The 56,572-nt window shown below is 56.9% G+C and carries 51 protein-coding genes and 6 tRNA genes (1 of these 57 only partly in view); 27 read left to right on the plus strand and 30 right to left on the minus strand.

What is annotated here, in order from left to right; all coding sequences use genetic code 11:
* The 3 genes in view from lapD to ACOYA6_RS11835 are tightly spaced (at most 9 nt apart) and all read right to left on the minus strand, a layout consistent with a single transcriptional unit that may run on beyond the window.
* A protein-coding gene (gene lapD / locus ACOYA6_RS11825; protein WP_422654747.1) for a cyclic di-GMP receptor LapD crosses the window boundary here: on the minus strand, nt 1-797 show its 5' end (the start). It extends 1,150 nt beyond the left edge of the window; the window shows 797 of its 1,947 coding nt (coding positions 1-797); its start codon is at nt 795-797; the stop codon falls past the left edge of the window.
* A gap of 9 nt (nt 798-806) precedes the next feature.
* Complete coding sequence (gene lapG / locus ACOYA6_RS11830; RefSeq protein ID WP_039032616.1) at nt 807-1,499, minus strand: cysteine protease LapG; 693 nt, start codon at nt 1,497-1,499, stop codon at nt 807-809.
* Between the two features lie 9 nt (nt 1,500-1,508).
* Nucleotides 1,509-3,170, minus strand: coding sequence for a Mur ligase (locus tag ACOYA6_RS11835; RefSeq protein WP_422654748.1), 1,662 nt, complete (start codon nt 3,168-3,170; stop codon nt 1,509-1,511).
* A gap of 115 nt (nt 3,171-3,285) precedes the next feature.
* On the opposite strand from ACOYA6_RS11835, the gene ACOYA6_RS11840 reads away from it, so the two are divergent.
* The 6 genes from ACOYA6_RS11840 (at nt 3,286) to ypdK (ending at nt 10,989) form a co-directional block, all read left to right on the plus strand.
* Complete coding sequence (locus tag ACOYA6_RS11840; RefSeq protein ID WP_422654749.1) at nt 3,286-4,185, plus strand: alpha/beta hydrolase family protein; 900 nt, start codon at nt 3,286-3,288, stop codon at nt 4,183-4,185.
* 4 nt (nt 4,186-4,189) lie between these two features.
* Nucleotides 4,190-7,507: a CapA family protein gene (locus ACOYA6_RS11845; RefSeq protein ID WP_422654750.1), complete on the plus strand. Its 3,318-nt coding sequence runs from the start codon at nt 4,190-4,192 to the stop codon at nt 7,505-7,507.
* A 94-nt stretch (nt 7,508-7,601) separates the two neighbouring features.
* A complete protein-coding gene (locus tag ACOYA6_RS11850) occupies nt 7,602-7,946 on the plus strand; it encodes a hypothetical protein (protein ID WP_422654751.1) in 345 nt (114 codons plus the stop codon).
* Nucleotides 7,943-9,388, plus strand: a complete 1,446-nt coding sequence (locus ACOYA6_RS11855; RefSeq protein ID WP_422654752.1) for a hypothetical protein — start codon at nt 7,943-7,945, stop codon at nt 9,386-9,388. Before ACOYA6_RS11850 ends, ACOYA6_RS11855 begins: the two co-directional genes overlap by 4 nt.
* Nucleotides 9,389-9,635: 247 nt before the next feature.
* Nucleotides 9,636-10,556: a kdo(2)-lipid IV(A) palmitoleoyltransferase gene (gene lpxP, locus ACOYA6_RS11860; RefSeq protein ID WP_139563322.1), complete on the plus strand. Its 921-nt coding sequence runs from the start codon at nt 9,636-9,638 to the stop codon at nt 10,554-10,556.
* Between the two features lie 352 nt (nt 10,557-10,908).
* Entirely contained in the window at nt 10,909-10,989 is an 81-nt protein-coding gene (gene ypdK / locus ACOYA6_RS11865) for a membrane protein YpdK (RefSeq protein ID WP_353620503.1), read from the plus strand.
* A gap of 53 nt (nt 10,990-11,042) precedes the next feature.
* Here ypdK and alaC read toward each other — a convergent pair whose 3' ends face one another.
* Entirely contained in the window at nt 11,043-12,275 is a 1,233-nt protein-coding gene (gene alaC / locus ACOYA6_RS11870; RefSeq protein ID WP_139563323.1) for an alanine transaminase, read from the minus strand.
* 386 nt (nt 12,276-12,661) lie between these two features.
* On the opposite strand from alaC, the gene ACOYA6_RS11875 reads away from it, so the two are divergent.
* The gene (locus tag ACOYA6_RS11875; protein ID WP_138369807.1) at nt 12,662-14,359 is read left to right on the plus strand and encodes a sensor histidine kinase; all 1,698 of its coding nucleotides are present in this window, start codon (nt 12,662-12,664) and stop codon (nt 14,357-14,359) included.
* A 12-nt stretch (nt 14,360-14,371) separates the two neighbouring features.
* Nucleotides 14,372-15,109 carry a LytR/AlgR family response regulator transcription factor gene (locus tag ACOYA6_RS11880; protein WP_139563324.1) on the plus strand — a complete coding sequence of 246 codons (738 nt, stop codon included), beginning with the start codon at nt 14,372-14,374 and terminating at the stop codon, nt 15,107-15,109.
* 41 nt (nt 15,110-15,150) lie between these two features.
* On the opposite strand, the gene glk is transcribed toward ACOYA6_RS11880, so the two are convergent.
* The gene (gene glk, locus ACOYA6_RS11885) at nt 15,151-16,116 is read right to left on the minus strand and encodes a glucokinase (RefSeq protein ID WP_039032608.1); all 966 of its coding nucleotides are present in this window, start codon (nt 16,114-16,116) and stop codon (nt 15,151-15,153) included.
* A gap of 204 nt (nt 16,117-16,320) precedes the next feature.
* Between glk and ACOYA6_RS11890 the strand changes: the two genes are divergently transcribed.
* Nucleotides 16,321-17,556: an ion channel protein gene (locus ACOYA6_RS11890; protein ID WP_039032607.1), complete on the plus strand. Its 1,236-nt coding sequence runs from the start codon at nt 16,321-16,323 to the stop codon at nt 17,554-17,556.
* On the opposite strand, the gene ipdC is transcribed toward ACOYA6_RS11890, so the two are convergent.
* Entirely contained in the window at nt 17,557-19,212 is a 1,656-nt protein-coding gene (gene ipdC / locus ACOYA6_RS11895) for an indolepyruvate decarboxylase (RefSeq protein WP_039032606.1), read from the minus strand. It lies immediately after the preceding gene.
* 184 nt (nt 19,213-19,396) lie between these two features.
* Between ipdC and mgrA the strand changes: the two genes are divergently transcribed.
* Both mgrA and ACOYA6_RS11905 read left to right on the plus strand, forming a co-directional pair.
* Nucleotides 19,397-20,395, plus strand: coding sequence for an L-glyceraldehyde 3-phosphate reductase (gene mgrA, locus ACOYA6_RS11900; RefSeq protein ID WP_138369803.1), 999 nt, complete (start codon nt 19,397-19,399; stop codon nt 20,393-20,395).
* A 126-nt stretch (nt 20,396-20,521) separates the two neighbouring features.
* Complete coding sequence (locus ACOYA6_RS11905; protein ID WP_039032604.1) at nt 20,522-20,866, plus strand: DUF2502 domain-containing protein; 345 nt, start codon at nt 20,522-20,524, stop codon at nt 20,864-20,866.
* 29 nt (nt 20,867-20,895) lie between these two features.
* On the opposite strand, the gene ACOYA6_RS11910 is transcribed toward ACOYA6_RS11905, so the two are convergent.
* The gene (locus ACOYA6_RS11910) at nt 20,896-22,137 is read right to left on the minus strand and encodes an Nramp family divalent metal transporter (RefSeq protein ID WP_422654753.1); all 1,242 of its coding nucleotides are present in this window, start codon (nt 22,135-22,137) and stop codon (nt 20,896-20,898) included.
* A gap of 344 nt (nt 22,138-22,481) precedes the next feature.
* Between ACOYA6_RS11910 and ACOYA6_RS11915 the strand changes: the two genes are divergently transcribed.
* The gene (locus ACOYA6_RS11915) at nt 22,482-23,669 is read left to right on the plus strand and encodes a NupC/NupG family nucleoside CNT transporter (protein WP_039032602.1); all 1,188 of its coding nucleotides are present in this window, start codon (nt 22,482-22,484) and stop codon (nt 23,667-23,669) included.
* Between the two features lie 53 nt (nt 23,670-23,722).
* Here the strand turns inward: ACOYA6_RS11915 and ACOYA6_RS11920 are convergent, their stop codons facing one another.
* The 3 genes from ACOYA6_RS11920 to ACOYA6_RS11930 form a co-directional block, all read right to left on the minus strand.
* Nucleotides 23,723-25,906, minus strand: coding sequence for an EAL domain-containing protein (locus ACOYA6_RS11920; RefSeq protein ID WP_039032601.1), 2,184 nt, complete (start codon nt 25,904-25,906; stop codon nt 23,723-23,725).
* A 202-nt stretch (nt 25,907-26,108) separates the two neighbouring features.
* Nucleotides 26,109-26,184: transfer RNA gene (locus ACOYA6_RS11925), tRNA-Ala, on the minus strand.
* 41 nt (nt 26,185-26,225) lie between these two features.
* A tRNA-Ala gene (locus tag ACOYA6_RS11930) sits at nt 26,226-26,301 on the minus strand.
* Nucleotides 26,302-26,521: 220 nt separating this feature from the next.
* Here ACOYA6_RS11930 and ACOYA6_RS11935 point away from each other — a divergent pair.
* On the plus strand, nt 26,522-26,881 hold the full coding sequence (locus ACOYA6_RS11935; RefSeq protein WP_039032600.1) for a YfeC-like transcriptional regulator: 360 nt from the start codon (nt 26,522-26,524) through the stop codon (nt 26,879-26,881).
* 1 nt (nt 26,882) lies between these two features.
* Nucleotides 26,883-27,269: a YfeC-like transcriptional regulator gene (locus ACOYA6_RS11940; protein WP_039032599.1), complete on the plus strand. Its 387-nt coding sequence runs from the start codon at nt 26,883-26,885 to the stop codon at nt 27,267-27,269.
* A 41-nt stretch (nt 27,270-27,310) separates the two neighbouring features.
* Here the strand turns inward: ACOYA6_RS11940 and gltX are convergent, their stop codons facing one another.
* Complete coding sequence (gene gltX, locus ACOYA6_RS11945) at nt 27,311-28,726, minus strand: glutamate--tRNA ligase (RefSeq protein ID WP_039032598.1); 1,416 nt, start codon at nt 28,724-28,726, stop codon at nt 27,311-27,313.
* Between the two features lie 257 nt (nt 28,727-28,983).
* Here gltX and ACOYA6_RS11950 point away from each other — a divergent pair.
* The 5 genes from ACOYA6_RS11950 (at nt 28,984) to ACOYA6_RS11970 (ending at nt 29,861) form a co-directional block, all read left to right on the plus strand.
* A tRNA-Val gene (locus ACOYA6_RS11950) sits at nt 28,984-29,059 on the plus strand.
* Nucleotides 29,060-29,103: 44 nt separating this feature from the next.
* Nucleotides 29,104-29,179, plus strand: a tRNA-Val gene (locus ACOYA6_RS11955).
* A 48-nt stretch (nt 29,180-29,227) separates the two neighbouring features.
* A tRNA-Val gene (locus ACOYA6_RS11960) sits at nt 29,228-29,303 on the plus strand.
* A 4-nt stretch (nt 29,304-29,307) separates the two neighbouring features.
* Nucleotides 29,308-29,383, plus strand: a tRNA-Lys gene (locus tag ACOYA6_RS11965).
* Nucleotides 29,384-29,516: 133 nt separating this feature from the next.
* The gene (locus ACOYA6_RS11970) at nt 29,517-29,861 is read left to right on the plus strand and encodes a FlxA-like family protein (protein WP_039029645.1); all 345 of its coding nucleotides are present in this window, start codon (nt 29,517-29,519) and stop codon (nt 29,859-29,861) included.
* Between the two features lie 49 nt (nt 29,862-29,910).
* Here the strand turns inward: ACOYA6_RS11970 and ACOYA6_RS11975 are convergent, their stop codons facing one another.
* The 5 genes from ACOYA6_RS11975 to ACOYA6_RS11995 form a co-directional block, all read right to left on the minus strand.
* Entirely contained in the window at nt 29,911-30,795 is an 885-nt protein-coding gene (locus ACOYA6_RS11975) for a LysR family transcriptional regulator (RefSeq protein ID WP_422654754.1), read from the minus strand.
* A gap of 45 nt (nt 30,796-30,840) precedes the next feature.
* Nucleotides 30,841-31,008, minus strand: a complete 168-nt coding sequence (locus tag ACOYA6_RS11980) for a XapX domain-containing protein (RefSeq protein WP_039029647.1) — start codon at nt 31,006-31,008, stop codon at nt 30,841-30,843.
* 57 nt (nt 31,009-31,065) lie between these two features.
* Nucleotides 31,066-32,322 carry a nucleoside permease gene (locus ACOYA6_RS11985; protein ID WP_039029648.1) on the minus strand — a complete coding sequence of 419 codons (1,257 nt, stop codon included), beginning with the start codon at nt 32,320-32,322 and terminating at the stop codon, nt 31,066-31,068.
* A gap of 49 nt (nt 32,323-32,371) precedes the next feature.
* The gene (gene xapA / locus ACOYA6_RS11990; protein ID WP_422654755.1) at nt 32,372-33,205 is read right to left on the minus strand and encodes a xanthosine phosphorylase; all 834 of its coding nucleotides are present in this window, start codon (nt 33,203-33,205) and stop codon (nt 32,372-32,374) included.
* A 159-nt stretch (nt 33,206-33,364) separates the two neighbouring features.
* On the minus strand, nt 33,365-34,297 hold the full coding sequence (locus tag ACOYA6_RS11995) for a LysR family transcriptional regulator (RefSeq protein WP_138369798.1): 933 nt from the start codon (nt 34,295-34,297) through the stop codon (nt 33,365-33,367).
* A gap of 89 nt (nt 34,298-34,386) precedes the next feature.
* Here ACOYA6_RS11995 and ACOYA6_RS12000 point away from each other — a divergent pair, with 89 nt between their 5' ends.
* Nucleotides 34,387-35,385, plus strand: coding sequence for a bile acid:sodium symporter family protein (locus ACOYA6_RS12000; RefSeq protein WP_039029651.1), 999 nt, complete (start codon nt 34,387-34,389; stop codon nt 35,383-35,385).
* On the opposite strand, the gene ACOYA6_RS12005 is transcribed toward ACOYA6_RS12000, so the two are convergent.
* The 3 genes from ACOYA6_RS12005 to zipA form a co-directional block, all read right to left on the minus strand.
* On the minus strand, nt 35,382-35,597 hold the full coding sequence (locus ACOYA6_RS12005; RefSeq protein WP_039029652.1) for a DUF3820 family protein: 216 nt from the start codon (nt 35,595-35,597) through the stop codon (nt 35,382-35,384). The two genes, ACOYA6_RS12000 and ACOYA6_RS12005, sit on opposite strands and share 4 nt — an antisense overlap.
* A 1-nt stretch (nt 35,598) precedes the next feature.
* Nucleotides 35,599-37,614: an NAD-dependent DNA ligase LigA gene (gene ligA, locus ACOYA6_RS12010; RefSeq protein ID WP_138369797.1), complete on the minus strand. Its 2,016-nt coding sequence runs from the start codon at nt 37,612-37,614 to the stop codon at nt 35,599-35,601.
* A gap of 69 nt (nt 37,615-37,683) precedes the next feature.
* Entirely contained in the window at nt 37,684-38,655 is a 972-nt protein-coding gene (gene zipA, locus ACOYA6_RS12015; RefSeq protein ID WP_422654756.1) for a cell division protein ZipA, read from the minus strand.
* Nucleotides 38,656-38,885: 230 nt separating this feature from the next.
* Between zipA and cysZ the strand changes: the two genes are divergently transcribed.
* From cysZ to crr, 5 genes are all read left to right on the plus strand, one after another.
* Nucleotides 38,886-39,647, plus strand: coding sequence for a sulfate transporter CysZ (gene cysZ, locus ACOYA6_RS12020; protein ID WP_422654757.1), 762 nt, complete (start codon nt 38,886-38,888; stop codon nt 39,645-39,647).
* Nucleotides 39,648-39,801: 154 nt separating this feature from the next.
* Nucleotides 39,802-40,773, plus strand: coding sequence for a cysteine synthase A (cysK, locus tag ACOYA6_RS12025; protein WP_039029656.1), 972 nt, complete (start codon nt 39,802-39,804; stop codon nt 40,771-40,773).
* A 378-nt stretch (nt 40,774-41,151) separates the two neighbouring features.
* On the plus strand, nt 41,152-41,409 hold the full coding sequence (gene ptsH / locus ACOYA6_RS12030; protein ID WP_000487600.1) for a phosphocarrier protein Hpr: 258 nt from the start codon (nt 41,152-41,154) through the stop codon (nt 41,407-41,409).
* Nucleotides 41,410-41,453: 44 nt separating this feature from the next.
* A complete protein-coding gene (ptsI, locus tag ACOYA6_RS12035) occupies nt 41,454-43,181 on the plus strand; it encodes a phosphoenolpyruvate-protein phosphotransferase PtsI (protein ID WP_039029657.1) in 1,728 nt (575 codons plus the stop codon).
* Nucleotides 43,182-43,224: 43 nt separating this feature from the next.
* Complete coding sequence (gene crr / locus ACOYA6_RS12040) at nt 43,225-43,728, plus strand: PTS glucose transporter subunit IIA (RefSeq protein WP_039029658.1); 504 nt, start codon at nt 43,225-43,227, stop codon at nt 43,726-43,728.
* Between the two features lie 48 nt (nt 43,729-43,776).
* Here crr and pdxK read toward each other — a convergent pair whose 3' ends face one another.
* The 10 genes from pdxK to ACOYA6_RS12090 all read right to left on the minus strand — a co-directional run bounded on the left by pdxK (nt 43,777) and on the right by ACOYA6_RS12090 (nt 52,108).
* A complete protein-coding gene (gene pdxK, locus ACOYA6_RS12045) occupies nt 43,777-44,613 on the minus strand; it encodes a pyridoxine/pyridoxal/pyridoxamine kinase (protein WP_138369794.1) in 837 nt (278 codons plus the stop codon).
* A gap of 5 nt (nt 44,614-44,618) precedes the next feature.
* Nucleotides 44,619-45,530 (minus strand): cysteine synthase CysM, encoded by a 912-nt coding sequence (cysM, locus tag ACOYA6_RS12050; RefSeq protein ID WP_422654758.1) that lies wholly within the window; start codon nt 45,528-45,530, stop codon nt 44,619-44,621.
* 114 nt (nt 45,531-45,644) lie between these two features.
* Nucleotides 45,645-46,739, minus strand: coding sequence for a sulfate/thiosulfate ABC transporter ATP-binding protein CysA (cysA, locus tag ACOYA6_RS12055; protein WP_422654759.1), 1,095 nt, complete (start codon nt 46,737-46,739; stop codon nt 45,645-45,647).
* On the minus strand, nt 46,729-47,604 hold the full coding sequence (cysW, locus tag ACOYA6_RS12060; RefSeq protein WP_039029662.1) for a sulfate/thiosulfate ABC transporter permease CysW: 876 nt from the start codon (nt 47,602-47,604) through the stop codon (nt 46,729-46,731). Before cysW ends, cysA begins: the two co-directional genes overlap by 11 nt.
* Nucleotides 47,604-48,437 (minus strand): sulfate/thiosulfate ABC transporter permease CysT, encoded by an 834-nt coding sequence (cysT, locus tag ACOYA6_RS12065; protein ID WP_422654760.1) that lies wholly within the window; start codon nt 48,435-48,437, stop codon nt 47,604-47,606. The genes cysW and cysT overlap by 1 nt, the downstream gene beginning before the upstream one ends.
* Nucleotides 48,437-49,453 (minus strand): sulfate ABC transporter substrate-binding protein, encoded by a 1,017-nt coding sequence (locus ACOYA6_RS12070; protein WP_422654761.1) that lies wholly within the window; start codon nt 49,451-49,453, stop codon nt 48,437-48,439. The genes cysT and ACOYA6_RS12070 overlap by 1 nt, the downstream gene beginning before the upstream one ends.
* 162 nt (nt 49,454-49,615) lie before the next feature.
* On the minus strand, nt 49,616-50,515 hold the full coding sequence (locus ACOYA6_RS12075; RefSeq protein ID WP_039029665.1) for a Dyp-type peroxidase: 900 nt from the start codon (nt 50,513-50,515) through the stop codon (nt 49,616-49,618).
* Between the two features lie 93 nt (nt 50,516-50,608).
* Nucleotides 50,609-51,184, minus strand: coding sequence for an RpoE-regulated lipoprotein (locus ACOYA6_RS12080; protein ID WP_039029666.1), 576 nt, complete (start codon nt 51,182-51,184; stop codon nt 50,609-50,611).
* A gap of 62 nt (nt 51,185-51,246) precedes the next feature.
* On the minus strand, nt 51,247-51,696 hold the full coding sequence (locus ACOYA6_RS12085) for a DUF2919 domain-containing protein (protein WP_039029667.1): 450 nt from the start codon (nt 51,694-51,696) through the stop codon (nt 51,247-51,249).
* Nucleotides 51,683-52,108, minus strand: a complete 426-nt coding sequence (locus ACOYA6_RS12090; RefSeq protein WP_032613000.1) for a GNAT family acetyltransferase — start codon at nt 52,106-52,108, stop codon at nt 51,683-51,685. The genes ACOYA6_RS12085 and ACOYA6_RS12090 overlap by 14 nt, the downstream gene beginning before the upstream one ends.
* 212 nt (nt 52,109-52,320) lie before the next feature.
* Here ACOYA6_RS12090 and amiA point away from each other — a divergent pair, with 212 nt between their 5' ends.
* Both amiA and hemF read left to right on the plus strand, forming a co-directional pair.
* The gene (amiA, locus tag ACOYA6_RS12095) at nt 52,321-53,196 is read left to right on the plus strand and encodes an N-acetylmuramoyl-L-alanine amidase AmiA (RefSeq protein WP_039029668.1); all 876 of its coding nucleotides are present in this window, start codon (nt 52,321-52,323) and stop codon (nt 53,194-53,196) included.
* Nucleotides 53,196-54,095: an oxygen-dependent coproporphyrinogen oxidase gene (gene hemF / locus ACOYA6_RS12100; protein WP_039029669.1), complete on the plus strand. Its 900-nt coding sequence runs from the start codon at nt 53,196-53,198 to the stop codon at nt 54,093-54,095. The genes amiA and hemF overlap by 1 nt, the downstream gene beginning before the upstream one ends.
* Nucleotides 54,096-54,199: 104 nt before the next feature.
* Here the strand turns inward: hemF and maeB are convergent, their stop codons facing one another.
* Nucleotides 54,200-56,479: an NADP-dependent oxaloacetate-decarboxylating malate dehydrogenase gene (gene maeB, locus ACOYA6_RS12105; RefSeq protein WP_039029670.1), complete on the minus strand. Its 2,280-nt coding sequence runs from the start codon at nt 56,477-56,479 to the stop codon at nt 54,200-54,202.
* Nucleotides 56,480-56,572: the final 93 nt, after the last annotated feature.

Genomic DNA, 56,572 nt, shown 5'->3' on the forward strand with positions numbered 1-56,572 from the left:
CCGGCAGCGTTCTCTTCATCGCTCAGGCGAGACTGCAACTGCATGTCAAATGCCCGGCGGTTGCTCAGGCCGGTCAGGCTGTCGTGATAGGCCTCCTGACGCAGCGCTTCGGTGCGCCGGGCCTGCTCGCTGAATAATACCTTGAGCTGCGTCACCATCATGTTGGTGGCATCCACCACCCGGCGCAGTTCGGGGGTTTTCGGCAACGCCTGGATGTTGAGGAACTCGCGACGGCAGATAGCCATCGCCTGTCCGGCAATATAGTTAAGCGGACGCAGGGCGCGACTTAACATCAGCGTAGCCGCCAGCACAAACAGCAGGCTGCAGCCGATCAGCCATAAAAAGCTGGCGACGATGCTGTTCCACAAGCGGGCCAGGGCGAACATCGGATGGCTGACCACTTCCACCCGGGCGGCCTGGGTCCAGCCCCGCATCACAATGGCATCGCCTTCACCGGGGCTGAGGTTCACCATCCGCACAAACCACTGCGGCACGCGGGTGCTCTGGGGAATGTCGCTGCGCTCGAAGATCGGTTTATTGGTTTGAATGTCCACCACGCGAATGCGATAGAAATAGCCGCTGTCGAAGATGGAGTTCACCATCAGCTCGGTCATGGTCGGATCGTCGATATGGGTCGTCAGGGAGAGGCCCAGCGCCGTCGCCGCGTCCTGCGCGTGGGCGCTGAGCTGATTGCGGTACTGATCCCGTGAGCTTTCCAGGGTAACGAAAAAGTTGCCGCAGAAAATGACGAGCGTAAATAAACAGATGCCTATCAGTAGCTGTTTATAAAGAGACATGGCCCTATCCTATTCATTAATTACAAATCCTTCTGCACGCATTCGGGTGAGAAGATCCTGCCAGCGGGAGAGCCTTTTGCTGTCACCCACGCGTTTGTTGCCGCCGGACTGCGGCAGCCACAGCCCTTCGCCGTTAAACGCATAAACCGGAAGCAGGTCGGTTCGCTGTGTGGCCGGCAAGATGGCGGTTTTCAGATTATCCAGAACCAGCGGGATCGCCGTGGGGGTGGAATACCATGTCACCACCATGTGCGCCTGGTTCAGTTCAAGTGCCTTAACATAGGTAATACGTAACTGGTTTGCCGGAACGCCCATTTCGCGCAGGGTGAAATATTTCGCCAGCGCAAAGTCCTCGCAGTCCCCTGCCCCCTTACGTAAAAACTCAATCGGCGTGGCCCAGTAATCCTGCTGCTTCCAGACGACGATATCATCGCGAAACGCCATGCGGGCGTTAAAAAACTGGTTAACCCGGTTTAGCGTGCCCTGAATCGATCCCTGAGACGGCTGCTTAAGCAAGGCGGCCCACTCGTCAATCCGCTGCCGGGCGGCCGGGGTCGCCGGGCCATACAGCCGTTCGGTACGGGTGCTGATGGCGCTGAAATCCCACCCGGCGCCAAGCCCGGGGGAGATAACCAGCAATACCACCAGCCAGAGCGACAGCCAGCGTCGACAGCTCACGAAACGGGAACGAGAAAGCCGCATGGCGCTGGCTTACTTCTCGCCTGACCGGGCAAGCCAGCGCTTAAGGTACGCGACATAGCCGGAAAGGTAGTGCTCAACGTCGTCGATCCGCACCCGGTAGCTATGGTGACGAATGAAAAAGCTGCCGACAATGCGTGGCGGGTTTTTGAAGAACATCGCCAGTTCCGGCCAGAAAAAGCCGTTCGCCAGATAGCGGGCGCGGGTCTCCAGCGCCTCGTTGAATACTGCCATATCAAAACCCGCCAGCAGATGCTTATGCGGCGATGTTTCAAGCCGCGCAATCATCCCCGACGCCGCCATCATCAGCTCCAGCAGGGTGGGATACGTGGTGACGCGGTTCTGCACGAAGTCGAGGTGGTCGCGCACGTTATCCAGCCCAAACCGGTAGTAGCGCTCCAGCGGCCGGTAGAGCGTCAGCTCGTTGACGCAGTAGCTGAGCCAGTGATCGTGAGCCTGCCAGTGCTTTTGCGCAATAAAATGATCCATCGCCCGCTCGACCATCTCCAGCCAGCGCGGGGCCTGAGTCAGGCCGTAAAGACGCATCAGGGCAAACGCCGCTTCACCGTCGTAATAGATAATGCGATGTGCCGCCTTCAGGGAGAGATCCCCGGCGTTCAGTACGTGGACAAACCCGCCCGTCTTACGGTCCTGCATATAGCCGATCCCGTTCGCCAGCCGCGCCATCTGCGCCAGATACTGATTATCGCCGGTCAGCTCGCTGTATTTCGCCATCGCCAGAATGCACACCGCGTTGCCGCCAAGCTTAATTTCATCCCCGGTATCCACCAGGAAATCGGCGTCACTGCCATTGGGAAGCCGGTAAGTGCGAATAAAGCTGCGGCAAAGATCCTGCAGCGCCCGTTCGATGGCCGCTCGTTGTTCCGGCTGCTGTGTGACCTCCCACCCTTCAAGTAGCGCATAGGTGGAGCTGGCGTGACGCAGGGCGTTATAGGTCGGAATAGCGCGATCGAAGCAGGGGAACCAGCCGTACTGGTAGCGCCCGGAAGGGGTAATCTGGCGTGCAAGATAGTCGGTGGCGGAGGCGATCATCGGCTCCAGCGCCGTCGCCTGCCAGTCGGGAAGCTGGCGGTAGCCGCTGTTACGCCCGGTTGATTCAATGGGCAGCAACCGCTCGCCGTCGCAAAACAGCGCCCGGGTGGTAAAGCGCCAGAGCGTCTGGTCAGGCTGCTCCGGCCATGTCAGCAGCGCGCCGAAGCGGCGGCGGGAGAAATGGGCCAGGTTGTTGGCATTGGGCGTGGCGACGCCGTGGTCGCCGTGGTAGAGCAGCGCGTTGGCCGCAATCTCCTGCTCCAGCATCGCGTAGCGAAACGCCGGATCCAGGCTCAGGCCAAAGCGAAAATAGTTACGTTTGGTTTTGGCTAAACGCGCCTGCAGGTTATCCCAGCGCAGGGCCTGTACTTTATCGACAAGATCTACCCGCAGCCAGCAAACCTCGGTGCCGCTCTTTCGCTGCCACTGCTGCAGCGCCTGTGCGCCCTGCTGCCAGGCCTGATCGAAGGTGTCGCCGCACCCCTGCACAATATGCGCACGGCTCTGGCTGTCGGAAGCACTAAAAAAGATCGCCCAGGCGGGGCAGATCGACGGTTTGGGCGCGACGTCCAGCAATTCCATCGCCGGGCGGGTTTGCGCCAGTAATTGGCTGAGCGGCATTTGTACTCCTGATAACGCCTGAGGAAACCCTGTCAGAAAAATCTTAATCGATGATACCATTATGTATGACAAGATGTGTATTCTGTATGTCTATTGTTTCTCCCGGGGCGGTGTTTTGAGTCGATGTTTCGCGGTGTGGATCCTGCTGCTGGTCAGCGTTTTTGCTTACGCTGATACGCCGCTGCTGTGGAACCAACCGGCCTCCCGACAGCACTGCCCGACCGGTAACGATGCCCTGTGGGTACAGACTCCGAACGGCAACGCCTGTATGCGCTATTTCAGCGCAGGAAACCTTCAGGCCGCCCCGCTGGTGGTGGTGATACTGAAAGGCGATCGCGTCTCGCAGATTAAGCGCCCACCCGAATCCATCCCCGGCAATACCGCAGCCGATCAGCGCCGTCAGGCCCGGGCCATCCTGCGCCAGACCGGGTTGCCCACGATTATTATCGCCCGCCCCGGCACCTACGGCTCCAGCGGCAACCATTATCATCGTCGTCAGGCTGAAGAGTTCCAGGCGATAGATGCCGCCCTCAATGCCATCAAGGCTCGCTACGGTATCCAGCGCTTTATTCTGAGCGGACACAGCGGGGGCGCAACCGCCGCGTCGGCGCTGTTAGCCACCGGTCGCCGGGATATCGACTGCGCGGTGCTTACCTCCGGCGCCTGGGGAATACTGGAGCGGGCGCAGCGCATCCGCCAGCGGCGCGGTGAAGCCCCTGCCCCTGGGCTGGACAATACCGGACTTCCTCACCCCTGGGACCCGCTCGACCATATCAGCGGGATCGCCGCCGATCCCTTCCGGCTGATCCTGGTAATTGGTAATCCGCAGGATCGCACTACGCCTTTCGATCTGCAGGCACGCTTTGCCGCTGCGCTGCGCGAGCACGGCCATCGGGTGGAACTGCTCGAACGCCCCGCCGTCCCGCCGCATTACCACGATCTGAAGGGTAACGCCGGGATTATCGCCATTAATCTTTGTCCGCAACGCGGATATGCCGCAAAAAAGCAGGAATAAGCTCATGAGTCAGCAACGTGCTGAGACGCCACCCCGGGGATGGACCGCCGCCGACCTCGAAAAATTGCCCGGTAGCGTCTGGCACAATCGACCGGAGGCAGGCTGGCAGGCCTGCGACATCGCCATTTTTCATGACAAGACGCTGTCCACCCGTCCCTGCCTGTTTATTGCCATGGATACCGACACCTGGCTGCAGGGCTCCGGCAATACCGGCATTTACGCGGGCTGGAACGATACTCATCTTTCGCTTTCCCGCCACGCCTCCCGCTACTGCGGGGCGATTGTTCAGCGCAGGGTTGACGGGCTGCCGCCAGACTTCCCCCAGCTGGTGGTCGGCAATAGCTATGAGGCGCTGCAGTGGCTGGGGGAAGAGGCGCGGCGACGGCTGGACGGTAAGCTGGTGGCGATCACCGGTACGGTAGGGAAAACCTCCACCAAAGAGATGCTGGAGAGCATTCTTGCAACCCGCATGTCGGTGGTGGCGAGTCACGGCAACCACAACACCCGCACCGGCGCCTCGGTGACTCTGGCCCGGACCGTCTGCAACCCGCAGGCGGTGGTGATGGAAGTGGCGATCTCGGCCCTGTGGATGCGCAACGGCGGGATCGGCCCGCGCATCAAGCCGCATATCGTCATCATCACTGAAATCGGCATGACCCAGGTGGGGAAGAACGTCACCTCTTTAGATGACGTGGCGCGCTTTAAAGCACGCATCAGCCATGGCCTGATCCCGGGCGGCTACGCCATTTTGAACCGCGATATGGCCGGGTATGAGACCCTGGCCGCGAGCGTCACCCGCGACGGGGCCCGCATCATCAGCTACGGTTTTCATCCTGGCGCAGACGCGCGCATTACGGCGTTTACCCCGGATGGCAACGGCAGCCTGGTTACCCTCAACTTTCGCCAGCAGAGCCTGAGTTACCGGCTGGCCGTGCCGGGCAAAGGGGCTGCTCTTAACTCGGTGGCCTCGCTTATCGCCGCCGACCTGCTCGGGGTGAGCCTGCCGGAGATCGTCGCCTGCCTTGAAGCCTGGCACAGCGACGGCCAGCATATGGGTATTACCCGCCTCGCGCTGCCGGACGGCGGGGCCGTTACCCTGATAAACGACAGCTACAACGCCGAATACCTCTCCATGCTCAACGCCTTCGAGGTGGCCGGGCAGCACGCCCGGGAAAGCGGTGGCCGGGTGGTCGCCCTGCTGGGGCGGATCGTCAACCTCGGCGACCAGTCTGACGCGATCCACCGCTCGCTGGCGGAGCCGTTGCTGGCGGCGGGCTGCGGGAAGGCATTTTTGCACGGAGAGGAGATGGCAGCCCTGCACGATACCCTGCCGGAGAAGGTTCGCGGCGGCCACTTCCGCACTGCGCAGACGCTGGTGGATGCCGCGGCACCGACGCTACGCGACGGCGATATCGTGCTGGTCAAAGGCAGCGTGCGCAACTCTGACTTCAACCGGGTCATCAGCCTGCTGAAAACCCGTCTCGCTGCGCCACCAGCCCTGAAAAAAGAGCAGACCGCCCGCCTGCTGGTGAATCTCGCCACCGGCGAAACGCGGGTATCCGAACTGAGCGACAGCATCTTTGCGCCGACGTATCTCAGCCAGCTGTTGCTGACCACCTGCGTGGCGGAGCGGCTGCTGATGAAAGAGATGACCCTCGAAACGCCTGTTGAAATGCACGGCATCGCCGCCCACGTCCTGAAAGGTAATCCGGCGCTCGGCCTGCCGCGGGGCAGCACGGTGACCCTGAAGTCGCTGTTGCAGGGGATGCTGATTCATAACGCCTGCGACGCTGCCATTCACATCGCGGAACAGCTGGCAGGCAGCAGCGCCCGGGCGTTGACGCAGCTCCGTGAGCTGATGGGTGAGCGGGCGATGGCGCATACCCACATCAATAACGTCTCCGGCCGCCCGCGTCCCGGCCAGCGCACCACGCTCAGGGATGTCGCCAGGCTGCTGTACCATTTCTACCTGCGCTACCCGCACCTGCTGTCGTGGTTTGCTGAGCACGAGGCGGCCATCGGCGAGCACGTGTACCGTAAAACCGCCAACCTGCACAGCAACGGCAGCGCCTGGGGGCAATTCAGTGCCGGACGCTGGGGCTTTGCGCTGCAGTGGGTCGCGGGCGATCTCTGGCTGGCCTGCGCCGCCGGGGCGGATGACGCCTTCCATCTCGACTATCTGCTGGATGAGCTGCTCTCCCGGGCGGATGGCGCGCAGCCTGCACCGGTCCCCGTCGAACGCCAGATCGACAAACCCGCAGCAACAATTACCCTGCTGGGGGACACCTATTTTGGCGAGTGGTACACCCGCAAGCGTCAGCGGCGCGGTATCGACGATGCCCTGCAACGCTACGGATACGATCACAGCTTTGCAGGCATCGCCCCGCTGCTGCGCGGCAGCGATTTTACCCTTGCCAACTTCGAAGCGGCCCTTGCCACCGACCTGAGCGCCAGCCCGGAAGGCCGAAAAACATTCTGCCTGGCCGGGGATCCGCAGGCCTCTGTTGCGGCCCTGCGCAAACAGGGCATCGACGCGGTGGCGCTGGGCAACAATCATGCCATGGACGCCGGACTGCCGGGTCTGCACAGCACGCTGGCGGCGTTTAGCGACGGGGGCATCGCCACAATCGGGGCCGGACTCAATGCCCAGCAGGCGCACGCCCCGCTGGTGCTGACGGTAGGCGACAGGCAGTACAAGATTTTTAGCGCCTACTGGTACCGACGCTTTATGGAGCAGGAGTGCGCCTTCTATGCCCGCCCGCGCCGGGCGGGCGTCGCCTGTCTGAGCGGTGGGCTGACGGAACAGCTGCGTCTGGAGAAGGCCAGCGCCAACCCGGCCACCACCATCGTGCTTGCCCACTGGGGGCTCGACTACCGCTGGACGACGGCGGGACAGCGCGCGCTGGCGCAGCGCCTGAGCGAGGCCGGAGCCGATCTGATCATCGGCTCCGGGCCGCATATGCCCGGCGAAGCGGCCCGCCTCGGCGAAAGCCTGGTGCTCTACAGCATCGGCAACGGGGTGTTTAACAGTAACGGCGAGTATCGGGAACGCGGTATGCCGCCGTATGGTTTTATCGTCCGCCTGCTGCTCGGCGGGCAGGTGCCGCAGATCCAGCTCCTGCCGATCCTGACCGACAATAAAAAGACCTTCTGGCAGCCCCGCCCGGTTAACGAGGCTGAATTCACCGATCTGATCGCACACCTGACCGCCCAGGGAATGCCCATTATCCGGGAGGAAGCCTCCGGCGCGGGTTGGCGCGCGGTATGTGAAGATGGAGAGTACAAGCTAATCATGACGCTGGATGCGTACGCAGAACAGTAAGCAGAATTTTTAAGCGATACAGCTACCTGAATGAAAATTCCCGATTACAGTTAAAAGACGTCACTCCGCTGTGCGACAGAGTCAGGACCTACTGATGAGCGTGCCACTGCAAAAAATGCCCCGCTGTGGGATGGTGTTGTTAGCGCTGCTGCTGGGCGTAAGCGGTTGTGCTTCCCATGATAAAAACCCCAGCCGGGCGCGCGTGGCGCCGAAGTATGTTCTTCCCGCACCTGTGCAGCCCGCCTATAGCGCACCTGAAGCTTTCCTCAGCGCGCCAGAAGAAGCCCCCTCGCCGCCGGTAAAAGTCAAAAAACGGCCGTCGGTCAAAGCCGCAGAACAGTCAGCGCCACGGGCGTTGCCGGTGCTGGACAATTCATTGCCAGAGCAGATCTGGCAGCCGGCTGTTACCCGTCAGACCAGCCTGGAGCTTAAATCATGACGGAACGCGCTGTCGGTGAACTGGAAAGCCGGGAGGATATTAAGCGCCCGACGCTGCCGCTGTGGCAAAACGCGCTGGTTATTCTCCTTACCCTCACCTACCTCATCTGCGAGCTGGCGTTTAACTCGCGCCTGCTCGATCTGGTGGGCAGTCTTTCTACACCCGATGACATCCACAGCATGGAGCGCTACGGGCGGGCATTAACCGCCATCGCCGCTGCCCTGCTGGTGTTTCAGCTGGTGCTGGCGGGTAACGCCTGGCTGAAAAAACGCGGCGTTGAGTTTCCCGCCCCCTGGGTGGCCGGCATGGTGTTTTCGCTGTGCCTGCTCACCGGCGTGGTGACCTGGCAGATGGTGGAGTGGGTGATTGAGCGCCAGGTCGCGCAGAGCACCGGCGAGTTTCGCCAGAAGTCGATGCTGGCCCAGCTCTATCAACAATCGTTAATTGACGGACACCAGACGCTGGAGGGGATCCCGCTTGACGACGACGGCAGCCAGCGTGACACCTGGACCAGCCCCTCCGGGAAAGCGTTTCTGGCGATGCTGCCGCTGCTGATGAGCTCGGTCAGCCGCTATCACGAGCTGCTTGAGCGGGAGGCCGGGCAAAATCTGCGCGACAGCATCAGCGTCCAGGAGGGCGGTCTCCTCGGCTATTACAAGCTCTGGCTGGCCGCGCGTGGGGAAATTTATAAAGACTATCTCGGCTATAACAGCGCCACAGAGACAAAGGGGCTTTATAACGGCGTGGCGATCCCGGCCCGGCTCGACTGGGAATCGTTTTTTATGCTGGAGGTGGTGCAAAACACGCTGCGTGATAAGCTGGCTCTCCCCCGGGACACCCGGGTCAGGCCTGAATACCCGAAAGATGACGCCCTGAAACAGTTTGCGCAGGATCTACAGGCCCCCCATCTTGATCACGCCATGCATCAGCAGCTCCCTCGCCTGCAGGCAGCGCTGGCCAGCTACGGCGTGGGCGGGGAAAATGAAAAACGGGGTGAGGACGCGGCGCGGGCGGTGATTGTTCCCCCCATTGCGCTGATGTTCTCCCTGCTTGGGGCTCTCACCCACCTGGCAAAACTGCTCTACCTGCTGCTTCTGCCCTTAAGTGCCGCCCTGCTGTATATCGCCCCCTGGCGCCCGGTTCGTCTGGTCAACCGCCATCCGCTGATCTTTCCGGTAATGTTGATCTGCCTGCTGCTCGGCCTGTGCAGCGTGATGAATAACAGCATCACCGCCTCTCCGGCCTATCAGTCTTTGCGGCATGCGTTGCAGGGGGCGGAGGTGACCATTACCGACGCGCCTTCCTCCCTGCGTGGCGACACGCTGCTGCGGGTGATCCACGCCGTCAGCATCGGGCAAAGTTACAGCTATCCGCTGAATCACGCCTTACGCCAAAAAGTGCTGCTCGACTTTGATTTTGGATATGAAACACGTAATGAATAAGTCTCCATCAGGATAAAAACGGGCCTCTGTTTTGGTTATTTTAATGCTGGTTTTTTGAGCAAAAAGTAGTGTTAGCAGTTAAGATATATCAGTGCTACATTACGCCGCCCAAAGGCGTCAGCCGTTTTTCAGACCATGAGTATGTACGGCAACAGCCCGGAACAATTAGTATTTACGCGAGTCATAAAAGCAGTACGGCGTAACGCCACTCTGGCGCTACCTACACACTCTTCATAAAGGTCGTTTTATCTTGTCTCAATGCAAATTCACACTCACCCTCCTGCACCCCCGTTACTGGTTTACGTGGTTTGGTCTGGGTGTCCTGTGGCTGCTCGTACAACTCCCCTACCCGGCGCTGAGCTGGCTGGGTGCTACTCTCGGGAGTATTTCACGTCGTTTTCTGAAGCGCCGGGAGTCTATCGGTCGCAGAAACCTCGAACTCTGCTTTCCGGCGCTCTCCCCCGAAGAGCGCGAACGTCTGATTACTGAGAATTTTAAATCCATCGGCATGGCGTTGCTGGAAACGGGGATGGCCTGGTTCTGGCCGGATCGCCGGGTACGCAAGCTGTTTGATGTTGAAGGGCTGGAAAATTTGCAGCGCGCGCAGGCTAAAAACCGCGGCGTGATGGTCATCGGCGTTCACTTTATGTCGCTGGAGCTGGGTGGCCGGGTGATGGGCTTGTGCCAGCCGATGATGGCGACCTACCGTCCGCATAACAGCGCCCTGATGGAGTGGGTGCAGACGCGCGGGCGCATGCGCTCCAATAAAGCGATGATCAGCCGCAACAACCTGCGCGGGCTGGTCAGCGCCCTGAAAAAAGGGGAAGCGGTCTGGTTTGCGCCGGATCAGGACTATGGCCGCAATGGCAGCAGCTTCGCCCCCTTCTTTGCGGTGAAGGATGTGGCGACCACTAACGGCACATTCGTGATTCAGCGCCTCTCAAAGGCGGCGATGCTCACCGTCACGATGGTCAGAAAAGCCGATAAGAGCGGCTATCGCCTGTTCATCATGCCGGAGATGGAAAACTATCCGCAGGAAGAGGTGGCCGCCGCGGCTTACATCAACAAGGCGATCGAGAACGAGATCATGCGTGCCCCGGAGCAGTATTTATGGGTGCATCGCCGCTTCAAAACCCGCCCGGTCGGTGAACCTTCCCTCTACCGTTAGCCCCAAAACAGAGGTTAGTTTCTGCGTGAAACTAACCTTTTCAATCACCTGTAATCACCCTGATTTATCGTTAGCAGGCTATGTTGCCGAAGGGCAATTTATTACGCCGCGAAATCAATCTGTCGCCGTTCCACGACACTCGTAAGTCGTGGAAATTATTTAAAAAAATGCCCCTTGTCACTCCTGAAATTTAGGCGTACATTAGCGCCGTCTGGCTACCTGAAAGCACAGAATTCTGAGCTGGAGTCGCTGCCAAAACGGGGATAATTCTCATTTCCGCCCTGGACCGACTTCACCTCTCTATAATCAGTTGGACTCTGTTTTTAATGCGTATCACGAAATACGCGGAGCGATGAACGTGAAATATTTCTTGATGGGTTTTTCAGTGATTTTGTTCGCCTGGGTCGGCACGTTTGCCCTGATGATGAACTGAGCAAAGAAAATGTAGTCAAAAAAACAGGCGCCTGAGGCGCCTGTTTTTTTTGGTTACTGCTCCGGCGCGGTCTTAGCTGCCTGCGGCAGCAGCCCGTCGGCGCGGAACATGCCCTTAATGCCCCTCACCGCCTGACGAATACGGTCGCTGTTCTCAATCAGCGCGAAACGCACGTGCGTATCACCGTAGTCGCCAAAGCCAACGCCCGGGGAGACGCACACTTTCGCGTCCTGCAGGAGTTTTTTGGCAAACTCCAGCGATCCCATCGCGGCGTAAGCCTCCGGGATCTTCGCCCAGACGTACATTGAGGCTTTCGGCATCTCGACCATCCAGCCTGCTTCATGCAGCCCTTTGACCAGCACATCGCGACGACGCTTGTACTGGGCGGCAATGTCCTTCACGCACTGCTGATCGCCTTCCAGCGCTGCAATCGCCGCCACCTGCAGCGGGGTAAAGGTGCCGTAATCGTGGTAGCTTTTGATGCGCGCCAGGGCGTTCACCAGGGTCTTGTTGCCGACCATAAAGCCGATACGCCAGCCCGCCATGTTGTAGCTTTTCGACAGGGTGAAGAACTCCACTGCCACGTCGCGCGCGCCGGGAACCTGCATGATCGACGGCGCTTTCCAGCCGTCATAGACGATATCGGCATAGGCCAGGTCATGCACCACCAGCACGTCATAGCGCTTCGCCAGCGCCACGACCTTCTCAAAGAACTCGAGTTCGACACACTGGGCGGTCGGGTTTGACGGAAAACCGAGGATCATCATCTTCGGCTTCGGATAGCTTTCGCGGATGGCGCGTTCCAGTTCGTTGAAGAAGTCGACGCCTTCCACCAGCGGAACAGAGCGCACCTGCGCCCCGGCGATGACCGCGCCGTAAATATGGATCGGGTAGCTGGGGTTCGGCACCAGTACGGTGTCGCCGTGGTCCAGGGTCGCCAGCATCAGATGCGCCAGCCCCTCTTTCGACCCAATGGTGACAATGGCTTCGCTCTCGGGGTCGATCTCAACCTGATAGCGGTCCTGATACCAGCGCGAAATGGCGCGGCGCAGGCGCGGAATGCCTTTGGAAGTCGAGTAGCCGTGGGTGTCCGGGCGCTGGGCGACGGTACAGAGCTTTTCCACGATATGCGGTGGCGTAGCGCCGTCGGGGTTACCCATGCTGAAATCAATAATGTCTTCGCCGCGCCGACGCGCAGCCATTTTCAGTTCAGCGGTGATGTTAAATACATACGGGGGAAGACGATCGATACGCGAAAAACGGCGTTCAGGACTGGAGTCAGCCATAAATTCCTCAGATTACGTTAGCGCCCGGACCGTCCGAGCGACGTCGCCACGAATGTGGCGTGCTTAGAAAATAACCTGAAAAAATTCGTCTTGTCGAGAGGGGAGACATAAAAAAATAACGTAGCGCTAAAACGGGAACTCTGCTCGGGTAAAAACGGGAAGCGATTATGAAAAGAGGCATTTTCAATGCCATTTAGTTAACATTTTAATATCAGTACAGTTACGACTTTTGGATGATTTTTCCCCTTCAGACCCCTTTGCGCGGCAACGAAGTCAATCCCCTTTCATTTTTATGGTTTATCCCCATTTGATAAAACGGACGGATAACTGGTCATTGGGCGTCAGGTTTTTTATCATGGTTCTTTCCCGTTTTCCCAGGTTTCCCCGTGCACGAAATATTCAATATGCTGCTGGCGGTTTTCGATCGCGCGGCATTAATGCTGATTTGCCTGTTCTTCCTCATCCGCATCCGCCTGTTCCGCGAGCTGCTGCATAAGTCTGCCCACTCGCCGCGAGAGCTGCTGGCGGTCACCGCCATCTTCTCGATGTTTGCCCTGTTCAGCACCTGGTCCGGGGTGCCGGTAGAGGGATCGCTGGTCAACGTGCGGATCATTGCCGTGATGTCCGGCGGGATCCTGTTTGGCCCGTGGGTGGGGATCATCACCGGGGTTATTGCCGGGACGCACCGCTATCTGATTGATATCGGCGGCGTGACGGCGATCCCCTGCCTGATCACCAGCATCATTGCCGGCGTGCTGTCGGGGGTGATTAACCGTAAGATCCCAAAAAAGCAGCACTGGAAAGCGGGCATTATCGCCGGGATGGTCTGCGAAACCCTGACCATGATCCTGGTGGTAGCGTGGGCGCCGACCGTTGAGCTTGGGCTGGATATCGTCTCGAAGATCGGCATCCCGATGATTCTCGGCAGCGTCTGCGTGGGCTTTATCGTGCTGCTGGTGCAGAGCGTGGAGGGCGAAAAAGAGGCCAGCGCTGCCCGGCAGGCCAAGCTGGCGCTGGATATCGCCAATAAAACGCTGCCGCTGTTTCGCGATACTAACGCCGAATCCCTGCGCCAGGTGTGCGACATCATCCGCCGGGATATTGACGCCGATGCGGTGGCGATCACCAACATCGACCGGGTGCTGGCCTACGTCGGCGTGGGGGAAGCTAACTACCGGGATAACGACGATACCGTCAGCCCCACCACCCGCCAGGCGATCAGCGGCGGTAAGATCATCATCAAGAACAACGATGAAGCCCACCGCACCCCGGAGATCCACTCCATGCTGGTGATCCCGCTGTGGGAAAAAGGGGTGGTTACCGGCACGCTTAAAATTTACTACTGCCACGCGCACCAGATTACCTCCTCCTTACAGGAGATGGCGGTCGGGCTGTCGCAGATTATCTCCACCCAGCTGGAGGTCTCCCGAGCCGAGCAGCTGCGGGAGATGGCAAACAAGGCAGAGCTGCGCGCCCTGCAGAGCAAAATTAATCCCCATTTCCTGTTCAATGCCCTGAACGCGATCTCCTCGTCGATCCGCCTGAATCCGGACACCGCCCGCCAGCTGATCTTCAATCTCTCGCGCTATCTGCGCTACAACATTGAGCTGAAAGACGACGAGCAGATCGACATCAAAAAAGAGCTCTATCAGATCAAGGATTACATCGCCATCGAGCAGGCGCGGTTTGGCGATAAGCTCACCGTCATCTACGACATCGACGAAGAGGTGAACTGCGTGATCCCGAGCCTGCTGATCCAGCCCCTGGTGGAGAATGCCATTGTTCACGGCATTCAGCCGCGCAAGGGCAAAGGCGTGGTGACGATAAGCGTGGCCGAGTGCGGTAACCGCGTGCGGGTGGCGGTGCGCGACACCGGACACGGGATCGACCCGAAAGTGATTGAGCGGGTGGAGTCCAACGAGATGCCCGGCAATAAAATTGGTCTGCTGAATGTCCATCACCGCGTTAAGCTGCTCTATGGTGAAGGGCTGCATATCCGCCGCCTTGAGCCGGGAACCGAGATCGCGTTTTATGTGCCGAATGAACGCTCCGCCGTTCATGCCCAGCCGTTGTTGTTGCCCTAGAGGGAGTGACGCATGAAAGTCATCATTGTGGAAGATGAAATACTCGCTCAACAGGAGCTGAGCTGGCTGATTAAAGAACACAGCCAGATGGAGATCGTCGGCACCTTTGAGGACGGCCTGGACGTGCTGAAATTTTTGCAGCACAACCGGGTCGACGCCATTTTTCTGGATATCAACATTCCGTCACTGGACGGCGTACTGCTGGCGCAGAACATCAGCCAGTTTGCCAGCAAGCCGTTTATCGTCTTTGTCACCGCGTGGAAAGAGCATGCGGTGGAGGCCTTCGAGCTGGAGGCGTTCGACTACATTCTGAAGCCTTATCAGGAGTCGCGGATCGTCACCATGCTGCAGAAGCTGGAACACGCCTGGCAGCAGCAGTCCGGCGCGGAGCAGGTCGCGGCCTCACCGGTGACGCGTGAAAATGACACCATCAATTTGATCAAGGACGAGCGCATCATCGTGACGCCGATGGACGACATCTATTACGCCGAAGCGCACGAGAAGATGACCTTCGTCTATACCCGCCGCGAGTCGTTCGTCATGCCGATGAACATCACCGAATTTTGCGCCAGACTGCCGACGAGCCACTTCTTCCGCTGCCATCGTTCGTTTTGCGTGAATCTGAACAAGATCCGCGAGATCGAACCATGGTTCAATAACACCTACATTTTGCGGCTGAAGGATCTGGATTTTCAGGTGCCGGTAAGTCGCAGCAAGGTGAAAGAGTTTCGCCAGCTGATGCACCTGTGAAGGGAGTGCCCCGGTGAACGGACGTCACCGGGGACGGGCTATTACAGTACCTGGCCCAGCGTCTGACGCAGATGCGCACCAGAGCCCAGCAGGCCCGGGTTGTCATGCACGATCAGGTACACCGGGATATCCCGAACGTAATCGCGGAAGCGGCCTTTATCTTCAAATCCGCCGCGGAAACCGGATGATTTAAAGAAGTCGAGGAAGCGCGGCACGATCCCGCCCGCGATATAGACCCCGCCAAAGGTGCTGAGATTCAGCGCCAGGTTGCCGCCAAAACGCCCCATGATGACGCAGAACAGCGACAGCGCGCGACGACAGTCGGTACAGGAATCTTCCAGCGCGCGTTCGGTGACGTCTTTCGGCTGCAGATTTTCCGGCAGACGGCCGTCGGATTTCACGATTGCCCGGTAGAGATTCACCAGCCCCGGGCCGGAGAGCACGCGCTCTGCGGATACGTGGCCGATCTCCGCGCGCAGCTCTTCAAGGATAATGCCCTCTTCTTCGCTGTTTGGCGCGAAATCCACGTGTCCGCCTTCGCCCGGCAGGCTGATCCAGCGTTTGTCGACGTGCACCAGATGCGAGACGCCAAGGCCGGTGCCTGCGCCATACACGGCAATTGGCTTACCTTCAACCGGCTCAGTACCGCCGAACTGGATCAGATGCTCCGGCTTTAACATCGGGATCGCCATCGATACCGCGGTAAAGTCGTTAATAATTTCCAGATGGGCGAAACCGAGGTTGGCTTTCATTTCGGCAATAGAGAATGCCCAGGTGTGGTTGGTCATCGCCACCCAGTCGCCGGTAATCGGGCAGGCAATAGCGATACAACCATCCTCAACGCTGACCTCATGCTCCGTCAGATAGACACGAACCACCGCTTCCAGGCTGGGATAATCCAGCCCGGAATAGGTTTTGGCGCGGGAGATTTCGCCGGTATTGACGTCACATAACGCCAGACGCGCGTTAGTCCCCCCTACATCACCTACCAAAGCATACTTTGTCATTCTTCTACTGCTCCGCTAAAGTCAAAATAACTGATTGGCACACTCTAAATTCAAGGCCCGATAACAACAACGACCTGAATAAAAGCACCCCAGGATTATCGATCTTCGTCACAGAATAACTTTACCGTTTCAGCACCATTTGCACTATTACCATAAGGCTGAGAGTGCAAAGTAAAGACAGCCATTTTCTACAAGGAAATCATCATGCTCCATCCGCGAGCCAGAACGATGCTGCTGCTGGCCCCTCCTGCCCTGATTATTGGCGTGGCATCCAGTCTGATTCTGATAATCATCATGAAGGTTGCCTCGGTGCTGCAGTCGCTTTTGTGGACCTCTTTACCCTCCACAATGGGTCTGAGCGCGAACTCCCCGACGTGGATTATTCTGACCCTGACCCTGACCGGCATCGCCGTGGGGCTGGTGATCCGTTATACCCCGGGCCATGCCGGGCCCGACCCGGCCACAGAGCCGTTGATTGGCGAACCGGTCAACGCCGCCGCCCTGCCGGGGCTGATAATCGCCCTGATTATCGGTCTGGCGGGGGGCGTCAGCCTCGGGCCTGAGCATCCGGTGATGGCGGTAAACATCGCCCTGGCCGTCGCCGTAGGCGCGCGCGTCTTTCCCCGGGTGAACGCCCTGGACTGGACCATTCTTGCCTCTGCCGGCACCATCGGCGCGCTGTTCGGCACCCCCGTCGCGGCGGCGCTGATTTTTTCCCAGACCCTGAGCGGCAACGCGGAGATCCCGCTCTGGGATCGGCTGTTCGCCCCGCTGCTCGCCGCCGCAGCGGGCGCGCTGACCACCAGCCTGTTCTTCCATCCCAACTTCTCGCTGCCCATTGCCCACTACAGCCAGATGCAGCTGGTCGATATATTTAGCGGCGCAATTGTTGCCGCCATCGCCATCGCGCTGGGTATGGTGGCGGTGTGGTGTCTGCCGCGCCTGCACCGGCTGATGCATCGCCTGAAGCATCCCGTACTTATTCTCGGGGTCGGCGGATTTATTCTGGGGATCCTGGGCGCCATCGGGGGCAACATCACCCTGTTTAAGGGGCTGGACGAGATGCAGCAGATGGCTTTCAGCCAGATCTTCAGCGTGTCGGATTATCTGCTCTTTGCGCTGATCAAGCTGGCGGCGCTGGTGGTGGCGGCGGCCTGCGGTTTTCGCGGCGGGCGCATTTTCCCGGCGGTGTTTGTTGGCGTCGCGCTGGGATTGATGCTGCACGAGCACGTTGATGCGGTTCCGCTGGCGATCACCATCTCCTGTTCCATTCTGGGCTTGGTTCTGGTTGTCACCCGGGATGCGTGGCTGAGCCTGTTTATGGCGGCAGTGGTGGTGCCGGACACCAGCCTGCTGCCGCTGCTCTGTATTGTGATGCTGCCCGCCTGGCTGTTGCTGGCGGGCAGACCGATGATGATTGCCGGACGTCAGGAGAAATAATCAGGCGCTTTTACGCGCCTCCAGCGCCTGGAGAATGCCGCTCAGCAGCGGCGGAACGTCGGCTTTCGGCAGCATGACCTCAATCAGCGACAGCCGTTCCGGGTGCCCCACTCTCTCCAGCACCTCCTCCAGCTGCACCGTCTCGCTGACCCGCCAGCACTCGGCCTGACAATTCAGGCTGAGGGCCTGCGGGATCTGCGTCCAGTTCCACAGCGCAATGTCGTTATAGCGCTGGTTCGGACCGTGAATGGCGCGCTCCACCGTATACCCTTCGTTATTGAGCACCATGATCACCGGGCGCTGCTTGTCACGCAGCATCGAGCCCAGCTCCTGAATGGTGAGCTGTGCCGCGCCGTCGCCGGTAATCGCAATCACGCGGCGATCCGGGCAGGCAGTTTGGGCACCGTAGGCGGCGGCCAGGGTGTAACCAATCGAGCCCCAGATCGGTTGCACGATAAAGTTCACCTCATCCGGCAGCCTCAGCGCGCCCGCACCAAACGCCGAGGTGCCCTGGTCGGCCAGAATAATATCCCCCGGACGAATATAGGTTTGCAGGGTTTTCCAGAAGCTGTCCTGGGTCAATGAGCCTGGATGAACCGCATGCAGCTGGCGTGCCGGGCGTGGCGTGCTGCTGGTGTTGGCATACTGGTGGCACAGGCTGGAGAGCACTTCAATGGCCTGGGTCATCGGGATGCCGGTGTACCAGACATCGCCGATGCGCGAGGCGTGCGGCTGCACGTCGATGGTCTGCTGAGGAGTGAGTTTGTGGGTGAAGCCGGCGGTGAGCGTATCGGTGAAGCGCGTGCCCACGCAGATCACGGTGTCAGCGCCTTCAATGGCCTCGTTGACGTCGGCCGCGCTGGCGGAGCCGCTGTAGGTTCCCGCAAAGCCTGCTTTGCGCTCGTCAAAAATGCCTTTCCCCATCAGCATGGTGGCGTGGGCGACGGGCGTCTGGTCCACCCAGCGCTGCATCTGGTTTTTCAGGCCGTAGCGCAGGACCAGGAAGTCGGCCAGTAGCGCGATGCGATCGCTTGCGGCTAGCCGTTTTTCCGCCGCCTGACGGAATGCATCCAGGCGGAAACTGTCACTTTCATAAATTCGGTCAATGAGCGCGCTTACTGGCGGAGTGGCAGGTTTCTTTGCCACGTCGGCAGGCAGCATGATGTAGCCAGGGCGGCGCTCACGGAGCATTTCGGTCAACACCCGGTCAATTTCATAGCAGGCGTTCTGTTCGGTCAGGTGCGCCTGCGCCACGGTCACGGGCTCACTCATCTTATAGAAATGACGAAACTCACCGTCACCGAGGGTATGGTGCAACAACTCCCCTTTTTTCTGCGAGGCGCTGCCCGGTGCGCCGACGATATGCAGTACCGGAACATGTTCGGCGAAACTGCCCGCGATGCCGTTCATGGCACTGAGCTCGCCAACCCCAAACGTCGTCAGCAGCGCGGCAAAACCTTTGCAGCGCGCATATCCATCGGCGGCGTAGGCCGCATTCAGTTCGTTGGCACAACCTACCCAGCCAATATCCGGGCTGGCGATAACGTGATCGAGAAACTGCAGATTGTAGTCGCCCGGCACGCCAAACAGATGATCGGCACCACAATCTGTAAGACGGTCCAGCAGGTAATCGGCGACGGTGTAGGGGGTATGCATGACAGTTATCCTTATAATGTTGACTTCAATTTGAGTATTGAAGAAGCGTGATAGCTGTCCAGGAATGGCGATAATCAGCGCTTGGAAATAATGCTTTACGTATTTTCGCGGGGTAATCTGCTTGCCTGACGTTTAGTGTAAACGTATACACTGAATGACATTCTGACGCAGAGGGGCAAGACTCATGGTTTATCAGGCGGATCAAAACCGTTATCAGTCAATGGTGTATCAACGATGCGGGCAAAGCGGTCTTAAGCTCCCTGCCATCTCCCTGGGGCTGTGGCACAACTTCGGCGATGCCACGTTGATTGAAAACAGCCGTCAACTTTTACATCGTGCCTTTGACCTGGGCATTACGCACTTCGACCTTGCCAATAACTACGGTCCACCGCCGGGTTCGGCAGAGCGTAATTTCGGACGGATTTTACAGGAAGATTTCAGCGCCTGGCGCGATGAGCTGATCATCTCAACCAAGGCGGGCTACACCATGTGGGACGGCCCCTACGGCGACTGGGGCTCGCGTAAGTATCTGATCGCCAGCCTCGATCAGAGCCTGAAACGGATGGGGCTGGAGTATGTCGACATCTTCTATCACCACCGTCCTGATCCGGAAACGCCGTTACAGGAGACGATGAAAGCGCTCGACCATATCGTGCGTCAGGGCAAGGCGCTGTACGTCGGGCTGTCCAACTACCCGGCCGAACTGGCGCGTCAGGCCGCTGAGATCCTCGATGACCTGGGCACCCCCTGCCTTATCCACCAGCCGAAATACTCCATGTTTGAGCGCGCGCCGGAGGCGGGTTTGCTGGACGTGCTTAAGGATAAAGGGGTGGGCTGCATTGCCTTTTCTCCGCTTGCGGGCGGCCAGCTAACCGACCGTTATCTGAACGGCATTCCGGCAGATTCCCGCGCCGCCAGCACCAGCCGCTTCCTGAACCCGGACCAGATAACCGACGAGAAGCTGGCGAAAGTGCGTCAGCTCAACGCCCTGGCCGAACGCCGGAACCAGAAGCTGTCGCAAATGGCGCTGGCGTGGGTGCTCCATCAGGAGGCCGTCACCTCGGTCTTAATCGGTGCCAGCAAAACGGCGCAAATTGACGATGCGGTGGGAATGCTGGCGAAACGCCATTTCACGCCTGAGGAACTCAGCGAAATAGAATTAATTCTGAACAGCACAAATTAAACGCGCTTTTAGCAAAAAGTGCTACGCCTTCTGAATTAGGAGTTAAAGCGATTATCCGGGCCTTTACCGCCCCTTAAAATTGCGTTAACAAGCCGATTACGGCTCCGATCGTGAAGGAGAATAACCATGTTCAGGTCCCTGATTCTGGCAGCAGTATTAATGGCTTCAGCCCCGCTGGTCGCTAATGCTGGCGAAATCACCCTGTTGCCATCCATAAAATTACAAATTGGCGATCGTGATAATTATGGTAACTACTGGGACGGCGGCGGCTGGCGTGACCGCGACTACTGGCGTCGTCATTATGAATGGCGTGATAATCGCTGGCACAGACATGATAACGGCTACCACCGTGGCTGGGATAAACGTAATGCCTACGAGCGCGGCTATCGCGCAGGCTGGAGCGATCGTGATGACCATCGCGGCCCTAAAGGTCACGGGCGTGGTCATGGCGGACACGGCCATCGTCACTAATATAAAAAAGGCGCCTTACGGCGCCTTTTTTACAATCCTAATGCAGTCCCGATAAGCAACCACAGATTCAGGGCCACCACCAGCACCACTATTGCCCATCCGGTCCGTTTCACCGTCACACTGTTCACCAGATCGCTCATCAACTTTTTGTCGCTGGTAAAGACCAGCAGCGGCACCAGCGCCAGAGCAATACCGAAGCTCAACAGCACCTGGCTCATCACCAGAATGCGCGTCGGATCCAGCCCCATCAGAATCACAATAAACGACGGCAGCATGGTGATGGAGCGGCGCACCCACAGAGGAATGTGGAAGCGCACAAAGCCCTGCATCACCACCTGCCCCGCCAGCGTGCCCACGACGGTAGAAGAGAGACCCGCCGCCACCAGACTGAGACCAAAAATAGTGGCCGCCGCATGGCTGAGTAGCGGTTCCAGCGTCAGGTAGGCCTGGTCGAGATCGGCAATACCGGTATGGCCGTTGAAATGGAACGCCGCTGCGGCGGTAGCCATCATCGCCAGATTGACAAACCCGGCGATGGTCATGGCGATCGCCACGTCCCATTTTGTCGCAGAGTAGCGCTCATGCCGCGAGCCTCCGTGCAGGTTCTGGGTCAGCGACGAGTGCAGATAAATGACGTGCGGCATAATAGTCGCACCCAGCACCCCGGCCGCAAGGAACACCGCTTCCGTGGTGGGCAGGCTCGGGATCGCCATCCCTTTCGCTAACTGTGCAAAGTCAGGCCGGGAGAAGATCAGCTCCACGATATAGGCCGCCGCCACGAACAGCAGCAGGCCGCCAATCACTTTCTCCAGCGGCTTTTGCCCGCGTCGTTGCAGCATCAGAATAAGGAAAGTGGCAATACCGGTTAATACCGCACCCTGCAACAGCGACACGCCGAGGATCAGCTTAAAGCCGATGGCCGCCCCGATAAACTCCGCGAGGTCGGTCGCCATGGCAATAATTTCAGCCTGCACCCAGTAAAACCAGACCAGCGGACGCGGATAGTGGTCGCGGATCTGCTCCGCGAGGTTTTTCCCGGTAGCGATACCCAGTTTTGCCGACAGCACCTGGATCATCATCGCCATCAGGTTGGCCCAGACCACCACCCACAGCAGTTTGTAGCCAAAGCTGGCCCCGGCCTGGATGTTGGTCGCAAAGTTACCGGGATCGATATAGCCAATGGCGGCAATAAACGCAGGTCCCATTAATGCGAACCGCATTTTGCGTGCTGCTCTGCCACTGCTACTCTCATCAACGCGACTATTGCTCATTTTTGCCTCAGAAATATAGCCTTTGCTATGTTTAATGCTATCAAAATGCGAATGATTATCAAGTTCATTTAAAAGGGTTATAGTGATTGCACCGATAGCGAAGAACGATAAGCAGGCTGAGTCGTGGATAAGTTGACGGCGAAAATGCACGCAACCTTTGTGAAGCGTAGCACACAAACTTAACTTTTAATTCATTTACACAACATAACGAAAATGTATCGTATGTCACTATTTTTGAGACTCGTCACAGGACTCAACGATAGTGTGGCTTTGATCTCGTTTTCTTTACGCTTGTTTCATAGAATGTGCAGCGAAATTAAACCTGCCTCATATTTGGAGCAAATATGGACCGCGTCCTACATTTTGTCCTGGCACTTGTTGTCGTTGCCGTGCTTGCGTTGCTGGTCAGCAGCGATCGCAAAAAGATCCGCATTCGCTATGTTGTTCAGTTACTCGTTATTGAAGTATTGCTCGCCTGGTTCTTCCTGAACTCAGACGTGGGGCTGGGCTTCGTAAAAGGCTTCTCCGAGATGTTCGAAAAACTCCTCGGATTCGCTAATGAAGGGACCAACTTCGTGTTCGGTAAGATGAACGACGAAGGTCTGGCGTTCTTCTTCCTGAAAGTGCTGTGCCCAATTGTCTTTATCTCTGCCCTGATCGGTATCCTGCAGCACATTCGCATTCTGCCGATTGTGATCCGCGCTATCGGTACCGTGCTGTCTAAAGTGAACGGCATGGGCAAACTGGAGTCTTTCAACGCCGTAAGTTCCCTGATCCTCGGTCAGTCTGAGAACTTCATCGCCTATAAAGATATCCTCGGCAAAATGTCCCGCAACCGCATGTACACCATGGCGGCCACGGCAATGTCTACCGTTTCCATGTCTATCGTGGGCGCGTATATGACCATGCTGGAGCCAAAATACGTGGTTGCTGCGCTGGTTCTGAACATGTTCAGCACCTTTATCGTTCTGTCACTGATCAACCCGTACCGCGTGGATGAGAGTGAAGAGAACCTGCAGATGGCTAACCTGCACGAAGGCCAGAGCTTCTTTGAAATGCTGGGTGAATACATCCTGGCAGGCTTCAAGGTTGCGGTTATCGTTGCGGCGATGCTGATCGGCTTTATCGCGCTGATCTCCGCGCTGAACGCCCTGTTTGCTGCCGTGCTGGGTATCTCCTTCCAGGGCATTCTGGGTTACATCTTCTACCCGGTAGCCTGGGTGATGGGTGTGCCGGCAAGCGAAGCGCTGCAGGTGGGCAGTATTATGGCAACCAAACTGGTTTCTAACGAATTCGTCGCAATGATGGATCTGCAGAAAATCGCCGGTTCCCTCTCCCCGCGCGCCGAAGGCATTCTGTCCGTCTTCCTGGTCTCCTTCGCTAACTTCTCTTCCATCGGCATCATCGCCGGTGCGATTAAAGGTCTGAACGAAGAGCAGGGTAACGTGGTTTCCCGCTTCGGCCTGAAACTGGTTTACGGTTCTACGCTGGTCAGCGTCCTGTCTGCGTCTATCGCCGCACTGGTACTGTAATCAGCATAAAAAAACCGGGGATGATAAGTCCCCGGTTTTTTTTCGCCTGTCATTTACTGAAGTGGTTGCGGTTTGCCGACCAGATATCCCTGCAGATAGTCCACCCCCGAGGCGAGCAACTTTTCGCGCTGCTCCTCCGTTTCGACAAATTCCGCCACCACGCACAGGGAGCGGGTCTTCGCCAGATTGCAGATGGATTTCACAATCATCGCATCCATGCTGTCGCTGCAGATATCCTTGACGAAGCAGCCATCAATTTTAATGACGTCCGCCTCCAGGCGCTTGAGCCGCTCGTAGTTGGCGTAGCCGGTACCGAAATCGTCGATGGCGATTTTAAAGCCGTACTGACGCAGCTGCTGAATGTTGGCGATACTGACTTCCGAGTTGGAGAACGCCTGCTCTTCGGTCACCTCGATAATCACCGACTGCGGCCTCACCCCGTAACGTTCAAACAGAGTAATGATCTCTGCCGCCACCTCTTTTTGCATCAGCGTCAAGGGCATCAGATTCACGGAAAAACGCGCGCAGCAATCGTCTGAGGGATGCTCCTGCAGCCAGGCCAACAATGATTCAACCACGCCGATATCGAAGCGGCGGCTCAGGTTAAACTGCGCTACCAGCGGCAAGAACTTATCAGGCGTTAAGAGCTCACCCTCACTTTCCAGGCGGGACAGGATTTCGTGGTAACCCAAGCCATCGGCTCGCTGAATGGGTTGCGCGTACAGGCGTAATCCCCCCTCATCCAGCGCCCGCTTGATGCGACTCAGCATCAGCACGCGCTCAGTCGTCTGGCCTGAAACCGTTTCAAGGCTGTTATTCAGGGACAGAACCTGGTTCGCCGAGCAGGCTTTTTCCGCCAGCCAGCTTAACTGGCCCAGCGTGTGATACAGGCTTTCTCCGCCGTTAGACTCCACGCCGCCCCAGGCGCCGCCAAATTCAATATCCAGACCGATATTGTTCCAGTAAATTTTGCGGCTGTTCATGTAATCAATGATGTGCTGCAAGCGCGCCCCGGTTTCCGGCCCGCTGAGCACCACCACCAGCTCATTACCCGGGATCTGGAAAACCTGCTCATTGGCCATCAGCAGCGGCTGGAGCTGGCGAATGATGGCCCGTTTGCACTGCACGCGCATCATCAGGCCATAGTGACGGCTCAGGAACTCCAGATTATCCATCCGTAAACAGCACAGGGTGACCTCTCTGTTGTCACTCAGGAAGCACTCCAGCGCGCGCAGGTTACGCAGTCCCGTCAGGGGATCGATCAACGCCCTTTCCTGCCAGCCACGTTTAAGCCATTCGCTGCGCTGAAAAATACGAGACATATAAACCAGACAGATAGCGAAGGAGATCAGCACCGACAGCACGAACGCCAGTGAGTAGCCGTTTTGCACGCCCTGTAAAAAATTGCTGTTGTAGGTCAGCAGCAGCAGTGTGCTCAACGCCCAGCCCAACGTAATGAAGGGATAGCGGAATCGACTCACGCCTAAGGTGAACAGAATGAATATCACCGGTACCAGGTAGCCCGCAATAATATCGGAAGTAAAAGGCAAACAGAGCAGAAGCAAGAAAGCGGCAAGCAACAGAAGTAATACGGATGTAAATATTTGGTTGCGAATTGAAAATGAATTATTAATATTCCGCCGCCAGAAAGCGCGCGCATAATTCGGATTAATAATCATTCTTAAAGGATAATAGAACAGCATAGTGAAAATCAGAACGGCGCAAATCAGGCTCTGAATATCCACGATGTGATATATGACGGAACCTCTGTCAGAGAAATTAGCAAGGGTAACAGGGAAGTCACAAAAATAACCGGCAAGAAACATTGAGAGTTTTATTGCCAGGGGTAAGGCAAATCCTAACCAGAAAATGCGCGCCCCAAGAAAGCGGCTGGGTATCTGATAGCGCCAGCGCGAACCAAGCTGCCAGCGCAGGATCCCGCAGACCAGCAGCGTGCTAAACACCTGACAGAACAGCAAAATAACATCCTGCTCCGGCGATAATTGAAGGTTCCACTGGTTAATTATGGCGAAACTAATAACGATCGGAATAATTGCCTGGCGACCAAATAATAATATTATCGCCAGCATGACGCTCAGCGGCATCCATGCCAGATAAACCTCAAAACCATCGATAACAGATTTCGGTGAAATAAGACGGGAGAAAGGGACGAAGACGAGGCATAACGCCAGGGCGAGCGTGAAGCTCTTTAAGTTAATATTAATTTTAGTATTCATTAATTTTGTTAAACTATTTACCTGGCGATATTAATTTCACATAAATACTATTTCCTTTAAAAAGGCAATTCAAGTTCAAGGCCCGGAAATAGCATTTCCTGACTAAGAATTTACCTAAACAAGATTTATTTACACGAAAAAGAGATAAACGGTTTATAACAGGCATAAAAAAACCCCCGCCATTCGGCGAGGGTTTAAATTTTGGTGGAGCTAAGCGGGATCGAACCGCTGACCTCTTGCATGCCATGCAAGCGCTCTCCCAGCTGAGCTATAGCCCCACAGTCTTCTTTACGCACCAGACTCTGTTGGGTTCAGAGTTTGGTGGAGCTAAGCGGGATCGAACCGCTGACCTCTTGCATGCCATGCAAGCGCTCTCCCAGCTGAGCTATAGCCCCATCGCGTAAAGCGTGTCGTGTTGACGGGCGGCATAATATGAATTCCATTGCTGAGTGTCAACGGCAAAATCTCACACTGTGGTTCAACCGCTGAAAATTCATGCAAATGAATCACATTGCGAGGGTGCTCGCAGCCATGAGTTAATCTTGTCACGTTTTCCAGTAAAACGGTGTTATAAAATGAGCCACTAATTACCCACACTCTTACTCAGGAAATTGCATGATCAAGGAACGAATGACGCCGGAAGAGCTGGCCCGGCTCACAGGCTACAGCCGACAGACCATCAATAAATGGGTGCGCAAAGAGGGTTGGTCCACATCACCGAAACCCGGTGTTCAGGGCGGTAAAGCGCGCCTGGTGCACGTGAATGAGAAAGTTCGGGAGTTTATTCGCAACGCACGCAGAGCCCCGGATGTGGTGCCCTCACCTGACGTTTATGCAGATAACTCGCTACAGGCCCTGCTGATCACGCTGGCCAACGAAATGACACCCACGGAACAGAAACAACTGACCTCTTTATTACTCCGGGAAGGGATCACCGGATTGTTGCAACGCTTAGGGATCCGCGAGCAAAAATAATATGAAAAAATTACGTAGCAAAATGACCACCGAAGAGCTGTCGGATACGCTGGGGGTCGCCAGGCAAACCGTTAACCGCTGGGTACGCAAGAATAACTGGAAAACGGAAGGCATTAATGGCGTTAAAGGCGGTAAGGCGCGTCTCATTCATATTGATGCACAGGTGCGCGAGCACATCATGAACATCCCCGCCATTCGTAAACGACAGGCTAACTATCAGCTTGCTGAAACCGCGGCCAGCTATGAGCCCGTTGCCGTGCTGCGACAGATTATCGATGCGCTGGAAAATATGACTCCGCCTGAACAGGAGCGGCTTGCCGTTTTGCTGGCTCGGGAAGGGATACAGGGTTTTCTGGTGCGGCTGAACATTCATCAGCCAGAGGAATAAAAAACGGCAGGGAAACCTGCCGTTTTGTTTTTGCTTTCTGATTACTGCTGGCTTTCGCGCTCAGCAATAAAATCGAGCGCTCTGTTGATACGCGCCACGCTGCGGGTTTTACCAATCGCGTGTACGGTAACGTCCAGCGCCGGGGACTGACCGGCACCGGTAACAGCGACACGCAGCGGCATGCCCACTTTACCCATCCCGACTTCCAGCTCATCTGCTGTCGCCTGAATGGCATTATGGACATTCTCAGCGCTCCAGTCGGTAATGGCAGCCAGTTTATCGCGAACCACTTCCAGCGGCTGACGCGCAACCGGGCGCAGGTGCTTCTTCGCGGCGTCGGCGTCAAACTCATCGTATTCTTCATAGAAGTAACGGCAGTTTTCCGCGATCTCTTTCAGGGTTTTACAGCGCTCGCCCAGCAGTTTGATCAGATCGGCCAGCTGTGGACCGTTGCGGGTATCGATGTTCGCCTGCTCAATATGCCACTGCAGTTGGGTCGCAACGTACTCTGGCGGCAGAGTATTGATGTAGTGATGGTTCAGCCACAGCAGTTTATCGGTATTGAACGCACTCGCAGACTTACCTACCGCGCTCAGGGTAAAGAGCTTGATCATCTCTTCACGGCTGAAGATCTCCTGATCGCCATGGGACCAGCCCAGACGCACCAGATAGTTCAGCAGCGCTTCCGGCAGGTAGCCGTCGTCGCGATACTGCATCACGCTCACCGCGCCGTGGCGTTTGGAGAGCTTTTTACCGTCGTCACCGTTGATCATTGAAACGTGCGCATAAACCGGTACAGGTGCATTCAGCGCTTTAAGGATGTTGATCTGGCGTGGGGTGTTGTTGATGTGGTCTTCGCCACGCACCACGTGGGTGATCGCCATATCCCAGTCATCAACCACAACACAGAAGTTATAGGTTGGTGAGCCGTCGGTACGGCGGATAATCAGATCGTCCAGCTCCTGGTTGCTGAATTCGATCGGGCCGCGGATCTGATCGTCAAAAATGACCGAGCCTTCCTGCGGGTTAGCGAAACGCACTACGCAGGGTTCGTCCGCCGCGTGGTGTGAATGATCGTGACGGCAGCGGCCGTCGTAGCGTGGCTTTTCGTTATTCGCCATCTGCTCTTCGCGCAGCGCTTCCAGACGCTCTTTCGAGCAGTAGCACTTATAGGCAGTGCCCGCTTCCAGCATGTCATCAATAACGGCGTTGTAGCGATCAAAACGTTTGGTCTGGAAATAAGGGCCTTCGTCCCACTCCAGATTAAGCCAGTTCATACCATCCATAATGGCTTCGATTGCTTCCGGCGTGGAGCGTTCAAGATCGGTATCTTCGATACGCAGCACAAACTCACCGCCCTGGTTGCGAGCAAACAGCCAGGAATAGAGAGCAGTACGCGCACCGCCGACGTGCAGGTAGCCTGTCGGGCTTGGCGCGAAGCGAGTTTTGATTTTCATGAAGTGGCCTTACAGTGATAAAGATGCCGACAACCGGCATATCCTGGAAACTAAAGTGGGCAATATTCTATCACTCCAGCCTGATTCCTCAATCTTGTTGCTGTCAGATCGTTCTTTGTAGCCGTTTTTGTTTAGAAATCATGCATCACAGGTGGTTTTGCGATCGTTTTGTTTAATTTTACGACGAACGAACAAAATCTTTAGAAAAGGCGTTGACTCATTTTCAACTCTCCCTATAATGCGACTCCACACAGCGGGGGTGATTAGCTCAGCTGGGAGAGCACCTCCCTTACAAGGAGGGGGTCGGCGGTTCGAACCCGTCATCACCCACCAACTACTTTATGTAGTCTCCGCCGTGTAGCAAGAAATTGAGAAGTGGGTGATTAGCTCAGCTGGGAGAGCACCTCCCTTACAAGGAGGGGGTCGGCGGTTCGATCCCGTCATCACCCACCACTTTCTCGCCAGCTGGATTTCTTGCAGTAGTAAATGAAGTACCGAAGTGGGTGATTAGCTCAGCTGGGAGAGCACCTCCCTTACAAGGAGGGGGTCGGCGGTTCGATCCCGTCATCACCCACCACTTCGGGTCGTTAGCTCAGTTGGTAGAGCAGTTGACTTTTAATCAATTGGTCGCAGGTTCGAATCCTGCACGACCCACCAATGTAAAAAAGCGCCCTAAAGGCGCTTTTTTGCTATCTGCGATATGGAAGATTCGAACCTGCCAAAACTGGTAGATTAGCTCAAGCTCTTCTTTTGTATGCCGATACCTCTTCTTTAGGCAGAGGAAATCAGCATGACAACCATTCAGGCATCCACACCCTCAATACAAACAAAAAGCAGCGGCAGCAGCAGTGGCTCCGCCGGTAGCGACATTGCATCGCAAATTAGCCGCCTCACCTCACAAATTACTAAACTGACCAAACAGCTGAAAGACGTAGCTAACGGCAGCGGCACGGCGGAAGAGAAACAAACCCAGCAGGACCTGCTGCAGGCGCAGATCAGAATGCTGCAGGCGCAGCTGGAGCAGTTGCAGCGTCGCCAGGCGGAAGAAGCCCAGCAGAAGCAGGACAAACAGCAGGGTAAGGTGGAAGGCGTTAACTCCCCTTCCGCTGAGCATCAGATTGATATTTACGTCTGACGCAGCTTAAAACTGTGCAGGCCTGATGCAGCGCCTGCACAATTTCTGTTTACGCGGTCAGCGCCGCGATCAGTTTTGCCATCGCCCCCGTCAACTGCTGCTCTTCGTAGACAATATACAGATCCGCCGGAATACGCTCCTCAAGTGGACGGAACACCACGCCGGGCCAGTTCATCTGCGCATAGCTGTCGGCGATAAGCGTAATCCCCAGACCCATGCTGATCATAGCGAGTACGGTTTGCGGCTCCATCACTTCACGTACCACCCTGGGTGAGAAGCCAGCGCTCTGACAAACCCGCTGCAGGAAGGCCCAGTCGGTATGCATGGCGGGCATGGTAACAAAACATTCATACCGTAACGCCTCTAGCGGCACGACGTCACGGGCGGTCAGAGCATGATCCTCCGGCATTGCTACCAGAAATGACGACTCGTGCAAGCGTACACGGGTAAATCCCGCCATCGGCTCCGTCGCCATTCGCCAGATGCCCGCATCCAGCTCGCGTCTTTCCAGCAGCGCCATCTGCTTTGCAGGCATTTTTTCCCGGAAAATCACCTCGATGTCAGGATGCGTTTTCAGAAACTGGTGCATAACAGGGCGCATCTTTCCCCACATCGCCGTGCCCACCACGCCAAGCTCAATTCGCCCTGCTTCACCCCGCCCAATCTGCTCTACCCGCGCCAGAATCTGGTTCGCACTGGAGAGCAAGCGACGTGACTCTTCCATCAGGATTTTACCGGCATGGGTTAATGCCACACTGCGTGAGTGACGAAGAAACAACAGCGTACCGAGCTGCTGTTCCAGCTCTTTGATATGCATACTTAAGGGGGGTTGGGACATGTTAAGACGGGCCGCAGCCCGTCCAAAATGAAGTTCTTCTGCCACGGCGAGAAAGTAACGCAGCAGCTTTAGATCGATGCGGGTTGTTCGTTCCATCACCCCTGCGCTCCTTACAGAAAAGAGAGTAACGGAACGAATTTATCACACCGCCTGGCGAAAAATGAATTGAACCGCAATGTAGCCAAGATACATAAATACGATGGAAAGTACGCCGGGTAACACATTGGGTGCCGGAATAGGTAACCGGCATAAGGTGAATAACGCCCCGATACCGAAACCAATGCCCGATGAGAAAAGAATGTCTTTCATACACTGTCCCTGCTGATTAAATGGACTGGCGAGCATCCCCTCGCCAGTAAAAATGCCCTAGTGGGTCAAAGACTGAGCCGCTAACGCTTCAGGCTTATGCTGATATTTGAAGCACACCGCAAAGATCGCTGCCAGCGCCAGGGTATAGGCCGCAAACAGCAACCAGATGGTTTGCCAGTCTTTAACGCCCTCCACCGAGAAGTAATCCACCGCCATCCCGCTCAGAATGGAGCCGACCCAGGCGCCGACGCCATTCACCATGGTCATAAACAGCCCTTGCGCGCTGGCGCGAATGGTGGGGCTCACCTCCTGTTCGACGAATACCGAGCCCGAAATATTGAAGAAATCGAACGCGCAGCCATACACAATCATCGACATCAGCAGCAGAACCACGCCTGTTGGAGACGGATCGCCAAAGGCAAAGAAACCAAAGCGTAAGGTCCAGGCTAGCATGCTCATCAGCATCACGGTTTTGATGCCATAACGCTTCAGGAAGAACGGGATGGTCAGGATGAAGCCCACCTCTGCCATCTGCGAAACGGAGAGCAAAATGGAGGGATACTTAACGACAAAACTCTCAGCAAACGCCGGGTCACGGGCAAAATCGTGGAGAAACGGATTGCCAAAGACGTTAGTGATTTGCAGCACCGCGCCAAGCATCATCGCGAACAGAAAGAAGATGGCCATCCGCGGATTTTTAAACAGCACGAAGGCATCCAGACCGAGCTTGCTGATGAGCGTGGTCGCCACTCTCTTTTCAGCAACCGGGATCTTCGGTAGCGTCAGCGCGTAGGACGACAGCAGCAATGAGGCACCCGAGGCGATAAACAGCTGCGTGCTGCTCAGCTCAAGGCCCATCAGACTCACCGTCCACATGGCGAGAATAAACCCTAACGTGCCAAACACCCGCACAGGCGGAAAGGCCGTAACAGGATCCTTTCCTGCCTGGGCAAGACACGAATAGGAGATGCTGTTCGAGAGCGCAATGGTCGGCATATAGGCCATGGCGTTAATCAGCATCACCCAGAACATAGTGTCAGGATCGGTCACGGTCGTCGCATACAGCAGCATTCCGGCGCAGACCAGATGACACAGCATGTAGGCCCGTTCGGCACGCAGCCATTTGTCGGCAATAATTCCCATAATGCCGGGCATGATAATCGCCGCCAGCCCTTTGGAGCTGTATACCATGCCGACGTTGGCACCGCTAAAATGGAGGGTGTTAATCATGTATGACCCCAGGGTGACAAGCCAGCTTCCCCAGATGAAATACTGCAAAAACGACATGATCTTCAGTCGAGAGGTTATACCCATTTTTTATTCCTTGCCGCAGAGGCTAAGCCCCTTTTCAGGGGCATGGGTATCAGGCCAATTTGCGTAAGAAGCCGCAAATCAGGTTGATAAAGTTTTGCCGGGAGAGTTCTGCGGCGGCCAGGGTTTGCGCATGGGAAAGCTTAATGTCCCCCAGCCCTTCCGCCAGGTTGGTAATGGCCGACACGGCAACCACCTTAAGCCCGCAATGGCGCGCGGCAATCACCTCCGGCACCACGGACATTCCTACCACATCTCCGCCAAGGATCTGCATCATGCGGATCTCCGCCGCCGTTTCGAAGTTTGGTCCCGGATACGAGACAAACACCCCTTCGGTAAGCGGGAAGCCCTCCTCAGAGGCCACCGCCTGGAGCAGCGCGCGATAACCGGCGTCATAGGCATTCGCCAGGGAGAAGAAACGCTCGCCATAACGATCGTCGTTCAGACCCACCATCGGCGTTCCTGGCATAGTGTTGATGTGATCGCTTAACGCCACCAGGCTGCCGGGGCCCACGTTGGGGCGCAACGAGCCTGCGGCATTGGTGCAAAACAGCATCTCGCAGCCCAGCAGTTTGAGCGTGCGGATCGCATCGGTCATCACGCTCATCCCACGCCCTTCATAGAAATGTCCGCGCCCTTTCATGCACGCCACCGGAACACCCGCCAGATGACCCAGCACCAGCTCGCCGGCATGCCCGTGGACCGTACTGACCGGGAACCCGGGCAGCTTCTCGTAAGAGATGGCCACAGCGCCTTCAATTTGCTCTGCCAGGGCACCTAAACCCGAGCCGAGGATCAATGCCACACGTGGCGTAAAGCCGGGTTTGTAACCGCGAATAATGTCTGCGCTATAGCCGGGATTTGGCGAGAAATGAGAGTGGCTCATGGGAAGTCCTTATTATGAGTAAATGTGGGTACCGCCTTTTTATAGCGAGAGGGAGGGGCCCTTTACCAATACACTTTTCCGTGTCGATCGATACAGGTTCTGTATTGATTCAAAAGAGAATTCAGCATCGCCAGCCGGGAGGCTGGCGAAGAAGAAGTATTACGAAGAGATCTGATACAGCGGGTTTTGCACGCGCCCGGCGGTGAGTTCACAGGCCTGCATCCGCACCACGTCCCACAGCGCCTGAGCTGCGGTGGAGAGCGAACGATTTTTACGTCGCACCAGCATCAGCTGTCGCTCCACCACCGGGGTGAGGCGTTTTACCTGCAAATGGCTTCCCTGCGGCAGGGGCAGCGCCAGGGCGGGTAATACGCTGATGCCAATCCCCGCCTCGACCATCGGAAACAAGGTCGCCGGATGGCCGATCTCCTGCACAATATCCGCCTCAACCGCAAAACCCGCCAGCGCGGCGTCAATCAGCGGTCGGCTCCCGGAGGCGTAATCCTGTAAGACCAGCCGCTGGGCATGAAGCTCCTGCCAGCCCACCGATTCTCGCCCGGCGAAGGGGTGATCGTCGCGGCACAGCAGCAGGAAAGGCTCCGACAGCACCGTCTCACACTCAAGATCGGTTGCCGCACCGGGATCGATAACGATGCCAAAATCCACCTCCCCCTGGCGAATGCTCTCCAGTACCCACTGCTGGGGGCGGTCGTGGAGAACAAATTTGATATCCGGGTAGAGGTGATTGCTCCGGGCAATACAGTGGGGGATGAGATGCGCTGAAATGGTCTGGCTGGCGGCCACCCGCACGGTGCCGGAGAGCTGCTGCCCTACCCGGCCCGCATCCCGTAGCGTGCTGCTCAGCTCATCCAGCAGTCTTTCGAGACGCGCGGCCAGCTGCTGGCCCGCCTCCGTCAGCACCACTTCCCGCGTGGTACGATCGAGTAGCCGCACGCCGGCCTGCAACTCCAGCTCTTTCACGCTGTGGCTCACCGCCGACTGGCTCAGGCCAATCATCTCTCCCGCGCGGCTGAAACTCTTCGCCTGCGCGACGGTGACAAATACACGTAGTTGCCGCAGAGAGTAATTCATCTGTTTTACTCATGAATTGATGCAATAAATCAATTTTATTTCTCAAACAGATAAAAGCACAATAGCGCTATCTGTTTTCAGGAGCGTTTATGAAACTTTTCCGCATTCTCGATCCATTCACCATCACTCTTATCGTCGTGGTACTGCTCGCCTCCTTCTTCCCTGCCCAGGGTGGCTTTGTCCCCTTTTTTGAAGGTTTGACTACCGCCGCCATCGCGTTGCTGTTCTTTATGCACGGGGCAAAACTCTCCCGCGAGGCGATTATCGCGGGGGGGAGCCACTGGCGACTGCATCTGTGGGTGATGTGCAGCACCTTTGTTGTCTTCCCCGTGTTGGGCGTGCTGTTTGCCTGGTGGGCGCCGGTTAACGTCGATCCGGCGATCTATACCGGCTTCCTGTACCTCTGCATATTGCCGGCCACGGTCCAGTCGGCAATTGCCTTTACCTCCATGGCGGGGGGCAACGTGGCGGCCGCCGTCTGCTCGGCGTCAGCCTCCAGCCTGTTAGGGATTTTCCTGTCGCCGCTGCTGGTTGGGCTGGTGATGAACATGCACGGCGCGGAAGGAAGCCTGGATCAGGTGGGCAAAATCATGCTCCAGCTGCTGCTGCCGTTTGTGCTGGGTCATCTTTCCCGTCCGTGGACCGGGGCCTTTGTGGCGAAGCATAAGAAGTGGATTGCCAAAACCGATCAGTCATCGATTCTGCTGGTGGTCTATTCCGCGTTCAGCGAAGCCGTGGTGAATGGTATCTGGAATAAGGTGGGGGTTGGTTCGCTGCTGTTTATTGTGGTGGTCAGCCTGGTACTGCTGGGGATTATCATTGCCATCAACGTCTTTGCCGCCCGCCGCTTTGGCTTTAACAAAGCCGATGAAATCACCATTGTCTTCTGTGGTTCGAAAAAGAGCCTGGCAAACGGTATCCCGATGGCCAACATTCTGTTCCCGACCTCGGTGATCGGGATGATGGTGCTGCCGCTGATGATCTTCCACCAGCTGCAGTTGATGATTTGCGCGGTGCTGGCACGTCGCTACAAACGCCAGACCGAGGAGTTGCAGGCCCGGGAGCAGGCCCGCACGGCAAAAGTTTAAGGACGTCTCAGGGGCTGAACCAGCTGGGTCAGCCCTTCGGTTTTAATCAGTAACGTTAGCGCCATCAGCTCGCCAAGATGCCCGGCAGGAAATTGATCCTTACGGGCAAACCACAGCAGATACTCTTCCGGCACATCAATCAGCCGTCGGCCTTTGTACTTGCCGAACGGCATTTCGGTGTTGGCTATCTCGATAAGCTGCGCTTTATCCACGTTACTCTCCTAACAGACGCAGCATTTCGGCTTCGTCAATCACGTCAATCCCCAGCTCCTGCGCTTTGGCCAGCTTGGATCCCGCCGCTTCACCGGCAATCACCAGGTCGGTTTTCTTCGACACGCTGCCAGCCACTTTGGCCCCCAGCGCGACCAGCCGCGCTTTAGCATCATCGCGCGAAAGCTGGCTCAGGCTGCCGGTCAGCACCACGGTTTTACCGGCAAACGGGCTGTCGATCTCTTCGGCGTTGATAACCTGCGGCGCAGGCCAGCGAATACCTTCGTTCAGCAGCTGGCCGATAACCTCGCGGTTGCTCTCTTCCGAGAAGAAGTTAAAGACGTGGGTCGCAACCACGATGCCGACGTCCGGCACCTTTTGCAGCTCGTCGATGGAGGCCTTCTCAAGCGCCTCCAGCGTACCAAAATACCCGGCCAGCCCGGCAGCGGTTGCCTCGCCCACTTCGCGAATACCTAACGCATAGAGGAAACGGGCAAAGGTGGTCTCTTTGGCTTTTTCCAGCGCGTCGGCCACGTTCTGTGCGGACTTCGGCCCCATACGATCCAGGCCGGTCAGCTTGCCCGGCGTCAGGCGGAACAGGTCAGCAGGCGTAAGGACGTACTCTTTCTCTACCAGCTGATCGATGATTTTGTCGCCCATGCCGTCAACGTCCATCGCCCGGCGGGAGACGAAGTGTTTCAGCGACTCTTTGCGCTGGGCACCGCAGACTAATCCGCCGGTACAGCGGGCAACGGCTTCGCCTTCGACGCGCTCAACGTCGGAACCGCATACCGGACAGTGGGTCGGGAACTCAACGGCGCGCGTATCGTCAGGACGTTCTGATTCCACCACGTTCACCACCTGCGGGATCACGTCCCCGGCACGGCGGATCACCACTTTATCGCCGATACGCAGCCCCAGACGGTCGATTTCGTCAGCGTTATGCAGGGTCGCATTGCTGACCAGCACCCCGGCCACCTGAACGGGCTCCAGACGCGCGACCGGCGTTATCGCCCCGGTACGGCCCACCTGAAACTCCACATCGCGCACGAAGGTCATCTGCTCCTGGGCCGGGAACTTAAAGGCCACCGCCCAGCGCGGCGCGCGGGCGACAAAGCCTAACTGCTCCTGCAGCGCGAGGGAGTTCACTTTGATGACCACGCCGTCGATATCAAAACCCAGCGTCGGGCGATCGGCTTCGACCTGACGGTAAAACGCCAGCACCGCTTCCGGCGAGTCGCACAGCTGAACGCGGTTACTGACCGGCAGGCCCCAGGCCTTAAACTGCAGCAGGCGGCCCAGGTGGGTATCAGGCAGCTCGCCCCCCTCCAGGATGCCGACGCCGTAGCAGAAGAAAGTGAGCGGTCGCTTCGCGGTGATGCGCGGATCCAGCTGGCGTAGCGAGCCTGCGGCGGCGTTGCGGGGGTTAGCGAAGATTTTGCCCCCGGTGCGGCGCGCCTCTTCGTTGATTTTTTCAAAGCCCGCCTGTGGGAGGAACACTTCGCCGCGCACTTCGAGACGGGCCGGAATGTTCTCGCCATGTAACTTGAGCGGAATAGCGCGGATGGTGCGCACGTTGGCGGTAATGTCCTCGCCGGTAGTGCCGTCGCCGCGGGTAGCCGCGCGGATCATCACCCCGTTTTCGTACAGAATGCTGACGGCCAGGCCATCCAGCTTCAGTTCGCAGCACCAGCTCAGGGCATCGGTCTGCTTCAGGCGATCCTGCACGCGTTTGTTGAAGGCGAGGAAGCTCTCTTCGTCGAAGACGTTATCCAGCGACAGCATCGGCACTTCGTGACGTACCTGGCTGAAAAAGGCCAGCGGTGCCGCCCCGACGCGCTGGGTAGGCGAGTCCGGCGTGATTAGCTCCGGGTGCTGCGCTTCAAGCTCACGCAGCTCACGCATCAGACGGTCATACTCCGCGTCCGGCACTTCTGGCGCATCCATCACATGATAAAGATATTCATGGTGGCGAAGCGTGGTTCGCAGTTCGGTAAGTTGTTGTTCGATTGAGTCCATGTCGCACCATTAATGAGAAAAACCCCCGACATGCGGGGGTTGAGGAGGTGTGAAACAAAACGCGGACGTTTACGCGTTAGCTTCTTTAACTTCGCGGATGCGGTCCTGATATTCGCGCAGTTTCTGCGGCGTCATCATTCGACGCTGATCGTCGAGCACCATACCGCCGACTTCATCGGCGATGTGCTGGGCAGACTGCAGCATCAGCTTAAAGTTTTGCAGTTCATCGCCATAAGACGGCACCTGCATAAAGATCGTAATACCCGGCGTGGTGAAATCACCGGTCATCTCAGGATCAAAGGTTCCCGGATTAACCATGTTCGCCAGGCTGAACAGCGAAGGACCGCTGCCATCAGGGCTGAGATGGCGATGGAAAATATTCATGTCGCCAAACTTAAAGCCCGCCTGATGAATGCTGTTGAGCAGCACTTCACCGTTAATGGTCGTGCCCTGGTGGGCCGCCACGCTCATGACAATCACCGTCTCTTTACGCTGCGGTTTTTCAACCACTGGCGCAGCTTCGACAACCGGCTCTGGCTCTGCGACAGGCGCTGGGGCGGGTTGCGGCGCAGGAGCTACCGGCTGTGGAGCCTGCTGCACGACGGGTTGAGGCTGCGGCTGAGGTTCAGGCTGAGCGGCATACTGCGGCTGTTGCACCGGCTGCTGACGCACAGGTTCATGCTGCTGCGGTTGCTGCTGCGGCTGGTGTACCGGTTCGGCCACAGGCTGCGGCGCAGCCGGACGTGGCTGAGCAGATGCGTAAGGCGGCTGGTACTGATGCTGCGAAGGCTGACGAGGCGCTTCATGCTCCCCATGCGCAGTATTAGCCCGATGAACGCGTACTTCACCCACACCCTCGTCTTCCGTCTCTTCGATATCGTCATCGCTATCGTCGTCACGGTTAGACCTCATGCGCTTCAGTGGGCGATCGCGAAACATAGAAGAGCGCTCTTTACGGCTGGTCCAGAAACCATGTACCAGTAAAGCGATTATGGCGATCGCGCCAACAATGATTAATATCAGACGCAAATCCTGCATCATTATATTCTCTGTTGTTCTAACACCTTGCCACCACGGCAAACATTTACTCACTAAGAGTATTTGCCGATTACGTCAAGTGCAAGTGCGTGCAGAGCATTCGCAGCATAAAGATGAACTAAATCGTGCTTTTTGCTGTTTTTTCGAACATTTCCGAACTGGTCAACGTGCCGCAACTGGCTAATATAGGCAGGCAATTTCACTGGTTGTGATAAAAGGAGCTCAACCTGGTTATGGTTTCATCGACATCTTCCCCTCCACGCAGCGGCGTCTGGTACTTTTCCCAGGGCTGGAAACTGGTTTCATTGCCCGGAATCAGACGTTTTGTGATCCTGCCTCTGCTGATCAACATTCTGCTGATGGGTGGCGCTTTCTGGTGGCTGTTTACCCGCCTCGATACCTGGATCCCGGCGCTGATGAGCCATGTTCCCGACTGGCTGCAGTGGCTGAGCTATCTGCTGTGGCCAATCGTCATCATTTCGGTTCTGCTGGTGTTTGGCTATTTCTTCTCGACCATTGCCAACTGGATTGCGGCCCCGTTTAACGGTATGCTGGCCGAACAGCTTGAGGCCCGGCTCACGGGTGCCACACCACCAGATACCGGCGTGCTGGGTATCATGAAAGATCTGCCGCGCATCATGAAACGCGAGTGGCAGAAGCTGGCGTGGTATCTGCCCCGCGCCATCGTGCTGCTGCTTCTCTACTTTATACCGGGGATCGGCCAGACCGTTGCGCCCGTGCTGTGGTTCCTGTTCAGCGCCTGGATGCTGGCCATTCAGTATTGCGACTACCCGTTCGATAACCATAAGGTACCGTTTAAAGAGATGCGCACTGCCTTGCGCAGCCGTAAGGTGGCCAATATGCAGTTTGGCGCGCTGACCAGCCTGTTCAACATGATTCCGTTCCTGAATCTTTTCATCATGCCGGTGGCGGTCTGCGGCGCGACGGCGATGTGGGTCGACTGTTATCGAGACAAACACGCGTTGTGGAAATAAGTTAAAAAAAGGGGTGGCTTATGCCATCCCTTATTCCATACTGATCCCCATTATTTCCTTGCAGCATATAGATATGCGAATTCCTTACTTCCCCATACTTTTGCAACAGGTATGCTGGGTCGGTATCCCAATTTCAAACAGTTAAGGACAGGCCATGAGTAAGATTTTTGAAGACAACTCGCTGACTATCGGTCACACGCCCCTGGTTCGACTGAACCGTATCGGTAATGGACGCATTCTGGCTAAGGTGGAATCTCGTAACCCAAGCTTCAGCGTAAAATGCCGTATCGGTGCCAATATGATTTGGGATGCGGAAAAGCGTGGCGTGTTGAAGCCTGGCGTGGAGCTGGTTGAGCCAACCAGCGGTAACACCGGCATCGCGCTGGCCTATGTTGCTGCAGCGCGCGGTTATAAGCTGACGCTGACCATGCCTGAGACCATGAGTATTGAACGTCGCAAGCTGCTGAAAGCCCTGGGCGCAAATCTGGTCTTAACCGAAGGCGCTAAAGGTATGAAAGGCGCGATTCAGAAAGCCGAAGAAATTGTTGCCAGCGATCCGGCGAAATATCTGCTGCTCCAGCAGTTCAGCAATCCGGCTAACCCGGAAATTCACGAGAAGACCACCGGTCCGGAAATCTGGGAAGATACCGACGGCCAGGTTGATGTCTTTATTTCAGGTGTGGGTACCGGCGGTACGCTGACTGGCGTTAGCCGCTATATTAAAGGCACGAAAGGTAAAAAGGATCTGATTACCGTTGCCGTTGAACCAACCGATTCCCCGGTAATCGCTCAGGCGCTGGCCGGTGAAGAGCTGAAGCCAGGCCCACATAAAATTCAGGGTATCGGCGCGGGCTTTATTCCGGGCAACCTGGATCTGAAACTGATTGATAAAGTGGTGGCTATCACTAACGATGAAGCTATCTCTACCGCACGCCGCCTGATGGAAGAAGAAGGCATTCTGGCAGGTATCTCTTCCGGTGCTGCCGTCGCCGCCGCGCTGAAATTACTCGAAGATGAAACCTTTACCAATAAGAATATCGTGGTTATTCTTCCATCGTCGGGTGAGCGTTATTTAAGTACTGCACTGTTTGCCGATCTCTTTACCGAGAAAGAACTGCAACAGTAGTGCCAGAATGTAAATATCGCGTAAAAAAGCACCCACATGGGTGCTTTTTTGTGGCCTGCTTCAAACTTTTATCTCTTCCGGCATTGCTCAACCCCGTTGGCTCTGGTATTTAAGCTGACAATTATTTTGAAGCACGAAATTAATCGTTGCAGGAATTCCCGCTGCTGAATCGATTTTATGATTTGGTTCAAGTCTTGCTTTCGCGGCATAATGTTTAATGTCGAGCGAGACGTCAGCAGCCTGACATGCCAGCACCGGATATGTTTGACACTTTGGTGTCACGTGCCGTTGAACCGGTGCTAACAATACAGGCTAAAGTCCTGCCGCCAGGCTAGACTTTAGTTCCACAACACTAAACCAATAAGTTGGGGAAATACAATGTTCCAGCAAGAAGTTACCATTACCGCTCCGAACGGTCTGCACACCCGCCCTGCTGCTCAGTTTGTTAAAGAAGCAAAAGGCTTCACTTCTGAGATCACTGTGACTTCCAACGGCAAAAGCGCGAGCGCAAAAAGCCTGTTCAAACTGCAGACTCTGGGTCTGACTCAGGGCACCGTTGTGACCATCTCCGCTGAAGGCGAAGACGAGCAGAAAGCAGTTGAGCATCTGGTAAAACTGATGGCTGAGCTCGAGTAAGTTTCCGGGTTCTTTTAAATATCAGTCACAAGTAAGGTAGGGTTATGATTTCAGGCATTTTAGCATCCCCGGGTATCGCTTTCGGCAAAGCACTGCTGCTGAAAGAAGACGAGATCGTCATCGACCGGAAAAAAATTTCTGCTGATAAGGTAAATCAGGAAGTTGAACGTTTTCTGAGCGGCCGTGCAAAAGCATCTGCGCAGCTGGAAACGATCAAAACTAAAGCTGGCGAAACTTTCGGTGAAGAAAAAGAAGCCATCTTCGAAGGGCACATCATGTTGCTCGAAGATGAGGAGCTTGAGCAGGAAATCATAGCCCTGATTAAAGATAAAGGCATGACGGCGGATGCCGCTGCGCATGAAGTTATCGAAGGTCAGGCAACTGCCCTGGAAGAGCTGGATGATGAATACCTGAAAGAGCGTGCGGCTGACGTGCGTGATATCGGTAAGCGCCTGCTGCGCAACATCCTCGGCCTTGCCATCATCGATCTGAGCGCCATTCAGGATGAAGTTATCCTGGTTGCTGCCGACCTGACCCCGTCAGAAACCGCACAGCTGAACCTGAACAAGGTGCTGGGTTTCATCACTGACGCCGGTGGCCGTACCTCCCACACCTCTATCATGGCGCGTTCTCTGGAGCTGCCAGCCATCGTGGGTACCGGTAGCGTCACCGCTCAGGTTAAAAACGACGACTATCTGATTCTGGATGCCGTAAACAATCTGGTTTACGTCAACCCAACTAACGAAGAGATCGAAAAACTGCGCGCGGTTCAGGAGCAGGTTGCGACTGAAAAAGCGGAGCTGGCTAAGCTGAAAGATCTGCCAGCCATCACCCTGGATGGTCATCAGGTTGAAGTGTGCGCAAACATCGGTACCGTTCGCGACGTCGATGGCGCTGAGCGCAACGGTGCGGAAGGTGTTGGTCTCTATCGTACTGAATTCCTGTTCATGGACCGTGACGCCCTGCCAACCGAAGAAGAGCAGTTCGCTGCCTATAAAGCGGTTGCTGAAGCCTGTGGCTCCCAGGCCGTTATCGTCCGTACCATGGACATCGGTGGCGACAAAGAGCTGCCGTACATGAACTTCCCGAAAGAAGAGAACCCGTTCCTGGGCTGGCGTGCCGTGCGTATCGCAATGGATCGTAAAGAGATCCTGCGCGACCAGGTTCGCGCTATCCTGCGTGCTTCCGCTTTCGGTAAGCTGCGCATCATGTTCCCGATGATCATCTCTGTTGAAGAAGTGCGCGCACTGAAGAAAGAGATTGAGATCTACAAACAGGAACTGCGTGACGAAGGTAAAGCATTCGATGAATCCATCGAAGTTGGCGTGATGGTGGAAACCCCAGCCGCAGCAACGATTGCCCGTCATTTAGCGAAAGAAGTCGATTTCTTTAGTATTGGTACCAACGATTTAACCCAGTACACCCTGGCAGTTGACCGTGGTAATGATATGATTTCACATCTTTACCAGCCAATGTCACCGTCCGTCCTGACGCTTATCAAGCAAGTTATTGATGCTTCTCATGCAGAAGGCAAATGGACTGGTATGTGTGGTGAGCTTGCAGGCGACGAACGTGCTACACTTCTGTTGCTGGGTATGGGTCTGGACGAATTCTCTATGAGCGCCATTTCCATCCCGCGCATTAAGAAGATCATCCGTAACACGAACTTCGAAGATGCGAAGGTATTAGCAGAGCAGGCTCTTGCTCAACCGACAACGGACGAGTTAATGACGCTGGTTAACAAGTTCATTGAAGAAAAAACAATCTGCTAATCCACGAGATGCGGCCCAATTTACTGCTTAGGAGAGATGGCTAATGGGGTTATTTAGTAAACTGTTCGGTGACAAAGGCAACAACGACACCGGAACTATTGAGATTGTTGCTCCGCTGTCTGGTGAAATCGTCAACATCGAAGACGTGCCGGATGTCGTGTTTGCAGAGAAAATCGTGGGTGATGGCATTGCTATCAAACCAACCGGTAACAAAATGGTTGCACCGGTAGATGGTACCATCGGTAAGATCTTTGAAACCAACCACGCATTCTCTATCGAATCTGATAGCGGTATTGAGCTGTTCGTTCACTTCGGTATCGACACCGTCGAGCTGAAAGGCGAAGGCTTCAAGCGTATCGCTGAAGAAGGCCAGCGCGTTAAAGTTGGCGACCCGGTTATTGAATTCGATCTGCCACTGCTGGAAGAGAAAGCCAAGTCTACCCTGACTCCGGTTGTTATCTCCAACATGGACGAAATCAAAGAACTGATCAAACTGTCCGGCAGCGTTACCGTGGGTGAAACCCCGGTTATCCGCATCAAAAAGTAATTTTTGGCCGCACAGAGAAATGGCGCCTTCGGGCGCCATTTTTGTTTGTTAAGCGGGTAAAACCAGCTCGTCGTAACCCTTCTCCTGGGTATACTGCATGACCTGCGTCACCCTGTCCCCTGCCCGGCTTATCGCCGCCGCCACGCTCTCCTGCTGTACCAGCGCACTCACCAGCTCAGAACAGAACAGATCGCCGGTGCCTTTCAGATCGGCTTTGATACGTGGGTGCGCGCTGACCGTCACGTTATCGTGGGAAACCAGCACCACATGAATAGCGTCCGCATCGCCACTTACAGGGGCGCTGGTGATCGCCACCCACTGCAGGGTATCGGAAAGCAGCCCTTTTGCGGCGGCAATGGCGCTGTCGTTATCGCGACAGGTTTTTCCGCTGAGCACTTCCAGCTCGTAGACGTTCGGCGTAATCCCCTGCGCCAGCGGCAGCAGATGCTGGCGGTAGGCTTCCGGGATTTCGGGTTTAACGTAGGTTCCGCTGTCGGTGTCGCCAATCACCGGATCGACCAGAATAAGCAGGTCGGGATGCTGCACCTTCACCGCGCGCAGCCAGTTTGCCAGCAGGATAATCTGGCTGGCGCTGCCCATATAGCCGGTAGTGACCGCCTTCAGCTCGCGCAAAATGTCACGCTCTTCCAGCGCTTTCAGGTAGCCGCTGAACCATTCGTCGGGGATCACCCCGCCGTAAAAGGTATCGTAGTGCGGAGTATTACTGAACAGCACCGTCGGGACCGCCGTCACGTTAAGACGATGCTGGCGGATATTGGGTACCGCAATGCTGTTGCCCACGCTGCCGTACACCACCTGGGACTGAACCGCCACAATATCGCTCTGCTGCGCCCGGGTTTTATCCCGGAATAAAATCATCTCCATCGCGTTTAGATCCCTGCGCCCTGCGCATAGCTCTCCTCACCAAAGACGCCGGTAGATAAATAGCGATCGCCGCGATCGCAGATGATCGCCACGACTACCGCGCCGGGCACTGCCTCTGCAATCCGCAGTGCACCCGCTACCGCGCCGCCAGAACTGACGCCGCAGAAAACGCCTTCGCGCACGGCCAGTTCACGCATGGTATTTTCCGCCTCGCGCTGGTGAATATCCAGCACCTGATCCACAAGCTGGGCATTAAAGATCCCCGGCATATACTCCGCAGGCCAGCGGCGAATGCCCGGGATGCTGCTGCCCTCTTCCGGCTGCAGGCCGACAATGGTGACCGCCTTTTCCTGCTCGCGCAGAAAACGGGAGACGCCGGTGATGGTGCCCGTGGTGCCCATGCTGGAGACGAAATGGGTAATGCGCCCTTCGGTCTGCTGCCAGATCTCCGGCCCGGTGGTGGTGTAATGCGCGTAGGGGTTATCAGGATTATTGAACTGATCGAGCAGCTTGCCTTCACCGCGCTCAGCCATGGCCTGCGCTAAATCGCGCGCCCCTTCCATGCCCTGCTCTTTGGTCACCAGAATCAGCTCGGCACCGTATGCGCGCATCGCGGCACGGCGCTCCTGGCTCATGTTGTCCGGCATCAGCAGCTTCATGCGGTAGCCTTTGAGCGCGGCGATCATCGCCAGCGCAATGCCGGTATTCCCGCTGGTCGCCTCGATCAGCACATCGCCCGGTTTGATTTCTCCGCGCTTTTCCGCCTCGACAATCATCGACAGCGCGGCCCGATCCTTGACCGAACCCGCCGGGTTATTGCCTTCCAGTTTGATCCAGATTTCGCTGCCGTTGTCCGGCCCCATGCGCTGCAGTTTGATCAGGGGGGTGTTGCCGATGGTTTGTTCGAGTGTATTCACGATTTTTACTCAATAAAAAAGCCGGGTGGCGCTTCGCTTACCCGGCCTACATCCGTATTTTTGTAGGCCCGGTAAGCGTAGCGCCACCGGGCGATAAACATGGTCAATAAACTATCAGGCAGATTCCGCCAGAGCAAGATCTCCCCGCGTCTCGATGCGATCATTATCGTGATAAATACGCGCGTGTTGCAGACCGACAAACAGGCGTTCACCGCGGTATGGCGGCTCTTCGTCGCGCATCACCACCGTCAGCGGTTCGCTGTACCAGCCGAGCGGCTGCACCACCAGCTGGGTATAGTGACCTTTCGGGCTGGCTTCCAGCACCTGTACCGGCAGCGGCGAGTCGAGGCTGGTGCGGCGGCTGACGTCCACTTCCCACGGGCGCAGGAAGAGATCCACCGGCCCCTGATACGCAGGCGTATAGCCGAGCGGCCAGCGGTGGGCGCCGACGTGGAACTGACCGCCGCGGATGTTGCCGTGCAGACGGTTCACTTCGCCCATAAACTCCAGCACGAAGCGGGTTGCCGGCTCGCGCCACAGTTGATCGGGTTCGTCGACCTGTTCGATATTCCCCTGGCTCATCACCACCACCCGGTCGGCCACTTCCATCGCCTCTTCCTGATCGTGGGTGACGAAGACGCTGGTGAACTTCAGCTCTTCGTGCAGCTGACGCAGCCAGCGGCGCAGCTCTTTACGCACCTGCGCATCCAGCGCGCCAAAAGGTTCATCAAGCAGCAGAATTTGCGGCTCTACCGCCAGGGCACGGGCCAGGGCCACGCGCTGTTTCTGGCCACCGGACAGCTGCGCCGGATAGCGATCGACCAGGTGAGCCAGCTGCACCATCTCCAGCAGTTTGGTGACTTTCGCTTTGATGGTCGCGGCGTCCGGGCGTTCACGACGCGGCAGCACCGTCAGGCCGAAGGCGATATTGTCGAACACCGTCATATGGCGGAACAGGGCGTAATGCTGGAACACGAATCCCACCTTACGGTCGCGCGCGTGCAGGCGGCTGACGTCGGTGCCGTGGAAACGTATGTGCCCGCTGGTCTGGTGCTCCAGACCGGCGATAATACGCAGCAGCGTGGTTTTCCCGGAGCCAGACGGCCCCAGCAGCGCCACCATTTGTCCGGAAGGGATATCCAGCGAGATATCGTTCAGCACCTGGGTGCGACCAAAGGACTTCTTAATATTGGCAATCTCAATGCTCATGATTTCCCTCCTGATGCTGGCGTTTGGCCTGATTCTCTAAACGCCACTGCACCATACTCTTTAAAAACAGGGTCAAAATAGCCATCAGCGTCAGCAGGGCTGCGGCGGTAAAGGAACCGACGGTGTTATAGTCCTGCTCCAGCAATTCAATTTGTAACGGCAGCGACAGGGTTTCGCCGCGGATCGAGCCGGACACTACCGACACCGCGCCAAACTCGCCAATCGCGCGGGCGTTGGTCAATACCACGCCATACAGCAGCGCCCAGCGGATGTTTGGCAGGGTGACGCGGCGGAACATCTGCCAGCCGGATGCGCCCAGCAGAACCGCCGCTTCATCTTCGTTGCTGCCCTGACTTAACATCACCGGCACCAGCTCACGCACTACAAACGGACAGGTGACAAAGACCGTGACCAGCACCATGCCCGGCCAGGCGAACATGATCTGCAGGTTATGTTCATCCAGCCAGCCGCCCAGCGGGCCGTTGGAGCCGTAGAACAGCAGATAAACCAGACCGGCGACCACCGGCGAGACCGCAAACGGAATGTCCAGCAGGGTCAGCAGCAGCTGGCGGCCCGGGAAGTCAAAGCGCGTCACAAGCCAGGCCAGCAGGATGCCAAACACCAGGTTCACCGGCACGGTAATAAGGGCAATCATGACCGTCAGCCAGATCGCATGCAGCATATCCGGGTCAGCCAGGTTTTGCAGCGCGGGCATGATCCCCTTGCTGAACGCCTGGACAAAGATGTAAACCATCGGCACGACCAGAATGAAGGCCGATACCAGCACGCCGGTGCCGATCAGCACCCACTTTCCCCAGTTAATGCGGGGGGCGTCGTAGCGTTTCAATTGAGTAACTTCCGCCATTAGTGACCTACCACGCGTCGACCAAAGCGACTTTGCAGAGTGTTAATCGAGAACAGCAGCAGCAGCGAGGCTGCGAGGATCACCGAGGCAATGGCGCTCGCCGCCGGGTAATCAAACTCCTGCAAACGGACAAAAATCATCAGCGAGGTCACTTCGGTTTTCCACGCGATGTTACCGGCGATAAAAATTACCGCGCCGAACTCACCGAGGCTCCGGGTGAACGACAGCGCCACGCCTGCCAGCAGGGCCGGATAGAGCTCGGGCATCACCACTTTGCGGAAACTCTGCCAGCGCGTCGCGCCCAGGGTCTCTGCCGCTTCTTCGTATTCCGGACCTAACTCCTCCAGCACCGGCTGCACGGTACGCACCACAAACGGGATGCTGGTAAAGGCCATCGCCACCGCAATGCCGAGCCAGGTGTAGGTCACTTTGATATCAAACTTCGCCAGCCACTCGCCGTAAAAACCGTTAACGGAGAACAGCGAAGCGAGCGTTAAGCCCGCCACCGCCGTCGGCAGCGCGAAGGGTAAATCCATCAGCGCATCCAGCAGCGTGCGGCCCGGGAAGCGGTAGCGGGTTAAGATCCACGCCATCAGCAGGCCGAATACGCCATTGAAGATGGACGCGACAAACGCCGACAGCAGCGTCACCTTATAGGCCGCCACCACCTGCGGGTTGCTGATCACCTCCCAGTACTGGGACCAGCTCATCTCAGAGAGCTGAACCACCAGCGCGCTGAGCGGTAATAACAAAATCAGACAGACGAACAGCAGGCTGGTCCCGAGGCTTAAGGTAAAGCCCGGCAGCACACGTCTGGAGGAAACTGCAAACATTACTTACGCCCCGCCGCCAACAGTTTGTCTAACTCACCGCCGCTGACGAAATGGGTTTTCATCACTTCAGGCCAGCCGCCAAAATGGTCTTCCACGCGGAACAGCTCGGTCTGCGGGAATTTGTCTTTCAGCTTGTTCATCACGTCCGGGTTATTCACGCGATAGTAATAATCGGTGATCACCGTCTGGGCCTGCGGGCTGTAGAGATAGTTCAGATAGGCTTTCGCCGCTTTCTCTGTGCCGTTGGCTTCGACGTTTTTATCCACCCACGCCACCGGGAACTCCGCCAGCACGTTGGTTTTCGGGATCACCACTTCAAAGCCCTGGGCTTCGTACTGCTTACGGATGTTGTTCACTTCCGATTCAAAGCTGATCAGCACATCACCCAGACCGCGCTCCGCGAAGGTGGTGGTCGCCCCGCGCCCGCCGGTATCGAACACTTCGACGTTTTTCAGGAACTGGGTCATGAACTGTTCGGTTTTGGCTTTATCGTTGCCGTCCGCTTTGTCTGCGGCGCCCCAGGCGGCCAGATAGGTGTAACGGGCGTTGCCGGAGGTTTTCGGGTTCGGGAAAATCAGCTTCACGTCTGAACGCACGAGGTCGTTCCAGTCGTGAATGTTCTTCGGGTTGCCCTTACGCACCAGGAAGCCCATGGTGGAGTAGAACGGCGAGCTGTTGTTCGGCAGACGGCTCTGCCAGTCGGCAGGGATCAGCTTGCCTTTGTCGTGCAGGATCTGCACGTCGGTAATCTGGTTATAGGTGACCACATCGGCCTTCAGCCCCTGCAGAATGGCCAGCGCCTGCTTCGACGAGCCGGCATGGGACTGCTTGATCGTCAGTTTGTCGCCGTTATTGTCTTTCGCCCACTGCTGTTCGAATGGCGGGTTCAGGGCGGCAAAGAGCTCGCGCGAGACGTCATAAGAGCTGTTCAACAGCTCGGTTGCCTGCGCCTGCGCGGCCAGCAACACGGAAGCTGCCAGCACCAGAGATCCTTTTTTCAGTACAGTAACGGCCATTGCGCACCCTTAAGATGTGATGATTTTCTAAGGGTCATCATATTTATAACGAGTACTAAAGGAGTAACGGTTTTATATACCGTTTAGTGATTTGGAAGCAGAAAAGGGAATAAGCATTAATCCCCTCTCCCCTGTGGGGAGAGGGTCAGGGTGAGGGGGCTTTTATAACGCCAGCAGACGCTCAACGGACGGTGCAAAGTAGTAGCCGCCGGTCACCGGTTTGGTGAAGCGCAGCATTGCGTCGCGCTTGCCGTCGGTGTCGCCAAACATGCTCAGCAGCTGCTGTTCGATGTTGTACAGGCGTGCGCAGTAGGCGCAGAAGTAGAGGCCATTTGTCCCGCTGGCGGTGCCGTACGGCAGGCTCTGGCGGACAATCTTCAGTCCTTTACCGTCCTCTTTCAGATCGACGCGGCTCAGGTGTGAGGTCGCCGGGCGGTCGTCGCCGTCGATCTCTTCATTGGCCTCTTTGGTGCGGCCAATCATCATCTCCTGATCGTGCACGCTCATGCGGTTAAGCTGCTTGAGGTTGTGCTCCCAGCGCTGAACGAACACGTAGCTGCCGCCCGCATCCACGCCCTCTTTGATCACCGCCACTTCACGACGGGTCTCATCCCCTGCCGGGTTTTCGGTGCCGTCAACGAAGCCGCTCAGATCGCGCTCTTCCACCCAGCGGAAACCGTGGATCTCTTCTTTTACCTCAACGCAGTCGCCAAAGGCAGCCATCGCGGCCTGGGCAATGGAGAAGTTCACGTCGTGACGCAGAGAGAGAATATGGATCAGCACGTCGTACTGGGTGGCCGGGGCCAGACCTTTACCGTAAGGGACAAAGTCCTTCAGCTCTTCAGCCCCTTCCCCGCCGCTCAGCTGACGCCAGACGTCGTGGCCAAACGCCACCACCGCGCCGCAGTGCGCATCCGGGAATTTGGCCTGGAAGGTGGCCACGTTATCAATAAAGACTTTGCTGGCCGCACGCAGGGCATCGGTATCCCCTTTGACATTGGCTTCGATCCAAATCGCCGCGCGGCAATGTTCTGGCAAAATGCCACTCTGAACCTGAGACATCGCTCCTCCTGAAAAAAAGATGCCACGAAGTCGTGGCATTGTTGGCGGCGATTATACCCGCTTTTTTAACGAGGCGGCTTGTCCAGGCGCAATTTACTGCTGCCAGATAATTTTGCTGACTTTCCAGTTTTTCAGCGCGTCGTCAGAAGGCATCAACCCTTCCGGGCCGTTCCAGGTTCCGCTGAACTGATAGCTGATGTGCTGGCTGCCTTCCGCCTTACACTCCACCGCCACGCTCTCTTCGTTCGGGGCGCTGGTGCAGTTGCCGTAGGCCTTCTGATACAGGTCGCTGAACGGGGTACCGACCTTCACGCCGCTGTCGGTTTCAACGTCGCTGTCCAGCACTTCGATGCGCGTCACCGTGTTTTTGTCACCGTTAATTACCATCGCCAGCTGGTCATCTTTTAGCGCTTCGAAATAGTGCACGATGTTGCCGTTCTGTGTTTTCATGCCGCTGCGCAGCCGGTAATCACCGCCCAGTGCCGATTCGATGGCGCTCTGTTCCAGCGGCGTGGCGGCGGTGAGATTTCCGACGCCCTGCTCGGTCACGTCGGTGGAGGAGCCGAACCAGTTCCAGGGATAGGCCGCAGACCAGTTAACGGCGGAGAGCGTTGAACAGCCCGTCAGGACAACGGGGAGCGCGCATAACAGTAAACGCAGCGATTTCATCGGGAGTTCCTTTCTGGTTATTTGAACGCTTGTTGGAGTACAGCATCGCTAAAAAGTGCCGTTTAATCTTTCTCAGGCGTAAAACAGGCGCGCAGACGGGGGTTGGTCAGCAGCCACAGTAGCGCCACAATATCGGCCACCACCAGCGCAATCCCCACGCCGCTCAGGGCTTCCCCTTTCAACCACAGCAGGGGCTGCCAGCACAGCAGAACGCACTGGGCAAGGATCAGCAGCCCGCGTAGAGCCTGCCACAGGCGCGGCCAGAGATGCCGCCGCCCGCTCAGCATAAAGGCCAGCACCGCCGGGATCCCCGGCAGCAGCCCCAGCCAGAAGTTATCGTGATCGGGATAAAACAGGTTCAGCAAGGTGTTGCCCTGATCGCGGGAAGCCCCGGCCATCACGAACAGCACCCAGGTACGGGCCTGAAGCAGCAGCACGCACCAGAACAGAAACGGCAGGCGGACCCGGCCGTGGCTGTCGTAGTCGCCCGGGTGGAAATCAATACTCTTCATCTTCTATCAGGCGCTTGCCCAGCGTCAGCACGTCGGCATGTTCATAGTTAAGTCGCTCGTACATGCCCAGCACCATGTCATTATCTTCCCGCACCATGATCTGAATTTTTGGACAGCCGCGGGCGATCAGTTTCTTTTCCAGACGATTGAGCAGCGCGTTAGCGATGCCGCGCCCGCGAAATTCCGGGTGGACGCCCAGATAATAGGCCGAGCCGCGGTGACCGTCGTAACCGCCCATCACGGTGCCGACCACTTCGCCGTTGACCTCCGCCACCAGGAACAGACTGACGTCATGATTGAGCTTACGCTCAATGTCCATCTCCGGATCGTTCCACGGTCGCAGTAGCTCGCAGCGCTCCCAAAGGGTGATGACCTCTTCGAAGTCTGCCTGGCGAAAAACGCGTATCTCCATGGTATTAACCGCCTTTTTGGGTTCAAAAACAGTGATTATGACGCGAACGCCCTCTTTCGCCAATATCCAGCGAAAAACGCCTGAAAATTTGGCATAATGGCACTTTGTCACGTATTGAAATGAAAAGTAAAACAATTCGCCACATGGACTGTCGTAACGGAAAAGACGATACGATATAACACCAGGACCCCAATTTTTACAATTCAGGCCGCATGAGCACATTCAAACCATTAAAAGCACTCACATCGCGTCGTCAGGTTCTCAAAGCGGGGCTGGCGGCCTTAACGTTAACAGGCATCGCAAAGCAGGCTCAGGCAAAAGAAGAGAGCACGCTAAAAACCAGTAACGGACACAGCAAGCCTAAAACCAAAAAAGCCGGGGCGAAGCGTCTGGTGATGCTCGATCCGGGCCACGGCGGCATTGATACCGGCGCCATTGGCAAAAACGGTTCGAAAGAAAAACACGTTGTGCTGGCGATTGCAAAAAATGTCCGGTCGATTTTACGCAGCAACGGCATTGACGCCCGCCTGACGCGCTCCGGCGACACCTTTATTCCGCTGTACGACCGCGTGGAGATCGCCCACCAGCACGGCGCGGATCTGTTTATGTCGATCCACGCGGACGGCTTTACTAACCCCTCGGCGGCCGGCGCATCGGTGTTTGCCCTCTCCAACCGTGGCGCCAGTAGCGCCATGGCAAAATACCTCTCCGACCGGGAAAACCGCGCAGATGAGGTGGCCGGGAAGAAAACCACCGACAAAGATCATCTCCTGCAGCAGGTGTTGTTTGACCTGGTTCAGACCGATACCATCAAAAACAGCCTGACGCTCGGGTCGCATATTCTGAAGAAGATTAAGCCGGTGCACCGTCTGCACAGCAAAGGCACCGAACAGGCGGCGTTTGTGGTGCTGAAATCGCCGTCAATTCCGTCCGTGCTGGTGGAAACCTCCTTTATTACCAACCCGGAAGAAGAGCGTCTGCTCGGCACCACGGCGTTTCGTCAGAAGATCGCCAACGCGATTGCCTCCGGCATTATCAGTTACTTCAACTGGTTCGATAACCAGAAAGCGCACTCCAGGAAACGTTGATGAAACCCAATGCACAGTTGGTCAAAGCCTTCCTGCTGCAACTGCAGGATGACATTTGCCAGAAACTGAGCGCCGTCGATGGCGGTGAATTCCAGCAGGATGAGTGGCAGCGCGAAGCCGGCGGCGGCGGGCGCAGCCGCGTACTGCGCAACGGCGGCGTATTCGAGCAGGCCGGGGTCAACTTCTCCCACGTGCACGGCGACGCGATGCCCGCCTCGGCGACCGCGCACCGCCCGGAACTGGCAGGCCGCAGCTTTGAGGCGATGGGCGTCTCGCTGGTTGTCCATCCTCATAACCCGTTCGTGCCCACCAGCCACGCCAACGTGCGCTTTTTTATCGCCGAGAAACCGGGCGCCGATCCGGTGTGGTGGTTTGGCGGCGGCTTCGACTTAACGCCTTTCTACGGGTTTGAAGAGGACGCGGTGCACTGGCACCAGACTGCCCACGACCTGTGCCAGCCCTTTGGCGAAGAGGTCTACCCGAAGTACAAAAAGTGGTGCGATGACTATTTTTACCTCAAGCACCGCGACGAGCAGCGCGGCATTGGCGGTCTGTTCTTCGACGATCTGAACACCCCGGACTTCGATACCGCCTTCAGCTTTATGCAGGCGGTCGGCAATGGCTACACCGACGCCTACCTGCCGATTGTCGAACGGCGCAAGAACCACGATTACGGCGTGCGCGAGCGCGAGTTCCAGCTCTATCGCCGCGGGCGTTACGTGGAGTTTAATCTGGTGTGGGATCGCGGCACGCTCTTCGGCCTGCAGACCGGCGGGCGCACGGAGTCGATTCTGATGTCGATGCCGCCGCTGGTGCGCTGGGAGTACAGCTTTGAACCGAAAGAAGGCAGCCGCGAGGCTGCCCTGAAGGAGTTTATTAAGGTTCGGGACTGGATTTAACCCCCTCACCCTAACCCTCTCCCCAAAGGGGAGAGGGAACCGCACGGAACCGTCTTTTCACCCTCGCCCCTCTGGGGAGAGGGCCGGGGTGAGGGGAATCCCACTTACAGCGGCTGCGTCTGCGCCTCTACCACCGCCAGCGCCACCATGTTCACAATGCGACGCACAGAGGCAATCGGGGTTAACACATGCACCGGTTTCGCCACGCCCATCAGCACCGGCCCCACGGTCACCCCTTCAGAACTGGAGACGCGCAGCAGGTTGTAGCTGATACGCGCCGCTTCCACATTCGGCATGATCAGCACGTTGGCAGAGCCTTTCAGCGGGCTGTCCGGCATGCGTTCGTTGCGAATGCTCTCCACCAGCGCGGCGTCGCCGTGCATTTCCCCGTCGATCATCAGCTCCGGCGCGCGCTCGCGTACCAGTTCCAGGGTCTGGCGCATTTTGCAGGCGGCAGCCGATTTGGATGAGCCGAAGTTGGAGTGCGACAGCAGGGCCACTTTCGGTTCGATACCAAAGCGACGCACCGTTTCCGCCGCCATCACGGTGATCTCCGCCAGCTGTTCCGGGGTTGGATCGTCGTTGACGTAGGTGTCGGCAATGAAGGTGTTGCCGCTTGGCAGCAGCAGCGCGTTCATCGCCCCGGCGGTATGCACGTTTTCGCGATAGCCGAAGATCTCCTGCACCACGCTGAAGTGCTCGTGATAGTCGCCGATGGTGCCGCAGATCAGCGCGTCGGCCTCGCCGCGGTGAACCATGATCGCCCCGATCACCGTGGTATTGCTGATCACCGCCCGCTGGGCCTGCTCCTGGGTGATCCCCCGGCGTTTCATGATGGCGTAGTACTCGTTCCAGTACTCCTTGAAGCGCGGATCGGACTCATTGTTGACGATCTCAAAGTCCACGCCCGGCTTGATCTGCAGCCCCAGCTTCTGGATACGCATCTCGATCACGCTCGGACGGCCAATCAGGATCGGCTTCGCCAGCCCCAGGCTCACCAGCTCCTGAGTGGCGTGCAGGACGCGCGCCTCTTCCCCTTCCGCCAGCACCACGCGTTTTGCGTCCGTGCGCGCCTGGGAGAAGATCGGCTTCATAAACAGATTGGTTTTGTAGACGAACTCGGTGAGTTTATCGACGTAGGCGTCAAAGTCCTGAATCGGGCGTGTCGCCACGCCGGAGTCCATCGCCGCCTTCGCAACCGCCGGAGCGATCTTCACGATCAGGCGCGGATCGAACGGTTTAGGAATGATGTAGTCCGGGCCGAAGCTCAGATCCTGATCGCCATAGGCTGAGGCCACCACTTCGCTCTGCTCGGCGTGGGCCAGCTCGGCAATGGCGTGAACCGCAGCCAGCTTCATCTCTTCGTTGATGGCGGTGGCGCCGACGTCCAGCGCCCCGCGGAAGATGAACGGGAAGCAGAGAACGTTGTTCACTTGGTTCGGATAGTCAGAGCGGCCGGTACAGATAATGGCATCCGGGCGCACCGCTTTTGCCAGCGGCGGCAGGATCTCCGGCTCCGGGTTGGCCAGGGCGAGGATTAACGGCGCGCGCGCCATCTTCATCACCATCTCTTCGCTGAGCACTTTCGGGCCCGAGCAGCCGAGGAAGATATCCGCCCCGTCCATCACCTCTGCCAGGCTGCGCTTGCCGTCGTCTTCCACGGCGTAGGCGGCTTTGGTCTCCGCCATATTGGCTTCGCGGCCCTTGTAGATCACCCCTTTGGAGTCGCAGACCACGATGTTGTGCTTCTGCATGCCCAGCGCCACCAGCAGGTTCATACAGGCGATGGCTGCCGCACCCGCGCCGGAGACCACCATGCGCACGTCAGAGAGGTTTTTCTCCACTACCCGCAGGCCGTTGAGGATGGCGGCGGTGCTGATGATGGCCGTCCCGTGCTGATCGTCGTGGAACACCGGAATGTTCATGCGCTCACGCAGCTTCTGCTCGATATAGAAACATTCCGGCGCTTTGATGTCTTCGAGGTTGATGCCGCCAAAGGTCGGCTCCAGCGCGGCCACCACGTTGATGAATTTATCCGGGTCGAGCTCGTCCACTTCAATATCAAACACGTCGATACCGGCGAATTTCTTGAACAGTACGCCTTTCCCTTCCATTACCGGTTTACCGGCCAGCGCCCCGATATTGCCCAGCCCCAGTACCGCCGTACCGTTGGAGATCACCGCCACCAGGTTGCCGCGGGCGGTGTATTTGTAGGCCGCCAGCGGATCTTTTTCGATTTCGAGACAGGGCGCGGCGACGCCGGGCGAGTAGGCCAGCGCCAGGTCGCGCTGGGTGGCGAGAGGTTTGGTCGGAGAAACCTGAATTTTGCCTGGTACGGGGAATTCATGAAAATCGAGGGCACTCTGTTTCAACTGCTCATCCATTGTAGGGTTCCTTTCACTTATCGTTAAAAAGGGTGATGTAGTTATGGTCCTGATGTTCACCCTGGCGTGGCGGACAGTATCGCCGTTGACCGC

It is taken from the genome of Leclercia barmai, assembly GCF_049312895.1.
Classification (GTDB): Bacteria; Pseudomonadota; Gammaproteobacteria; order Enterobacterales; family Enterobacteriaceae; genus Enterobacter; species Enterobacter barmai.

What these genes read in the sequence shown, in the direction of transcription:
- lapG (WP_039032616.1), bottom strand. Translation starts at nt 1,499, where the DNA reads ATGCGGCTTTCTCGTTCCCGTTTCGTGAGCTGTCGACGCTGGCTGTCG.
- ACOYA6_RS11835 (WP_422654748.1), bottom strand. Translation starts at nt 3,170, where the DNA reads ATGCCGCTCAGCCAATTACTGGCGCAAACCCGCCCGGCGATGGAATTG.
- ACOYA6_RS11845 (WP_422654750.1), top strand. Translation starts at nt 4,190, where the DNA reads ATGAGTCAGCAACGTGCTGAGACGCCACCCCGGGGATGGACCGCCGCC.
- ACOYA6_RS11850 (WP_422654751.1), top strand. Translation starts at nt 7,602, where the DNA reads ATGAGCGTGCCACTGCAAAAAATGCCCCGCTGTGGGATGGTGTTGTTA.
- ACOYA6_RS11855 (WP_422654752.1), top strand. Translation starts at nt 7,943, where the DNA reads ATGACGGAACGCGCTGTCGGTGAACTGGAAAGCCGGGAGGATATTAAG.
- ypdK (WP_353620503.1), top strand. Translation starts at nt 10,909, where the DNA reads ATGAACGTGAAATATTTCTTGATGGGTTTTTCAGTGATTTTGTTCGCC.
- alaC (WP_139563323.1), bottom strand. Translation starts at nt 12,275, where the DNA reads ATGGCTGACTCCAGTCCTGAACGCCGTTTTTCGCGTATCGATCGTCTT.
- ACOYA6_RS11880 (WP_139563324.1), top strand. Translation starts at nt 14,372, where the DNA reads ATGAAAGTCATCATTGTGGAAGATGAAATACTCGCTCAACAGGAGCTG.
- glk (WP_039032608.1), bottom strand. Translation starts at nt 16,116, where the DNA reads ATGACAAAGTATGCTTTGGTAGGTGATGTAGGGGGGACTAACGCGCGT.
- ACOYA6_RS11890 (WP_039032607.1), top strand. Translation starts at nt 16,321, where the DNA reads ATGCTCCATCCGCGAGCCAGAACGATGCTGCTGCTGGCCCCTCCTGCC.
- ipdC (WP_039032606.1), bottom strand. Translation starts at nt 19,212, where the DNA reads ATGCATACCCCCTACACCGTCGCCGATTACCTGCTGGACCGTCTTACA.
- mgrA (WP_138369803.1), top strand. Translation starts at nt 19,397, where the DNA reads ATGGTTTATCAGGCGGATCAAAACCGTTATCAGTCAATGGTGTATCAA.
- ACOYA6_RS11905 (WP_039032604.1), top strand. Translation starts at nt 20,522, where the DNA reads ATGTTCAGGTCCCTGATTCTGGCAGCAGTATTAATGGCTTCAGCCCCG.
- ACOYA6_RS11910 (WP_422654753.1), bottom strand. Translation starts at nt 22,137, where the DNA reads ATGAGCAATAGTCGCGTTGATGAGAGTAGCAGTGGCAGAGCAGCACGC.
- ACOYA6_RS11915 (WP_039032602.1), top strand. Translation starts at nt 22,482, where the DNA reads ATGGACCGCGTCCTACATTTTGTCCTGGCACTTGTTGTCGTTGCCGTG.
- ACOYA6_RS11920 (WP_039032601.1), bottom strand. Translation starts at nt 25,906, where the DNA reads ATGAATACTAAAATTAATATTAACTTAAAGAGCTTCACGCTCGCCCTG.
- ACOYA6_RS11935 (WP_039032600.1), top strand. Translation starts at nt 26,522, where the DNA reads ATGATCAAGGAACGAATGACGCCGGAAGAGCTGGCCCGGCTCACAGGC.
- ACOYA6_RS11940 (WP_039032599.1), top strand. Translation starts at nt 26,883, where the DNA reads ATGAAAAAATTACGTAGCAAAATGACCACCGAAGAGCTGTCGGATACG.
- gltX (WP_039032598.1), bottom strand. Translation starts at nt 28,726, where the DNA reads ATGAAAATCAAAACTCGCTTCGCGCCAAGCCCGACAGGCTACCTGCAC.
- ACOYA6_RS11970 (WP_039029645.1), top strand. Translation starts at nt 29,517, where the DNA reads ATGACAACCATTCAGGCATCCACACCCTCAATACAAACAAAAAGCAGC.
- ACOYA6_RS11975 (WP_422654754.1), bottom strand. Translation starts at nt 30,795, where the DNA reads ATGGAACGAACAACCCGCATCGATCTAAAGCTGCTGCGTTACTTTCTC.
- ACOYA6_RS11980 (WP_039029647.1), bottom strand. Translation starts at nt 31,008, where the DNA reads ATGAAAGACATTCTTTTCTCATCGGGCATTGGTTTCGGTATCGGGGCG.
- ACOYA6_RS11985 (WP_039029648.1), bottom strand. Translation starts at nt 32,322, where the DNA reads ATGGGTATAACCTCTCGACTGAAGATCATGTCGTTTTTGCAGTATTTC.
- xapA (WP_422654755.1), bottom strand. Translation starts at nt 33,205, where the DNA reads ATGAGCCACTCTCATTTCTCGCCAAATCCCGGCTATAGCGCAGACATT.
- ACOYA6_RS11995 (WP_138369798.1), bottom strand. Translation starts at nt 34,297, where the DNA reads ATGAATTACTCTCTGCGGCAACTACGTGTATTTGTCACCGTCGCGCAG.
- ACOYA6_RS12000 (WP_039029651.1), top strand. Translation starts at nt 34,387, where the DNA reads ATGAAACTTTTCCGCATTCTCGATCCATTCACCATCACTCTTATCGTC.
- ligA (WP_138369797.1), bottom strand. Translation starts at nt 37,614, where the DNA reads ATGGACTCAATCGAACAACAACTTACCGAACTGCGAACCACGCTTCGC.
- zipA (WP_422654756.1), bottom strand. Translation starts at nt 38,655, where the DNA reads ATGATGCAGGATTTGCGTCTGATATTAATCATTGTTGGCGCGATCGCC.
- cysZ (WP_422654757.1), top strand. Translation starts at nt 38,886, where the DNA reads ATGGTTTCATCGACATCTTCCCCTCCACGCAGCGGCGTCTGGTACTTT.
- cysK (WP_039029656.1), top strand. Translation starts at nt 39,802, where the DNA reads ATGAGTAAGATTTTTGAAGACAACTCGCTGACTATCGGTCACACGCCC.
- ptsH (WP_000487600.1), top strand. Translation starts at nt 41,152, where the DNA reads ATGTTCCAGCAAGAAGTTACCATTACCGCTCCGAACGGTCTGCACACC.
- ptsI (WP_039029657.1), top strand. Translation starts at nt 41,454, where the DNA reads ATGATTTCAGGCATTTTAGCATCCCCGGGTATCGCTTTCGGCAAAGCA.
- crr (WP_039029658.1), top strand. Translation starts at nt 43,225, where the DNA reads ATGGGGTTATTTAGTAAACTGTTCGGTGACAAAGGCAACAACGACACC.
- pdxK (WP_138369794.1), bottom strand. Translation starts at nt 44,613, where the DNA reads ATGGAGATGATTTTATTCCGGGATAAAACCCGGGCGCAGCAGAGCGAT.
- cysA (WP_422654759.1), bottom strand. Translation starts at nt 46,739, where the DNA reads ATGAGCATTGAGATTGCCAATATTAAGAAGTCCTTTGGTCGCACCCAG.
- cysW (WP_039029662.1), bottom strand. Translation starts at nt 47,604, where the DNA reads ATGGCGGAAGTTACTCAATTGAAACGCTACGACGCCCCCCGCATTAAC.
- cysT (WP_422654760.1), bottom strand. Translation starts at nt 48,437, where the DNA reads ATGTTTGCAGTTTCCTCCAGACGTGTGCTGCCGGGCTTTACCTTAAGC.
- ACOYA6_RS12070 (WP_422654761.1), bottom strand. Translation starts at nt 49,453, where the DNA reads ATGGCCGTTACTGTACTGAAAAAAGGATCTCTGGTGCTGGCAGCTTCC.
- ACOYA6_RS12075 (WP_039029665.1), bottom strand. Translation starts at nt 50,515, where the DNA reads ATGTCTCAGGTTCAGAGTGGCATTTTGCCAGAACATTGCCGCGCGGCG.
- ACOYA6_RS12080 (WP_039029666.1), bottom strand. Translation starts at nt 51,184, where the DNA reads ATGAAATCGCTGCGTTTACTGTTATGCGCGCTCCCCGTTGTCCTGACG.
- ACOYA6_RS12085 (WP_039029667.1), bottom strand. Translation starts at nt 51,696, where the DNA reads ATGAAGAGTATTGATTTCCACCCGGGCGACTACGACAGCCACGGCCGG.
- ACOYA6_RS12090 (WP_032613000.1), bottom strand. Translation starts at nt 52,108, where the DNA reads ATGGAGATACGCGTTTTTCGCCAGGCAGACTTCGAAGAGGTCATCACC.
- amiA (WP_039029668.1), top strand. Translation starts at nt 52,321, where the DNA reads ATGAGCACATTCAAACCATTAAAAGCACTCACATCGCGTCGTCAGGTT.
- hemF (WP_039029669.1), top strand. Translation starts at nt 53,196, where the DNA reads ATGAAACCCAATGCACAGTTGGTCAAAGCCTTCCTGCTGCAACTGCAG.
- maeB (WP_039029670.1), bottom strand. Translation starts at nt 56,479, where the DNA reads ATGGATGAGCAGTTGAAACAGAGTGCCCTCGATTTTCATGAATTCCCC.